Below are 49,854 nucleotides of genomic sequence, written 5' to 3'. Positions count from 1 at the left end.
CGGGTTATGAGCCCGACGAGCTACCAAGCTGCTCCACCCCGCGACTGAAACTCACATTTGCCAACTGCTCAAGTGAGGCCGCGAATTATAGGGAGACATCTATATGCGGTCAAGGAAAATCAACACTTGAACACAACAAAAGCCAATCTGGATGCTTTATTGAGCGATGCGTTTAATTAGACGGCAGACCGCGCACTCATAACGAAAATTAGCAACAAAAAATGACAGCTCCATTAACACTAAACGGTTTTATTCAAAAAACTGCCTATGCCGGGTTCCGAGTTGAACACACCAATTTCAATCAAGCGACGATTGAGATCTATATTGCGTTTGGCACCTTCGTTAAAAAATTCTGCGCGCGCCTGACGCTGATCCAACAGACGCTGCTCAGCTTCAAACCGTTCCTGATCGGCTTGCAACCGCGCCTCCTCATCCGCCAGCCGCTGCTTTTCATCCTCGGCTTTTGCCCGAGCGCGTTCAGCGTCTTGTGAATCACCAGCGCCAGCAGGCTGATTTTGCCCAGTAGCCTCGCCAATGTCTCCACGGCGCTGCTCCGCCTCAATCGTTTTCTGCTCGCGCAACTCAGCACGTGCCTGCTGCTCCATCTGCGCCGCTTGTGCGGCCACATTAGTGTCTTGCGATGATGGCTCCGCTGGAGCATTTGCCGCCCTGCGCAGCTGCTGCGCTTTGCGCAATGTCGCCTCGGGGTCACCGGGAATAGGGCTGGTGTCAATTTGCACCTCGCCGCCCACTGCGTAACTAACACCATCAGGGCCGCGCACAAAAGAATAGGTCGGACTGCTGGCATACTGGCCCGCCACCGCCGCATGCGCCTGCTCATGGGCACGCACTTCGCGGTCGCGCGCAGCCAATACCTGAATTTGCTCGCGCTCAGCCTGTTGACGCTCCTGCTCTGCACGGCGCTTCAATGCCGCATCTTGCACTGCCTGATCGCCACCTTGCGCACCGCGTCCAACACGGTCACGCTCGACGTCATCGTTGGGGCGCTCATCGGGCAGACGACGATTTTGCCCTCGTCCCGCTTCAGCCATTTGTTCAGTGGGACGAAAGGTGGACGATTTTAGATCAGTAGTTTCCTGACCAACAGGCGCTCGTCCCATAGGCACAAACGGCGCTACAGTATTGGCGAAGTTAGACGGGACATTATTGATCACTCAACTCACCTCACAGAATTCGAAACCGATTACCTTCAGGCTTTGATATCCAACAATGTACCTATAGTTTCGTCGGCAGCTCTCACCACCTTGGCAGAACTATCAAATACCTGGCTTTGGGCTTTGATGTTAATCAGTGGCTCAACAACATCATTTGCTTGTGGGTTATCGCGCTGGGTAGTGCCGGCCTGCGCAATTTGCTGTGCTGATTGCAGCATCGATGACTGGCTTTTTTGCATACCAATCAGACCCTGGTTGACTACAGAACCTACGTCCATCAGTTTGCCCTCTTAAAGTTGGCTATCAAGAATGAGACCAAAGGGAAATAGTAAAAAAACACTACCCCAACCTTATGTAATAGTTTACGCCGGGAAATGCTTAAAAAACAGGCGGGATTGCCGCTTAACTATCGCCTTTTTAAGACGAGTTTGGCTTAAAAAAACCAGCGATATAACTTGAAACTATTCGCTTTTTCCAACCAAACCAAGGGTTTGCTGATATTCAGAGATAGCGCGCGCCTGCTCAAAGATGCTCTGGGCAGTCAGCTGCAAGCCGCTGCGCACCGGCAACCCGGCAGCCTGCAAGACGCGCCCACTCCAGGTATTGCAGTTGCTGAACAGGCTGTAATGGCCGCTCGCCTGATAGAAGTTACCCGCATCGGTCACATAGGCCTGCAAAGGAATCACCTGGCCAGACTCATTCAGCGCAAAGGATTTATCCAGAGAGCGAATCAACTTGCGCACCCCCTTGTCAGTAATGGCGATGGGCACGCGGGTCTCCGGCGGGATGGATGCAAACGGCGGCTGCGCATAGGCAATCACCTGCAGCGCTGAATGGCTCGATGCGATCAGTGCCTTGGTTGCAGAACCGAAGGTTTTACTTTTGCCGGTAAAGTAATTGCCATCGCCCCAGCCGATGCGAATATAGCGTTGGTTAGCAGCCTCTTGTTGCAAATAACGGCTGTGGCGCGCGACGGTTGTTGCATCAATTAAAATACTGGTATGCCATTCGCGATAAATAAAATAGATAGTGTGCTCCGTACCGGCGACAGGAATTTTTTGTTTTGCAGGCATAGAGGTGCAACCCGCAAGCGCGCAAAGGATAAAAAACCAAATCGCAAAATTACGAACAAATATAGACATGACGATTAGCGATTCACATGGAAAAAAAGTGCGCCAATGATTCATGATCAAGCGCATTCGCAACTGTTTCGGGTACCGCACTTTCCAACCAGGGCACCACCCCCAAACAAGGCGCTGGTATGCGCGCTGCCAAGCTGTGAATATTTTCTTGCAGCACCGGCATATCCGCATCAATACAATTGGCTACCCAACCCGCCAATTGCAAACCATCGTTTCGAATCGCTTCTACCGTTAAGAGCGCATGATTGATACAACCCAAACGCACACCCACCACCAATATCACCGGCAAGCGCAAAATTTTTACCACATCGGCCAGCGTCTCTTGCGGATTTAACGGAACGCGCCAGCCGCCCGCACCTTCCACCAAGGTAAAATCGACTTGATTTAAGCTGCCGCGACAAAATCCTGCCAGACGATCCGCCGATAAAACCCGCTTCTCTTGTTGTGCGGCAATATGCGGAGCAATGGCAGATTCCAATGCAATAGGATTTATTTGCTCATACACCAGCGGTTGGGTAATGACTGATTGCAATAAAAGCGCATCAGCATTGCGCAGACCCGCTTCGGTTTTTTCGCAACCCGCAGCAAGTGGTTTTAACGCAGCCGTTTTCAAGCCATGATTTTTTGCCGCAACCAGCAAACCTGCTGCAACTAACGTTTTACCAACGTTAGTATCCGTACCTGCGATAAAAAATGCTTTTCTAGCCATGATGTTTGTGTGCCGCCTCTTTATTTGCAGTTAAATAAATGACATCGTAAGTTGCAGATAAACCTTGCTCCGTGCGAAATGCTTCATACGCTTTTTTAAACGCAAGCAAACGCGAGCGCCCAGTTAGGCCTTCCGGCTTACCAGAATTAATATTATGCGCACCCAACGATTTTAGCTCGCGGGTCAATTCGCTTAAACGATCGTAATAAAGAATACGATTTTCTTGTTGCGCATCAGCCACTGCCATATGCACCGACTTAACAGCAGAGATAATATGTTTCTGCGATTGAAAGCGATTCACATGCACATAATCATCCACCTGCTCCCATGCAGATTTTAATTCATGCAATGTGTGCGGCCCGAGCGTCGCAATGTGCAGCTGCCCGTCCGGTTTAAGCACACGCGCAAGCTCCGCCATTAATTGCGGCAAATTGTTACACCACTGGATCGCGAGACTGGAAAAAATGAGATCGACACTATTATCAGCTAAAGGCAACAACTCTGCGTCTGAGCACATCCATGCTATTTCTTTTTGCTGCTGCGCTGCGTAATGCAACATACCTTCCGCGATATCCAAACCCACAAGTTGAGATTCGGGGTATTTCACCGCTAACTGCCGCGTGAAAAATCCGGTACCTGAGCCCAGATCCACCACCACCGACTGCGCTGGTAATCCATCAGGAAGCTGTGTAAATAACTGCGCGCCTATATCGCGCTGCAATTGCGCAACTGAATCGTAGGTTGCTGCAGCGCGACTAAATGAACGGGCAACCTTTTTTTTATCCAGCGGTGTTTCATTCAAGGAGGTTGCATCCAATTCGGCAACCGACAGAATTTTCTCTTTCGCAAACCGGGCGATAGCGTCAATCACCACATGCGGTTTACTCCAGTGCAAAGCGTGAGCGGTATTTCCCAAAATCTGGATTTCTTGCTGCGGATTGATCTGCGCCATTAATTCTGCAGCAGCCACCGGCACCAGCGCATCTTTTTCAGCCAACAAATGCAAACCAGGCTGCGTGAGCTGTGCAAAGGTGACGCGATTATCAAGCTCCGTTAATAGCTGCAATGCTTGCAACCAGTTATCGGTCACTGAACCTGTGTCATTGCGGCGCAATTGTTTTAACAGGTTGCGCTCCTCTGCATCGCCCTGCGCCAACAAACCGCAAAATAATTTCAGGGTTGCCTGTGGGTCTTGTTCAAAGCTTTGGTTAAATTGGCGATTGATTTCCGCCGGCATAGCGGCGGGATAATCCGGAGCAGCCACAAATTTTAAGTTGGCCGCCAAGGTAATTACCGCTCGGACACGCTCTGGAAAGCGCGCCGCCAATTGCACCGCAAGCATACCGCCAAGTGACCAGCCCATCACAACCGCATCTTGTGGCAATTGCGCAGCAATCTTATCGAGCACTGCAGCGAGCGAAAATTCCGGCAATACAGGGCTTGCGCCGAAGCCGGGTAAATCAATCAAGGTAATAGTGGCGAATGATTGCAGGGATTCCAATATCGGTTGCCAGGTGAGGCTATCGCAGCCCCAGCCGTGAATTAACACCAGATTAATCATGCGCGACCTCGTGCATGATTTCAGCCAATGCAGCTAGTAAGAGATCTACCTGAGCAATGCTATGCTCTGCGGAAAAAGTGATGCGCAAGCGCGAGCTGCCTACAGGAACTGTGGGGGGGCGAATGGCAATAATTAAAATACCGCGCTCGGCCAATTTTTGCGATATTAATAAAGCTTTGGCTTCATCGCCGATAACAATCGGCTGGATGGGTGAAAACGAATCCATTAACTGTAAATTCAGCGCTTGTGCGCCTGCGCGAAAATGCGCAATTAAGTTGTTGAGATGGTCACGCCGCCAGTGTTCGGTTTGGATTAAACGCAGACTAGCCCGTGTAGCAGCGGCGACGGCGGGCGGCATAGCAGTGGTATAAATATAGGGGCGTGCAAATTGGATAAGCGTTTCGATTAAAGTTTCACTGCCCGCGATAAATGCGCCGAAACTGCCAGCGGCCTTACCGAGCGTACCCATTAAAATTGGCAACTGGCTTTGCGTTAACCCAAAATATTCCGCGCTGCCTGCACCAGTTTTTCCAAGGCATCCAAAACCGTGTGCATCATCCACCATCAGCCAGGCATTATTTTTTTGCGCAAGTGCGGCGAGTTCAGGCAGGGGCGCGCAATCACCATCCATACTGAATACACCATCAACGACAATTAATTTTCGCTGCGCATCGGTTTTATCCAAACGGTGTTGCAAATTTTCCAAATCATTATGCAAAAATCGCTGGAAGCGTGCACCACTTAATAAACCGGCATCCAACAAACTCGCATGATTTAAACGGTCTTCAAATACCGCATCACCTTGACCGACCAGTGCGGTAATTGCGCCCATATTGGCCATATAACCGGTGGAAAATAACAATGCTCGCTCACGGCCGGTAAAAGCGGCTAACTCTTCTTCCAATGCGTGGTGTTCGCTTGAGTGCCCGGCAACCAAATGCGATGCACCGCTGCCCACACCAAATTTTTCAGCTGCTTTTTGCAAGGCCGCAATAACATCAGGGTGATTAGCCAAACCTAAATAATCGTTGCTACAAAACGCGAGATAGTTTTTGCCATCAACAACTACTTGTGGTGTTTGCGGTGACTGCAACAATTTGCGCGTACGATAAAGATACGCTGCGCGGCGTTCGGCGAGGGCGGGAGCGAGCGTTTGATCGAGATGAGAAGACATGAGTAAGCACGCGTAGGGCGGGTTAGCGAAGCAACCCGCCGTAGGGATAATCACAAAGTGAAACTTATTTTGCAGCGTTGTAAAACATCGAATCCATTGCCGCTTCTTGCAACTGATGCACTATCGATGCCTCCTGCTCGCTTTCATCTTCATGCACTTCGTAAGCTTCGGGCTTGATGCCGAGCTTTTTGAACAACTGCATATCTTTGTTGGCTTCAGGGTTGGGCGTAGTCAGTAATTTCTCACCATAGAAAATCGAGTTAGCGCCAGCGAGGAAAGCCATCGCCTGGGTTTGTTCGTTCATTTGCTCACGACCAGCAGAGAGGCGCACGTGCGATTGCGGCATCAAAATACGGGCGACGGCGATGGTGCGGAGAAAATCAAACGGATCGAGATCCGCTTCATTTTCCAATGGCGTACCGCCGACTTTTACCAGCATGTTGATGGGCACAGATTCGGGATGTTCCGGCATATTGGCAAGCTGCTGCAGCAGACCGGCGCGATCATTTTCTTCTTCACCCATGCCGACAATACCGCCGCAGCAGACTTTCATACCGGCCTTGCGCACGTTGGCCAGGGTTTCCAATCGGTCTTGATAGGTGCGGGTAGTAATGATTTCACCGTAGTATTCGGGCGAGGTATCGAGGTTGTGGTTGTAGTAATCCAAACCCGCATCAGCCAATTCCTGCGCTTGTGATTCGTCGAGCATACCAAGCGTCATGCAGGTTTCCAGACCCAAGGCTTTAACACCCTGCACCATAGTCGTCACGTAGGGCATATCTTTGTTTTTCGGCGAGCGCCAGGCGGCGCCCATGCAGAAGCGGGTAGCACCGGACGCTTTGGCCGCTTTGGCTTCCTCAATCACTTTTTCCACTGCCATCAACTTTTCTCGCTCAAGACCGGTGTCGTAACGGGCTGACTGCGGGCAATAGGCGCAGTCTTCCGGGCAGGCGCCGGTTTTGATCGAGCAGAGCGTGCTGACCTGCACCTCATTGGGATTGAAATGGGCGCGGTGCACGCTTTGCGCCTGGAACATCAGGTCGCTAAAGGGAAGTGCAAACAGGGCGGTGATTTCGGCGCGGGTCCAATCGTGTCTGATGGTCGGAGCAAGGCTGGCATTCATAGGTGCGTTCCATTGTGTTCTGGGCAAAAGTGTTCGGACTATGACCGCATCTTAACTGAGCAAAAAAAGCTGTCAACCCAAAAGCTCAATTCGGGTTTACAACTCCATTTTGACAAAAGCGCAGGCAATATCGACAATGCCACCACCAAGGATGTATTTGATAGGGATTTTTATGCTGCGCTTGACCCTCACCAACCTGCTCAACCACCTGCTGCCAGCCCCTTGCTTGATGTGCGGCCTCGCCAGCGCCGACTTTCAGCTACTCTGCCCCGAATGCGATGCCGCCCTACCGCGCTTGAACCGCGAACCCTTTTTATGCCGCTGCTGCGCCCTGCCACTAACCAGCGATGCCGCCTTGTGCGGAAAATGCCTGCAAAAACCGCCAGCTTTTCGCCAATCCAGTATCGCCTTTCGTTACGAGCATCCACTTGACCACCTGATTCACCAGTTTAAATACCGGCGCCAGCTGAGCAGCGGCAAGCTACTCGCACGCTTGCTGGCCGAGACCTGCAGGCACAGTGAGCGCCCGGATTTTTTAGTGCCTGTGCCTATCCACTGGCGAAAACGCTGGCAGCGCGGGTTTAACCAGAGCGAGCTTATGGCCTATTGGGTAGGTAAACACCTGGAGATTCCAGTGCTGTCAGCCTGCCGACAAGAGCATTATCACCATTCGCAGAAAGGGTTAAGCCGCGCACAGCGGTTAAAGAATTTACGCCAGTCATTCAGCATAAAACCGGCAAATTCGTTAACAATCCAAGCTGCGAAGATTGCGCTGATTGACGATGTCGTCACCACCACCGCCACGGCACGCACCTTGAGTGAACTATTGCTTAAAGCCGGCGCCAAACAGGTGGACATTTGGGCCTTGGCGCGCACGCCGGATCACTAGGCAAGCTAGATTGAACCGCCGCTGATACACGGGCGTATTAGTCCGCTTGCAATGCAACATTTGCAGCGAGCGAGACAAATCTTGCTACCTGGGTAGAGAAATAGTCGCTACTATCCCGTCACAGCCACTATCCTTTACCGCGATGATTCTTTATATCGCCTATGGCCGTTTATGCTGACTCTTTTTTTATTACCCTAATTGCTGCAAGGATTTTCATGAGCTTTTCCTATCGCCTGCTGACCCACGCCATCGCATTGGCTATCAGCTTGAGTATGCCCGCCTTGGCTGAAACTGCCCCACCCCTTGCATCGTCTGCCGCCCAGCAACTCTATGCTTCTGCCCAGCAAGACTTACTGCAGTTGCGCGTATTGCTGAAAAACGGCAATAGCCAATCTTCGGTTGGTTCGGGCTTTTTAATTGGCAATTCGAATTTGGTCGTGACCAATTTCCATGTGGTATCGCAAATTGCGCTGGAGCCAGAAACCTATTTTGGTGAATACAAGGACACCAGCGGTAAGAGTGGTGCGCTTGAATTACTGGCAGTCGATGTATTGCACGATTTAGCTGTAGTGCGCATTGCGCGCAATGGCAGTGGTTTTTTCAAAGTGCCGCACGCTGTCAATGGCGGCGAGCAACCCGCACTGGTGAAATTAAATCAAGGGCAACATTTATATTCGCTCGGCAATCCTCTCGATTTGGGGTTTACCATTTCTGAAGGCACTTATAACGGTATCAGCGCACGCGGTTTTTCCGACCAACTGATGTTTACCGGCCCAGTCAACGCAGGCATGAGTGGCGGCCCCAATGTGACCGCAGACGGACAAGTCGCCGGTGTAAATGTTGCGCATCGGCGAGACGGCGAATTGGTAAGTTTTTTGGTTCCGGTGCGCTATGTACAAGCATTGCTCGCACGCGTGACGGGCGATATGACACCACCTACCGATTTCAAACCGGTGATTGGTGAACAGTTGCTGGAACACCAAGCGGTGATGGTGGATAAATTATTGGAGAAACCATTCAGCATTAAAGATTTAGGACCCTATCGTGTTCCGGTGCGCGAATCCGACCAAGTGCGCTGCTGGGGCAATACTGACAGTTCGGCGAAAAAGGCCTACACCATTGCGAGCATCAACTGCTCGATGGAATCGGCGATTTTTGTATCGGGTGACATGCAAACCGGTCATATCAGCATGCATCACAAATATGCACACAATAAAAACCTCAACGCCATGCAGTTTGCGCAGCTCGCCACCAATATGTTTAACGGCCAGGTGTATAGCACAGCAAAAAGCGAAACCATTACACCCGCAGCCTGCACAGAAGATTTTATTAAACACAATAATATTTCGCTGCGCGCGCTGGTATGCGCCGAGGCTTATCACAAATTTAAGGAGCTCTACGATTTCACGTTGATCACCGCGAGCACTGACGACAGCCAAAAAAGTTTGCAAAGTATGATCAATATCCAAGGCGTCTCCTACGGCAACGGCACGAAATTAATTAACCAATTTTTGCAGGGAATTGATCGCACCACAAAAACGGATGACGAAACAAAACCTGTACTCGATGACAGCATTAAAACTGATGCAAGCGACACTTCCAATACTGAATCAGCGCAAAATAAATCCGACACTATGGAGGCCGCACAATGAGCCACTCCATTTTTGTTGAGCAATTAACACCTGATGGCGAAGTATTACATCGCAGCAAAGTGACGCATCTGCCAATCACCATTGGCCGCGCTTACGACAACGATATTATTCTCGATGACCCACATACTGCCGCGCATCATGCGCAGATTGAATTGAATCAACTGGATGAACTGATCATCGCGGATTTAGGCAGTTACAACGGCATCACTTACGCCAATACCCGTGAGAATTTTTTTGTTGTGGGCGGCGATAATATTTATCGCCTCGGCCACACACGATTGCGGATTCGCACAGCCGACTACAAAGTGGCCGCAGAAGTAACCGATTTGACCAACCACCGCTGGGAAGGTTTGCTACCAGCACTTACTGGTTTGGCCTTGTTGTTAGTAACTGGACTGTTAAGCACCTGGCTCGCAGATCTCAATCAAGGCACGCTCAGCAAATACTTGCTGGAGCTGGTCAGTGTGTTTGGTTTTGCGATTGGCTGGAGTGGAATCTGGGCGCTGTTTGGCAAACTGTTTACCGGCCACGCACGTTTTGGTCGCCATTTATTTATTGCCAGTGCGGGTCTGGCATTTCTGGAGTTATGGGAACACCTCAGCGGCTTGGTTGCCTATGCATTCAGTTGGGAAGCGCTGCTCACATTTAGCGTACATCCGCTTATTTTTATTTGCGCGATTGTGCTCTATTTCCATTTTCTGACTGCGGGGAATAAACGTCCGAACCGCTTAAAAATCTACTTGGCGGCCATCGCGATCCTGGGTTCCGCTATCACCATGACCAAGGAATACCAAGCGAGCAATCACTTGTCGGATGAGCTTTATATGAGCCGCATTTATCCACCGGCAGTGCGTATTAGCCGTGATCACAGCCTGGAAGAGTTTATGGCGGATATGCAAAGCCTGAAAGAAAAAGTTGATGGGGAGCGCAAAGACAATCCTGAAAAAGACGGCGCTGAAAAAAAGAGCTCCGAAAAAGATAACCCGGATCAAGACGGTGGTGATGCAGTCGAATCGGATGCACCGGCGGATACGCCTACAAAACCTGAAAGCAATAACTGAACTAACAAACAAAAGGAGTAAACCATGTTGAAAAAACGCAATGTAAAAATCGCATTGGGATTATTCGGTGCGTTGGCTTTAAATAGCCTGGTTGCAGCGGCCGATTTCACCTTATCCAGCCCGACGATAAAACCAGAGTCCACCCTCGGAGCCGATCAGGTATTCAATGGCTTTGGCTGCACCGGCAACAATATTTCACCGGAATTGATATGGGCTAACGCACCCGAAGGCACCAAGAGTTTTGCACTCACGGTTTACGATCCGGATGCACCTACTGGCTCTGGCTGGTGGCACTGGGTAGTTTATAACCTACCCGCTACCACCACGAAATTAGCAGCAGGTGTTGGTACGGCGGATGGCAAAAAACTCCCTGTGGGCAGCCTGCAAGGCCGCACCGATTTTGGAGCACCCGGTTTTGGTGGCGCCTGCCCACCAGTGGGTGATAAACCGCACCGCTATATTTTTACCCTACATGCGCTAAAAACCGAGAAAATCGAAGTCCCTTCCGATGCAACCGCCGCACTGATCGGCTACATGATCAACGCCAATCGTATCGGCCAAGCCAGCTTTACCGCTTACTACGGGCGCTAAACACGCTATCGGCGCCGGCATTGTTATCGCCCGCGCCGATTCGTTGGACAGCATCCGCCCGCCCGCCTAGAATGGCGCCCTTTTTCCAACCCACCCTTCTGCGCAGGTATTCCAATGGGCAACAAAACCGCTCTCTATGCCACCCATCAAGCCATGGGCGGCAAACTCGTGGACTTTGGCGGCTGGGATATGCCACTTCATTACGGCTCGCAAATCGAGGAGCACCATAAGGTGCGCCAATCGGCGGGGATGTTTGACGTCTCCCATATGACTGTGGTGGATGTAACGGGCGGCGATGCCAAAGCCTATCTGCAATATCTGCTTGCTAACGACGTTGCCAAGCTGGATGCGCTTTTCGGCAAAGCACTCTATAGCGGCATGCTCAATCATGATGGTGGTGTGATCGATGATTTGATCGTCTATAACCTCGGCGATTGGTACCGCGTTGTCGTTAACTGCAGCACCCGCGAGAAAGACCTCGCCTGGATGAATCAAGTTGCAAAGACGTTCTCTGTCGCAATAACCGAGCGCGCTGAATTGGCGATGATCGCGGTGCAAGGGCCAGATGCAATTCGCATCGCCTCATCGCTGCTTAGCGCTGAACAGGCGGCGATTATCGCTAACCTGCAAGTATTCCAAGGCCTGCCTGCGGGCGATTGGTTTATTGGCCGCACAGGTTATACCGGCGAAGACGGTCTGGAAATCATGCTACCAAACGAAGCAGCAGCAAGCCTCTGGAAGGCTTTGGCCGATGCAGGTGTCGCACCCTGCGGTTTGGGCGCACGGGATACCTTGCGACTCGAAGCAGGTATGAATCTTTACGGCCATGAGATGGATGAATCCGTATCGCCACTCGCCGCCAATATGGGCTGGACTATTGCGTGGCAACCAGACTCACGCGACTTTATCGGCCGCGCGGTATTGGAAGCACAAAAGGCAGCTGGATCAACCCAAAAGCTGGTGGGATTGGTACTGCGCGAACGCGGTGTGTTGCGCGCTGAACAGATCGTCACAGTGGAAGGTAGCGATGAAAAAGGCGTAATCACCAGCGGGACATTTTCGCCCAGCTTGGGCTATTCTATTGCTTTAGCGCGAGTGCCCCGCAGCATAGGCGCCCACTGTCAGGTCGAGATGCGCGGCAAGCAAGTCACCGTCGAGGTAGTCGCACCCAATTTTGTACGCAATGGAAAAGCCCTTATCTGACCATAACGTTGATCGTTTAAAAATTCTTATCGGAACTACCACAGGAACAAGATCATGAGTGATATTCGCAAAGAACTGAAATATTTGAGCAGCCACGAGTGGGCGCGAGTTGAAGAAGATGGCACAGTCACCATCGGCATTACCGACCATGCACAAGATGCATTGGGTGATGTGGTGTATGTAGAAACCCCGGAAGTCGGCACCCGCATAGCACTGGGCGAAGAAGCAGGCGTAGTGGAGTCCGTTAAAGCAGCTTCCGATATTTACTCGCTGGTATCAGGTGAAGTCGTTGCCGTTAACGAAGCACTGCAAGATGCCCCAGAAACCGTTAACAGCTCACCATACGATGATGGCTGGTTCTTCCGCGTTAAGCCTGATGATTTGGCTGAACTTGATGAAGCACTCGATGCAAGTGAATATCGTGAACTGTTGGAAAGCGATGAATAATTTTTTATTTTTCACTCTCCATCAAAAAAACGCGGCATTTGCCGCGTTTTTTATTGCCTAATTTTTTTCCTCGCATTACAGCGCCGATTTAATTTCATTTTGGATTGTTTTCACATCGCGAGGCCAAGGGCCTGCATCACGCTGGGCCTCGGGCAATCTGGCAATTGCTTGGCGCGCCTGAGCAGAACTGATGTAACGGCCAGTAATCACCACAAACCAATCCTTGCCTTGACGCTTGCTCTTGAACACCAAAAGATCTTTTTTATTCGCTTGGGCGGCAACAAAATCTCGCGCCGCTTTTTCACTGCTGACGCCCAATAATTGGATCGTGTACTCACTGGGCCTCCAAGAAAGAATATTGCGCTCTTGCGCACCCGCACCAATCGCCGCAGTGGATACTGATTTTACGGTGGGCTTAACGATGTCCGGTTCGGGTTTAATAACTTTCACTTCTGGCGGCGCCGCTGGTTGAGGCGCGACCTCTACGGGTTTCGCTTGCGCAATAGGCATAGGTTCAGGCAATGCTTGTGTTGACTTAGGCTGCGAAGTGGGCAATTGAGCCAAAGGAACAACTTCCTCTTTTGGCATGTCTTCACTAATCACAGTCGTCGATGCAGCTGATTCTACGGTTTGTACGGGTTCTGTTATCGGCTGCACTTGTTGATTGGGCTGCAGGGGTTGCGGCAAGGTCTGTAACAATGGCTGCACAGGAGTATCTGTAGAGCTTAACTCCGCATTTTTAATATCCACACCCGCTGACGCCACAGATGCTGGCTGGGTAGTTTCTGGCTGAGGTGCTGCTGTGGGAAGCGCGGTTGAATTGGCTAGAGATGAATTCGTGGGTGTCTGTGTTTTGTCATCGCCCATATACAGAAATGCTACACCTACCACCGCAATCAACATGGATATTGCAATGATATGTACTACCGGCAAAGGGCGTTTGCTGGATGGAGACGGAGGCGTTACTGACTCGAGCAAGCGCTCCTGCGCCAATTCATGCAATACACTTAGCTGCCCATGGGTCTGCCGCCACCAAGGCTCGACCATCTGCTCGGTAAAGATCTCAGGACCAAGATAATCAGCCATCTCCATGCGGAAATTTAAATAATCAACTGTCTCCAACAAACCAAATGGTTGTAGATGGAAATCATTGATTAATAAATTTTCCGGACTCAAACGCTCCAGGCGATGCATTAATTGTGGCTCGCCAAACAGCGCAAGATGCAAACGATTTTGTTGCGGAAAATTACTGAGTAACGAGGTCAATACCGAGATGGACTGGTCATCCAACAATTGGGCATTGTCCAAAACTACAACTGCCAAACCATCATCATCTGAAACAGCTTCTTCGGCAATAAATGCTTCGAGAGCCGCCAACAGACTTTCAGTTGAAGGGACCTCACTGGTCTCAATACCAAAGGATTGAATGATCGACAACAAAATTTGTTCGAGACTCTGACCAGAGCGCAAGCTCAAAAAACAAATTTGATCCTGGTCTGAAAGCGAATCCATAAACGCGTGGGCAATGCGGGTTTTGCCCAGGCCATGCTCACCCAAAACAGCGAGCACACTATTACTGAATTGGCAGAGGTGTAATAACTGGTCGAGCAACTGACGACGACCCGCGCCGGTAAACAAGGGGAATGAATAATCATGGGCGAAAGGATCTTCTGACAAACCATAGCGCTGCCGATAATCTGCCAGGAGCTGATCCTCAGGATGTTCATCATCCGGCTCATCAAACAAATAACCCTGTTGTGAATCGCCGTGATCGAGTAGGCGACTGTCCGGCTGGGCACGCAGCGGTGACTCTCTCGTCATGATGTCTGTCTCTTGTAATCTGTTTCGTTAATTCGCTTTGCACGCTTCAAAAGTATCTTGCAGCATTCCGGGATCGATATCACTGGTAACAATTGCTTTACCCATAGACTCCAGCAACACCAAACGTAAACGCCCATCCAATACCTTTTTATCGACCCCCATTAATTCCATAAATTGTTCAGGAGTCATATCAGCTGGTGCATTTACCGGTAAATGTGCTCGCTGCAATAACTGAATAACCCGCGCCAACTCTTCTGAACTAATGGCGCCGCGACGCCAGGACAAATCCGCAGCCATTACCATGCCTGCTGCAACAGCTTCACCGTGTAGCCAGTTGCCATAACCCTGCGCAGTTTCAATTGCATGACCAAAGGTGTGGCCCAAATTTAAAATCGCCCGCAAGCCGCCTTCACGCTCATCTTGTGCGACCACATCGGCTTTATTTTCGCAGGAGCGTTTTACCGCATATCCAAGCGCTGCCATATCACCCGCGAGCAGCTGATCCATATTATTTTCCAGCCAGACGAAAAATTCGTAGTCAGAAATCAAGCCGTATTTAACTATTTCTGCAATGCCTGCGGATAATTCACGCGCAGGCAACGTCGTTAATAATGAGGTGTCAGCAAGTACACAGAGTGGCTGATAGAAAGCACCAATCATATTTTTACCGAGCGGATGATTTACGCCGGTTTTACCACCAACAGATGAATCAACCATCGACAATAATGTTGTTGGAATCTGGATAAAATCAACACCGCGCTGGTAACACGCCGCAGCAAAGCCAGTCATATCACCAACCACCCCGCCACCGAGTGCAATCAACGTCGTAGTACGGTTATGGCGCGCACTGAGCAACTTATCAAAAATACTGGCCCACACATCCAGAGTTTTGTGGCTTTCACCATCTGGCAAGGTCACACTATCAACTTGATAACCATCGAGCGCAGCGCACAGTTGATCAAGATACAGCGGCGCTACAGTTTCATTGGTTACCACACAAACCTGACGTCCGCGAATATGTTGGCGAATCAAGCCGGGCTGCGACAACAATTGCTCGCCGATATAAATTGGATAGCTGCGGTCATCCAGATTAACGGTTAAAACCTGCATAAAAAGAGCCTTTAACTGGGATATAGAAAATCAGCCGCACTTTATCACAAAGTGCAGCTGATATCAGGGATGGAAAATGCAGGGAAAAGCAGACAAACAAAGAACTTGAACGGATCAGGCGTCCTGCACAAGCGATGCGATTTCCTGTGCAACTGCCTTAGGAGAGCGGCGATCAGTATTCACAACGAAATCCGCCGCATCTTGATACAGCGGATCGCGCAAGGCGAGTAAATCAATGATTTTCTGGCGCGGATTTTCAACTTGTAACAAAGGGCGCTTTTTATCGCGCGCGGTGCGCTCAACCAGTTGGTCGATAGAAGCCGTGAGATAACAAACAAACCCCGATGATTTCATCATTTCACGGTTTTGCGCACGCAAAACTATTCCACCGCCGGTCGCAATAACAGCATCACGCTCATTGGCCAATTCCAATAACACCGCTGTTTCGCGCTCACGAAAGCCCTCTTCACCTTCCATATCAAAGATCCAGGGAATATCAGCCCCCGTTCGCTCTTCTATAACACGGTCACTATCTCGAAAACTCAGGTTTAATTCTGCAGCCAATAAACGGCCTATGGTAGATTTGCCGGCCCCCATGGGGCCGACCAGAAAGACATTGGGTTTACGCATTAGTTTGCAAGAGTATCCGACATCAACTTGGGAGTAACAAAAATCAACAACTCGGTTTTGAACTGATTATCCACAGTTTTCTTGAATAAACGACCAAGATAGGGGATGTCACCCAATACAGGGACCTTATTCTCCCCCTTGGTGCCCTCTAATGAAAAGACTCCACCCAAAACTACCGTCTGACCATTATTTACCAGAACCTTGGTCTGTAAGCGAGTGATGTCCAGTGTTGGACGACCAGATACCTCAATGGAAGCAACTGAATCTTTCCACACATTCAAGTCCATAATAATCCGATTATCCGGTGTAATTTGCGGGGTTACCTCTAGCTTTAACACTGCCTCACGGAAACCAGTCGTGGTACCACCACTAGGCGCGGTTTCCAAAAACCCGATTTCTTTACCTGACTTAATAATGGCCAATTGTTTATCACTAGTGATGACTTTGGGCTGAGAGACAATCTCGGCATAACCAGAGTTTTCCAATGCGCTTAGCTCCAAATCCAGATAGGTACTATCAGTAAGAATGCCGATCGCAGCGCTTGCATAAGGGTCATTCACAGCCAAATCAACCACGTTATTCTCTGTAAGATTCAAAGTATTATCGTCATCATCAGGTCCTGGATTAAACCAGCGCGATGGATGAGTACCGTCTTCATCATCCAATCCTTCTTGGGAACCCGCAAAATCGATTACACGATTTCTATTTGCATTATAACCAACCCCCCCCCAACGAATACCCAGCTCCCGTTCAAAGTCGGTGTTAGCAATTACAATTCTCGCCTCAATCATCACTTGACGAATAGGGATATCTATTTGATCAACTAAACGCTTAAATGCCTCAATACGTTCAGCTGTATCAGTAATAATAATCGAGTTAGTACGCTCATCAACTACACCTTGGCCACGTTCAGACAAAACACTGCCAGTTGCACGATTGCCGCCTTGACCACCGCCACCGCCACCGCCACTGCCACCGCCATCACTAAACAGCTCAAACATCTCTTTCGCATTAGCATAACGTACGCGGATATATTCAGTACGCAATGGAGCCAATTCTTCGAGTTGTTTCTTGGTGGTAATTTCCTGACGCTCACGCTCAGCAATTTCTGCTGCTGGTGCAACCATCAACACATTACCTACTTGACGTTTATCCAAACCTTTATTTTTGAGCACCATTTCTAAAGCTTGATCCCATGGAACATTCTGCAAGCGCAAAGTAATACGCCCTTGCACAGTATCGCTAGCTACCAAGTTCAATTCGGTAAAATCAGCAATAATCTGTAACACAGCACGAACTTCAATGTCCTGGAAATCCAGCGATAATTTTTCACCAGTATATTCAAAATCTTTTTTCTTCTCCTGCTTTTCCTGCTCTGTCAGCGGTTTGATGCTCAATACATATTCATTGTCTGTTTGATAGGCAAGATAGTCAAAATCGCCACCTGCACTGACATTAAGCACAGAGGTCTCACCTTCTTGCGTAGCACTAACCAGAGATACAGGAGTAGCAAAGTCAACTACATCCAAACGACGACGCAGCTCTGGAGGTAGCCACGCATCCTTGAACGATAACTTTACTCCTGCACCAGTGCCTACCATATCGGCACTAATTTTGGGATTGGACAGGGTAACAATGACACGGCCCTCACCCGCAGTGCCTCGACGAAAATCGATATTGGTAATCTTGGTTTGATTACCTAAAGTATCGTTTTCTTTAAAAGTAGATTTGGTAGCAACTTCGACAGCAGGACGACTTGCCTGCCCAGTATCAGAGCCTTTTGCTGCACCAACCTCGACGATAAAACTATTACCATCAGTGCGCGTTGTGTAGGAAGCCAAATCATTGAGATTTAATATCAGTCGGGTACGGCCTTCACTCGTCAGCACCATCGCACTTTGGCCATTATCGACAGCCAAAGGAAAGCGGCGCTCTTTCAGCCCGCTCACCACTTCAGGAAAGTCGAGCACGATACGAGCCGGCTTTTCGATGGTATAACCTTTAGGTTGCGGTGGTGGCGTATCGAACGACATACGCACCTCAAAACGCTCTCCAGGCAGCTGGAAAAAATTAATTTCATTCAGAGTGCTTGCCAGTGTTAACGGCGACACCAACAAACAAATAAATGCCACAACAAATTTACGCATATTCAACCCCGGAGTGAATAGAGCACACATGTCCGCTTATTCCTTCTCTTCTAATTTAATAATTCTGGGACGTTCAACCCAACCATTGGAACCATCACCCACAATTTCCATCACTTCAATTTGCGTTGAGCTGGTGGATATTATTTTGCCGTGGTTCATCCCCAAGTAATTTCCAACAGTTGCTGGCACCACACTATTTGCACCATCATCAATAAGCGCCCACAACTGGCCACCTTTGCTGATAGTGCCAACCATTTTGAGCGAAGTAATATTAAAACCTTCGAGAAACTCTTTTTCTCTTGTTAAGTCCGGTGCAACTGCACGACCACCTTTAGCAGCCGATTCATCTATGGGAATAGGCTTTTCAAAAGGGCTACGCAAAGTCATAGCGCTGTAAGTAAATGGTTGATAAGGACTAAACGTAGGTAAAGGTTCAATTTGTCCTTTGGGTCTGCGCTTTGTTTCTTCCATAAAATCAATCAAGTCCTGCTGAGAGGATTGACCGCAACCTGCCAATGCCAGCACGCAAACAAATTGTGTTATTAACAGTGACCGTTTCATTTCGCGGCCTCCTGAGATTTATAGCGATAGGTTTTCGCTAAAATTTTCATGCTCAACGTTTTATTTTCTTTAGATGCAGTAATCGAAAAATCATGTAAGGTTACGATGCGCGGCATACCAGCAACCCCGCTGACAAAGCCGCCCATATCGTGATATCCACCATCGGCAGATATGTTGATTGGAACCTCAATGTAATACTCTGCAACCACGTCAGGCTGAAAATTGATATTAATGTTGGTCAAGCCACTTTCACTACCACGCGTACCAATATCTTCTAGCAATCCCGGAACTTCTGTTTTTGCTGGCAAGCGCGACAACAAAGAATCAAAAGTGACCTTCATATCTTCCATCTGCGCTTTGTAAGCATCCAGATTCGCAGCTTCGAAACTTCGTTTCTCAAAAGTCCCTCTTAATGTCTGCTCTTGCGCAGCAACAGACTCAAGCTCTAAATTTAAATCGCTGATTTTCAGGTAGTAAGTTCCCGCAAAAACCACCGCAATCAGTAGCAAACAAACAAATACTTTAGCTGGCCATGGCCAGACACCTATTTTTTCAAAATCGATGTTATTTACATCAAACTCTTTAAGCTGGTCGAGGGTATCTTGAAATGACATTTACTTTACCCCCCCAGCGGTTTTTGCAGGATCAGCTGCAGGATCAACGGGCGCAGAGGTTTCAACAGTCATTTTGAATTTACTCGCATCCTCGCCCTCTTCAGGAGCAGCATCTACAGAAATCAAATTATGCGATGCATACCAATCGGAAGCCTCAAGGTTGCGCAAGAAGCTTGCTATGCGATTGTATGATTCAGCCACACCTTCAATGGTTACCACATTACCCTTGCGTTCCGCTGAACTGATCCAAACACCATCAGGAATAGATCTGGCCAGCTCATCAAAGTAGCGGACTATGACGGGGCGAGTGCCTTCAAGATCAGTAATCACTTTAATGCGCGCCAGTAAATCGTCGCGCACTTTTTTAATCTCGCTGATTTCTTTTACTTGCGCATCAAGCTTGGCAATTTCCTGATTAAGCATTTGATTGCGGGCATTCTGGTTCTCAATCGCTGATTGCACGCTCGACACCCAAAGATAAGCACAAAATGCTGCGGCCAAACCAATGCCACCAACAATCCCCAGAAATTCACGCTTTTTCTCTTGCCGATAGGCTTCGCGCCAAGGCAATAAGTTAATCTTGGCCATTAGTCAAAACTCCTCATTGCCAAACCGGTAACAATCATCAATGCAGGAGCGTCGTTCGCAAGCGAAACAGCGTTTACTCTGGATGAAACTGACATGCGCGCAAAAGGATTGGCTACCACGGTTTGCGTGCCTAATTTTTCTTCGATCAACCCAACCAAACCCTCTAACGATGCAACGCCTCCCGCAAGAATGATGTAATCCACGTCGTTGTACTGACTTGCGGAGAAGAAGAATTGCAATGAGCGGGTAACCTGCTGCACCACCGCATCTTTAAAGGGGGTAAGAACTTCCATTTCGTAGTCGTCGGGTAATCCACCTTGTTTCTTGGCCAGTCCGGCCTCTTCACGCGATAAGCCGTAACGACGCTGGATTTCTTCAGTCAACTGGCGACCGCCAAATAACTGCTCGCGGGTATAGACCGTTTTACCATCCACCAGCACGCTCAATGTGGTCATAGTGGCACCGATATCGATGATCGCGACAACCTGACCTTCCTGATCCTCCAATTGCTCGGCGATCAACTCAAAGGCGCGCTCCATACAGTAGGCTTCAATATCCACTTTTTCTGCGATCAAATCAGAGTCCGCAAGAACTTGTTGGCGAACCTCCACGTTTTCACGGCGACACGCAGCCAGTAACACCTCTACCTGATCGGGATTGCGAGGGGATATGCCCTGCACTTCAAAATCGAGTGCAACTTCCTCCAATGGGAAGGGGATGTATTGATCGGCTTCTGCCGCGATCTGGCTTTCCATGGCGTCGTCGTTCAAATCCATCGGCATATCGATCATTTTGGTGATCACCGCCGAGCCAGCAACAGCGACAGCCGCATGCTTGAGCTTGGTTTTGGATTGTTTGACCATGGATCTGACAATCTCCGCCACTGCGGCGGGGTCAGCAATGTTCTTCTCTACCACCGCATTGGGCGGTAGCGCTTTTACGGTATAGGACTCAACGCGGTAGCGATCGCCACTGCGACTAAGTTCAAGCAATTTGACCGAGGTGGAACTAATGTCCAACCCGACCACCGGCTTAGCCTTCTTATCGAGGAAACTTAAAATGCCCATTTTTCTATCTATATCCGTAACTTAGACGTTGTTTATGTTATAGCACTTTAACTTAAGCCTGCAACAAACCGATGAATATGTAAACAGGCAAAAAGCCCGTATAATGCCCGCCACCTGCGGCGACCGCGCTAACTCATTAATTCACATAGAAAAAATGTTCAGTAAAAAATCCTTCTTCGGCATTATTTTCTGGCTGTTACTGGCCGGTTTCGGCGTTACCTTGGTGACATTCGCCGGACTCTATCTCTATTTGAGCCCTAAATTGCCATCAGTTGATTCATTGAGGGAGGTTAAATTACAGACCCCTTTACGGGTTTATTCAAGCGACGGCAAGCTGATAGGTGAATTTGGCGAACAGCGTCGCACTCCCCTGACCTACAATCAGATACCACCCCTGTATATAAAAGCACTCCTCTCCGCCGAAGATGCAGAGTTCTTTGAGCATCATGGAGTTTCTCTAAAAGGCATGTTGCGCGCCGCATCACAAATTCTGAAGTCCGGCGCCATTCAATCGGGAGGAAGTACTATTACTCAACAGTTGGCGCGTGATTTCTTTCTCACTCGCAAACAAATCTTCTCACGCAAGTTTAACGAAATCCTCTTATCCCTTGAAATTGAACGGAAATTTACCAAGGAAGAAATCCTTGAATTGTTCAACAATAAAATGTTCTTTGGGAACCGTGCCTATGGCCTGCAGGCGGCTGCACAGATCTATTACGGCAAGGATATCCACCAACTCAGTGTCGCCCAATACGCCATGATCGTAGGGGTATTAAAAGCGCCGTCGGCGTACAACCCGCTCGCCAACCTCAAGCGTGCGATGATTCGGCGCGACTGGATTATCGGGCGTATGTATGAGCTGAAGCACATAGATCGAGCTACTTACGAGGCGGCGATCAACGAACCTAATACCGCCAGCTACCACGGCACCACACTAGATGTACAAGCTCCTTATATTTCGGAAATGGCACGTCAGGAAGTACTGGATCGCTTTGGTGAAAAGGCCTATACCGAGGGCTATAAGGTTTACACCAGTGTCGATAGCGCTATGCAAGCCACCGCACAAGCTGCGGTACTCAAGGGTTTGTTGGGATATGACCTGCGCCACGGCTATCGCGGCCCGGAGCTACGCCTCAAACCTTCGTTAGATGCCGACCTGATTGACTGGCAAGACCAGCTCCAAAGTATTCCCACCCTGGGCGGGCAGGAGCCAGCAGCAGTGGTGGATGTACAGGAAAAATCGCTGCGCGTGCTGATGAGCAATGGTGATTACGTTGATTTGGGCTGGGAGCAGGGGCTATCGAATGTGCGCCCTTACTTCACTGAAGATAGCCGCGGCGCCGCCTACAAAGCAGTGACCGAATTCCTTAAACCGGGCGATGTTGTGCGCATCACCAAAGATAACGACGACCAATGGCGCTTTAGCCAGGTACCCGCAATTCAGGCGGCATTGGTATCCCTCGACCCTATGGATGGTGCGATTCGCTCGCTGGTTGGCGGCCTCGACTTCAACCAAAGCCATTACAACCGTGCGATCCAGGGTGCGCGCCAACCCGGTTCCAGTTTTAAGCCGTTGATTTATACCGCGGCACTGGAAAATGGGTTTACCCCGGCGTCGATTATTAACGACGCACCTATAGTGATTGAAAACACCAGCACCGGCATCGCTTGGCGCCCGGAAAATGATGACGGCAAGTTTGTTGGCCCTATGCGCATGCGCCAAGCGCTCTACCGCTCACGGAATTTGGTATCGATTCGCTTGCTACGCAGTATCGGCATGCAGACCGCTCTCGACAGCCTCGCGCGCTTTGGTTTTAACCCCAAAGAATTCCCCCGCGACCTGACTCTGGCGCTGGGTACCCATGCACTTACCCCCATGCAGATGGCGACCGTCTACGCGACCTTTGCTAATGGCGGTTTTAAAGTTGACCCGTATTTGGTGACACGAATTGAGGATGATAAAGGCAAAGTAGTTTACGAGGCGCGCCCGAAGCGCGTATGTAAAGAGTGCGAGATCAACCAACTCAGCTATGCCGATGATGGCAGCTTGATACCGGCAACACCCAGCCTTGATAGCAATTTGCGGGCACCGCGTATTATTGATGCACGCGTTGCCTACCTGATCGACTCGATGCTGCGCGATGTAGTGGATAAGGGTACTGGCCGCCTCGCCAAACAACTCGGGCGCAATGATATCGCCGGCAAAACCGGTACTACCAATGGGCCACGCGACAGTTGGTTCTCTGGCTATAACCCCAATATCACCACCAGCGTCTGGGTCGGGTTTGATGCCAATACCCTTTTGGGACGCAAAGAGTTTGGCAGCTCGGCGGCACTGCCTATCTGGATCGATTTTATGCGCACCGCTCTGGAAGGTGTGCCCGACCAATTGCCGCGCCAACCGGAAGGGATAGTGACTGTGCGGATCAACCCGGATACCGGTAAACCCGCTATGCCGGGCGATCCCGATGCGATTTTTGAGGTGTTCTTAGGGGAAGATACCGGGCGTACATCAGCCGCAGGTACCGAGACTACTGAGCAGGCAACCTTACCCGAAGAGCTTTTCTAATCAGGTTAGTCTGCGATTACTTTTATGGATGAAGGTGATCGCAGCTGCATCACCAAAGGCTTGAACTGCTGCGAGCGCCTGGATTTTTGTGAGCCTATCCAACCGCGCACCTCCGCCGATTTACCCTTTAGCGCCAACCAATCCTGCTGTCGATAGCCAAATAATGGCCAGTCCTTTTTAGCAACTCTGGCGACCAACTTGCCTTCAAACTCTAACCACACTGCCGAGTTGATATCCACCCTGGCGATGCGCCCGCGCACCAACCTGAAGCCAGCCTCATCGCCGCGCAGAGATAATGTCGGCAGAGACTTCCAGTAATTATCCCTCCATACCCCTAAAGATTTTTGTCGCGCTTCCCGCTCTGGTGTCAACAGGCAATGCTCATGGGCAGTGTTGGGCGGAACGGCAATCTGCAATGCCATGCCGCTGCGCAATTGCGCTACGGCCAAGCTATTTCCGCGCCTATCGTACACATGCGCCAACAAACGACCGTAGTGATCATGGGTCTCGCGCTCAAATCCAAGACGAACCTTACCTTTGCTCGCATCGACAAACGCCTGCGCCGCTGCGCGCGACTCACGCCCGAGCGGCTGACCGGGTCTGTTGCCATGCACAATTTCCGGGGCGTTAATCCCCAGCACCCGCACCGAGCGGCCGTCTTGTAATTTCAGGGTGTCCCCATCCGATACCCGCACCACCTGCACCAACTCACCAGCAGGAAAACCGCATTCAGCAACCGCAAGAGCGGGCAAAAACAAAGAACACAGGCATAAAAAAACGCCGGAAATTTTCATTCCCGGCGTTTTTACTAGCGGTGCTAGCAGAGTGCGGATCAAGAAATTAGTCTTTCTTGGCACCAGCGATACGGCTGCCGAAACGCTTGGTGAAGCGATCGATACGGCCACCGGTATCAACAACTTTTTGCTTGCCGGTGTAGAATGGGTGGCAGGCGCCACATACGTCAACGTGAAGGGCTTTGCCCAAGGTTGAACGGGTGGTGAAGCTGTTGCCACAGCTGCAGGTTACAGCTACGTCAACGTAATTTGGATGAATGTCTGCTTTCATGATGAATGCCTTGTGTGATCTGCGCCGCCACCTGGTCAGTTGCCGGGCACCGCGCATAGGTTTAAAAAACGGCTGTTTTCGGGAGCGGCGATACTACCAGAAAACCCTAGGCGCGCAACTGAAAAACGCCATTTCGCACAAAAAACCATCAGCCAATCAGCAATAAACTGCGAACACAAGATCGATTACGTTATGCTGCCCGCCTCGTTTGATAATTGCTGACTCCATGACCCAAACCTCATCAACAGAATCCTTGCTGCTGGAAATCGCACTGCCCGTACCCCTGCGTCGCTGCTTTGACTATTTACCTCCCGCAGATATAACGCCATCCGCACTGCAACCAGGGGCATTGGTGCGCGTCCCTTTTGGCCATCAGGAACTGATCGGCGTACTGATAAAAGTCAAAACGGAAAGCGCGCAAGATCTGGGCAAACTGCGCCACGCGTTGGCGATTATCGACCCCCGCCCCGCACTGGATAGCGAGTTACTAGACCTCTGTCTCTGGGCCGCCGACTACTACCAATGCGCCCCCGGCGAAGCCTTGCAAACCGCCCTGCCAGTGCTCCTTCGCCAGGGCGAGCCCGCACAACTGCGCGGGGAACCGGTATTTCGCCTCACCACCGAAGGCAAAGGTTTGCCCGAAGGCGCACTTAAACGCTCACCAAAACAAGCCGCATTGCTAGCCGCCTTGCAAACCCACCATCAACTCAGCCGCAACGATCTCGATTTGCTGGACATTCCCCGCTCCATCGCCAAAAGCCTGATCGACAAGGGCCTCGCGCGGATCGACGAAATAGTGCCCAGCCAAGCGCCACACCCGGCAGAGCTGTTGCGCGAACAACCGCTGGTATTGAGCGATGAACAGCAAGCCGCGTTTGCACAGATCGACTACGGTAGCTTTAAAACTTACCTGCTCGATGGCGCTACCGGCAGCGGCAAAACTGAAATTTATTTACAGGCGATTGAACAGTCGCTCAAGCAAGGCAAACAAGCCTTGGTGCTGGTGCCAGAGATTGGGCTCACGCCGCAAACACTGCAGCGTTTCCAGCGTCGGTTTAATTTGCCCATTGTGGCCTTGCACTCCGGTTTAAACGACCGCGAGCGGCTGGATGCCTGGCTGCAAGCGCGCGACGGTATTGCGCGCATCATTATCGGCACCCGCTCGGCGCTGTTTACGCCGCTCAAAGAACCGGGCATTTTAATTATCGACGAAGAACATGACGGCTCTTTTAAACAGCAAGATGGCTTCCGCTATTCCGCGCGCGATCTCGCTGCCGTACGCGCCCATCGCCTTGGCATTCCGTTGATTCTCGGCTCGGCTACGCCCTCATTGGAAACCCTGCACAATGCAATACAAGGGCGCTATCAATACCTGCGCCTGAAAGCGCGCGCGGGCAATGCCAAACCTCCGGAGATTCAGCTGCTCGATATTCGCGGCGAAATCCTCCATGAGGGTTTTGCGCAGGCCAGTATCGATGCCATTGGCGATACGCTCGGCAAAGGCAACCAGGTGCTGGTATTTCTCAATCGCCGCGGCTACGCACCCACGTTGGAGTGTCACGATTGCGGCTGGTTAGCTAACTGCAATCACTGTGATGCACGCATGACCGTGCACCAGACACCGCGCCATCTGCACTGCCATCACTGCGATCACCAGCGCGGCATTCCCAAGCGCTGCCCAAGCTGCAACAGCAGCAAAATCCAACCTATCGGCCAGGGCACCGAGCGCAGTGAAGTGGTGCTGCAACAATTATTTCCAGCTTACAAAGTCATCCGCGTAGACCGCGATTCAACGCGCAATAAAAACAGCATGCAAAAACTGTTGGTCGATGTGCACAGCGGCGAACCCTGCATCCTTGTCGGTACCCAAATGCTCGCCAAAGGCCATCACTTTGCCGATGTGACGCTGGTGGTGATTATCGATGCGGACGCTGGTTTATTCAGCACCGATTTCCGCGGCGCCGAGCGCATGGGGCAGCTGTTATTGCAAGTCGCCGGGCGCGCCGGGCGCGAGGAAAAAAGTGGCAGGGTGATTTTGCAGAGCCATCACACCGATCACCCACTGGTGCAAACACTGGTGCAGCAGGGTTATCACGCGTTAGCCGATTTGATTTTGCATGAGCGCCAGATCACCCAGTTGCCCCCCTATCGCCACCTTGCATTGATTCGAGCTGAGAGCAAACAGGCGATTGCAGCGGTGGACTTCCTGCAGACCGCACGCAAAATCGCCGAGCAACTGCAAGCGCCGCACCCGCTCTTGAATTATCTCGGCCCGCTGCCGGCAATGATGGAAAAGCGCGGCGACCGCTTCCGCTACCAATTGCAAATCAACAGTGCGCAGCGCAAACCCTTGCAACAGTTACTCAGCGAATTAGCGCTGCAACTGGAAGTATCGCCGCTCGCCAAACGGGTGCGCTGGTCGATTGATGTTGATCCACAGGAAATGGGCTAAACCCTAAGTGGCACAAGCAACAGACAGATGGGGAAATTGCAGGCTTAGTGACTCACCCGCGCAATCCCTTTACAATCGCGCCTCGATTTAGCACAGACACACAAATTCCATGAGTAGAGATTTCGCCAAAAAAGGCCGCGCTCCAGCGCGCCGCACATCATCCAGCAGCACCAGCGCGACACCTCCCTGGTTGTGGTTCGTGGCAGGTCTGGTATTGGGTGCGTTTACGGCCAGCCTCTACTTCATTAAAAATCCGGTTGCGGCGCCGGCGCCCAAAGAAGAGCCCAAGCCCAAGGTGACCGAAAATAAAACGCCCAAACCGCGTTTTGATTTCTACAAATTGCTACAAGAAAGCGAAACCATTGTGCCAGCGAGCGAAACGATCAACGAGGAAAAACCGGCACAGGAGCAGACCACCGAGTACATTCTGCAGGTCGGGTCATTCCCTCGCGCTGAAGATGCAGACAAATTGCGCGCGCAATTAATTTTGCTCAACCTCGACGCTAATATTGAAAAGGTAGAGATTCGCAAAGGTGAAGTCTGGCACCGCGTAGTAGTCGGTCCTTTTAATAACCAAAACGAACTCACTAGCGCCCGCTCGCAACTGGTCAAAAACGAATACAACGCGCTGGTACTTAAACGCGCTAAAACCAAATAATCCCTACATCCAGGTGCACGCCTTGAAAAAGGCGGGCACGCCCCCATTTTTCTGGCTTCTCTGATGTAAATTAAGAAGGAAGTCCAGTGACAACAATTCTCTCTGTGCGCCGCGATGGGCAAGTCGTTATCGGCGGCGACGGCCAGGTTTCCCTTGGCAATACCGTAATGAAAGGCAATGCGCGCAAAGTGCGCCGTCTCTACAAAAATCAGGTGATCGCCGGATTTGCTGGCGGCACCGCCGATGCATTCACCCTCTTCGAACGCTTTGAAGCCAAACTCGAAGCACACAATGGTCAACTCACCCGCGCCGCTGTCGAGCTCGCCAAAGAATGGCGAACCGATCGCAGCCTGCGCCGCTTGGAAGCTTTACTTGCGGTTGCCGATAAAGAAGCCTCGCTGATCATCACCGGCAACGGCGATGTGATCCAACCGGAAGACGATTTAATCGCGATAGGTTCGGGCGGCAATTACGCGCAAGCCGCCGCGCGTGCATTAATGGAAAACACCCAGTTGGATGCGCGCAGCATTGTCGAAAAAGGCCTGAAAATTGCGGGCGATATTTGTGTCTTTACCAACCAGACACACACCATTGAAACACTCGAATATTAATTCCATCTCTTAAGAGTTTTTTATGTCCTCCATGACTCCGCGCGAAATCGTGCACGAATTAGATAAACATATCGTCGGCCAAGCCAACGCCAAACGCGCGGTTGCAATTGCACTGCGCAATCGCTGGCGTCGCATGCAAGTTCCCCTCGATATGCGCAATGAAATTACACCAAAAAATATTTTGATGATCGGCCCAACCGGCGTGGGCAAAACGGAAATCGCACGCCGCTTGGCAAAACTCGCCAACGCGCCTTTTATCAAAGTGGAAGCGACCAAATTTACCGAAGTCGGCTATGTCGGCCGCGATGTAGAATCCATTATCCGCGATCTCGTTGATGTAGCCATTAAAATGCGCCGCGAACAGGCGACAAAAGCGGTACAACATCGCGCCGCCGAAGCTGCCGAAGAGCGCATCCTCGATGCACTTTTACCGCCTGCACGCAATCTCTCGGCTGAAGAAACCAAACACGAATCCGGCACGCGTCAGATATTCCGCAAAAAATTGCGCGAAGGTGAACTGGACGATAAAGAAATTGAAATTGATATTGCCGCGGCCAGTGTGGGTGTAGAAATAATGGCGCCACCGGGCATGGAAGACATGACCAATCAATTGCAAAGCATGTTTTCATCGCTCGGGCGCGACAAAACCAAAAAAGCGAAACTCACCGTCAAAAAAGCCTTTAAACAATTGCAAGACGAAGAAGCCGCAAAACTGGTGAGCGATGACGATATCAAAGCACAGGCGATTGAAGCCGCCGAGCAAAACGGAATTGTGTTTATCGATGAAATCGACAAGGTCGCACGCCGTGGCAATGTGAGTGGCGCCGATGTATCGCGCGAAGGTGTACAGCGCGATTTGCTGCCATTAATCGAAGGCTGCACCGTAACCACCAAACATGGCACCATCAAAACTGACCATATTTTATTTATCACCTCAGGTGCATTTCACCTGAGCAAACCCTCGGATTTAATTCCGGAATTGCAGGGGCGTCTGCCAATCCGTGTTGAGCTGAGTGCGTTAACACCGGATGATTTTGAACGCATCCTCACCGAACCCACAGCATCGCTTACCGAACAGCAAGAAGCGTTACTGAAAACCGAGGGTATCAACATCACCTTTACCAAAGATGGTATTCGCCGCATTGCCGAAACAGCATATGAAGTGAATGAACGCACCGAAAATATCGGCGCACGCCGTTTACACACCATTCTGGAGCGGTTATTGGAAGATGTTTCATTTGAAGCGGGTAATGGCAAAACCCAGGTGGAGATCAATTCCGCTTATGTTGAAGCCCATGTGGGTGAGCTGGCCAAGAATGAAGATTTAAGCCGTTTTATTTTGTAATTAAGTGCACTCGCAATGAACAAAATACCCACCAAGATTCAGCTACACAAACAATCGCAACAGCTTGAGCTGCATTTTGACGGCGAGCAATTTTTATTGCCCGCCGAATTTTTGCGCGTGCATTCACCCAGTGCTGAAGTGAAAGGCCACGGCCCGGGGCAAGCAGTACTGCAATTTGGCAAAAAGGATGTCGCCATCAATAAAATTGAGCGCGCAGGCAACTACGCACTCAAGCTGGTGTTTGATGACGGTCATGACAGCGGAATTTATACTTGGGATTATTTTTACGAGTTGGGCAAAAATCAGGAGAAAATGTGGCGGGAATATTTGGAAGATTTACACACCGCGGGTAAAAGTCGTGAAAAAGATACCAGCGTAGTGAAATTTATCCATTGATATTGCCGCACGCCAAATCAAAGCGGCGGCAAAGGAAACCTTATATCGTCCAACTCACCCAACCGGTGTAAGCGCTGATCAAAATAAACAACCCGAATGCAATTCGGTACCAGGCAAAAATTTCATAGCTGTGATTGGCTACGTAGCGCACCAGGGTGCGCACTGCAATCCAGGCGCTGACAAAAGCGGTGATAAATCCGGCCGCAAACATCGGGAAGTCGCCCATTTCAAGCATATCGCGATGTTTGTAGATATCGTAAAAGGTCGCCGCAACCATGGTTGGTACCGCGAGAAAAAATGAAAACTCTGCTGCGACTTTGCGATCCAACCCAATAAATAAACCACCGATAATGGTCGCGCCCGAGCGCGAGGTGCCAGGAATCATCGACAGCACCTGGAACAAGCCCACTTTTAACGCATCCTTCCAGCTCATTTGATCCACATCCGTGACGCGGACCTCGTGCTTGCGCCGCTCCGCCCACAAGATCACCAAGCCGCCGAGGATCAACATAGTCGCCACACTCAGGGCATTGAACAAATAGGTTTTGATCAACGAGATAAACATCACGCCCACTACCGCAGCGGGCAGAAATGCAATTAACAGATTGAGGATAAAACGCTGCGCCTGTGGATCGCTAAACATACCGCAGGCCACCTGCGTAAATTTGCGCCGATACTCGACCACCACTGCCAAAATAGCCCCCAACTGGATGGCAATTTCAAACACGCGGCCGTCGTTATGAAAATTAATTAAATCGCCAACGACAATTAAATGCCCGGTGCTGGAAATCGGTAAAAATTCTGTGACGCCTTCAACAATCCCCATGATGATGGCTTTAAAAATCAGCAGTAAATCCACAATAACTCCCTGATCGTAAACAATTGGCTGGCATGATTGAGCGGGCGCAAGTCTGCGTTAATTACACAGTGTTTGCAAACTCTGTGCCCATGCGTAGGCAGAGGCTAGGCTATACTCGCACACCACCTATTTTTCTTCTCATGAGGACAAGGCTATGCGCCACTTAGTTTCCATCGGTTTGATGTCAGGCTTGCTACTACTGCTCAGCGCCTGTGCCAACATCAAATATGCCGACGACTATAAAACCGGCACTGACTTCAGCGGCCTAAAAACCTACAACTGGCGCGCTATCACAGTTGATGTAGGCGGAATCGATAAAACCTTCCTGCAAAACCTTGTCGATGAACAGTTGCGCGCACAAGGATTTGTACTCGCAGACACTAGCGCCGACTTATTAATTGATATGCAGGTATTTTCGCGCGTGAGCACGGGCGGCAACACCAGTATCGGGATAGGTATTGGCCTGCCCGTTGGCAACCATGGCAGTATCGGTTTGGGAACCGGCCAAACGCTGGGCAAAGGCAAGCAGGAAGGCGTAATCGTGATCGATATCACCCAAACCAGCAGCAACACGCTTATCTGGCGCGGCAATGCTGAGGGCATTCCACTGATTAATTTCTCGCTCAAAGCCGAACAAAAATTGCGCGAAACTGTCAGCAAACTCTTAACGCCATTTCCACCGCAAACCACTGCACAATAACGCATGCTTCGTGAGGCTGGATTGCGCGCAATCCAGCTCATTATTCATTTTCTTTCTGTTGATTTTCTTTTATGCCGAATTCACAACGCCTTTCTGTCGAAGGTATTTTGCTATTAATTGGACTCGCCATTGGCTGGGGTTTTAACTGGCCGATTATGAAATTTATTATCGGCGAAATTCCACCGTTGACCTTTCGCGGATTTTGTTTGTTTTTTGGTGGACTGGGGATTCTGGGGTTGGCGCGCGCGTCGGGATTAACACTCAGTATTCCCAACGGTTACTGGAAAAAAGTGTTGTGGATTTGTCTGCTCAACATAGTCGCCTGGAATGTGATGGCCACTTACGGTTTGAGTATGTTACCCGCCGGGCGCTCTGCACTCTTGGGCTACACCATGCCGATCTGGACAGTACTTTTATCCGTGTGGGTGCTGCACGACAAATTTACCCTGCGTATCGGCATCGCATTGTTATTGGGAATTGCCGGCGTATTTGCATTGATGAGCGAAGCATTAATGAATTGGTTCAGCGCGCCTATGAGCACGCAATTAATCGTGGGGGCGGTGCTGATGGTCGCTGCCGCTTGGTGTTGGGCCGCAGGCACTGTGTTGATGAAACGATGGGAGGTGCCGCTCAATACGGTGGCTCTCACCGGCTGGTTATTATTGCTCGCCAGTGTGCCGATTATTATCGCGGCATTTTTTGTTGATGGCGCACTGCAGAAAATGCCCTCCACACTCGCGCTCTGGGGTGTGGTCTATAACGTGTTTTTTGCATTTATGTTTTGCTACTGGGCCTGGGTACGGTTGGTGACGCTGGTGCCGGTGAGTGTGTCATCGCTCTCGTCGCTGATTACACCGCTGATTGGCGTTATTTCCGGCATTTTATTATTAGGCGAACAACCCGGCTGGCCGGAATACAGCGCGACGGTTTTAATTTTAGGTGCGGTGGCTGTGGTGAATTTCAGCAGCGCAAAAAAAATTAATTCAGCACCGGCAAACAGCGATCCAATTTAATAATATTTTGCTCAGGTTGGATGCGTGCGGCATAGGCGATAACTTGTACACCGGCCGAGCACGCCGCATGCAATGTTGCCGCATAAACAGGATCTATATGCGCGGCGGCGCGCACCAATTGAATCCCGGTATGTTGCACACAAAATAATAAAACTGCCCTGTGCCCCTGCTCCACCATCGCCATCAATTCACGCAGATGTTTACTGCCGCGATCACTCACGGCGTCAGGAAAATAACCTTCGCCTTCGGCTTCCATCAGCGTCACATTTTTTACTTCCAGGTAACACAAACGCGCATCATCACTGTGCTCGCTTAACAACTCTTTATCATTTAATAAAAAGTCGATGCGCGATTTTTCACTGCCATAAACGACTTCGCGGCGCAGGGTTTGATAGCCACGCAATTCCACAATCACATGCTCGCGCAATGCCTGCTCAACTAGTTCATTGGTGCGCGCGGTATTAATCCCCGCAAGATGACCGCCCGGCGTACTTACCACCTCCAAGGTCTGCGGATATTTGCGGGTTTTGTTATCGCTCACGGAGTACCAGCAGGGACTTTCCGGCAGCACACAATTTTTCATCGAGCCAGTATTAGGGCAATGGATGGTCAATTCGGTACCATCAGGCAGGCGGATATCCGCCAAAAAGCGCTTGTAGCGTTTGAGCAAAAGGGCAGGATAAAACTGGGGCATAGTTGGCAAGCGCACATTTATAGAAGACGAATGGATGGTAAATTGAAGCACAAACGCGCCAAATTGGGGCTATAGTTTTTGTTTGGAATGGGTTTGGATAGCTGTTTAACCGGATCGAGCCCATCAGCTGACAGGCGCGCGAAAAAACGCTAGCACTCGCATTTGTTATCTGATAGCTTGCTCCCCCTTCTAATTCTGCCCACCTGCTGGTGCAGATTATTGCCGATCCAGGAAGTCTTGCGAGGCGCTACTATGGCGAAAAAATCACCCTCTACTGAAACCTTTGCACTGCGCCCTTTCACTCCTTATGTGGAGAAAAAAGGCGAAGAGTACATGAGCGAAGGCCAGAAGCTGCACTTTAGACAATTGCTGCTTAACTGGCGCTCAGAGTTAATGGAAGAAGTAGACCGCACCGTAACCCATATGAAAGACGAAGCGGCTAACTTTCCCGACCCCGCCGACCGCGCCAGCCAGGAAGAGGAATTCAGCCTCGAACTGCGCACCCGTGACCGCGAGCGTAAACTGATCAAGAAAATCGACAGCACCTTGGAGCTGATCGAAAACAATGATTACGGCTACTGCGATGCCTGCGGTGTAGAAATCGGTATCCGTCGCCTTGAAGCGCGCCCGACTGCCACTCTCTGCGTGGATTGCAAAACCCTCGCAGAAATCAAAGAAAAACAAATCGGCGGCTAATGCCGGTTTGATCGAGGCGGGCAGTGCTCGCCTCTTTCATCATGTCAGCAACACCTCCCACACTTACCCCCTATCGGCTACCCGATTCCCCATCGCCCGGCACTGAAGGCTCAGGCTATATCGGCCGCTTCGCACCCTCACCCTCAGGACCCTTGCATTTTGGTTCATTGGTCAGTGCACTCGCCAGTTATCTGGATGCCAAAGCCAATCGCGGTCGCTGGTTGGTGCGCATTGAAGACCTCGACCCGCCGCGCGAACAACCCGGTGCCGCCAGCACAATACTGAAGACGCTGGATGACCACGGGCTGCATTGGGACGGAGAGATCGTCTACCAAAGCCAACGCAGCCAAGCATATGAAGCCTGCCTTGATGCCCTCTTACAAGCCAAGTTCGCCTATTACTGCACCTGTTCGCGGCAGGACTTAACGGCAATGGGCGGCATTTATGATGGGCGCTGCCGCAACCGCCTAGTCGATTCACACCACCAGATTTGCTCGCTGCGCCTGAAGCTCTACGATCTGCCAGATCGCCCTACCGCTGAAATTATCCAATTCGATGATTTGATCCAAGGTACTCAAGTACAAAACCTGCGTACCCAGGCAGGTGATCAGATACTGAAACGGCGCGATGGCTTCTACGCTTACCAACTAGCGGTGGTGGTAGACGATATCGCCCAAGGGATCACCCATATTATTCGCGGCAGCGATTTACTTGAAGTAACGGGCCGGCAGCTATTCTTCTTTGATTTGCTGGGAGCGCCGCTGCCGCAGTTCGGCCACGTACCGCTGGCAATTCAGCCCAACGGCCAGAAACTCAGTAAACAAAACCATGCCAAAGCAATTGATGGCAAACTCGCCAGCAAGAATCTGTGGCGTGGGCTAGAGTTTTTAGGGCAAAATCCCCCCGCCGATTTGGCGGATGCTTCCACCTCCGAATGTTTGGACTGGGCTTTGCATAATTGGCAGCGTCAGGCTGTACAAGGCTTGAGTCATCTGTACCAAGAAGAATAAGAACCCTCAACCCGCCGCGCCTCGCGCAAGGGAACACGAATTATGAACAATCAACGCCTGGTTATTTTGCTGCTGCTGGTGGCTTATATCTTTTCGCCCAGCCTGTTTAACTGGATTATCAATCCTGAAGGCGCTTGGTACCGCCCTTATTTGGTGTGGGTGGCCGTGATTGTGATTGCCTTTGTGATGCAGATACGCCGTAAGAATTACCACGAGTTTGATTGACACATTTAATAAAGAAAGCCGGCCTCTCCCACAAGACTGATAAGAAATAAAACAACATGACTTTTGATCTCAGCCAGGTAGCACTCATCGGCATCAGCTATTTACTGCTGCTGTTCGGCATCGCCTGGATCACCGAGCGCGGCTGGATTCCCGAGGCAGTGACCTCGCACCCGATTACCTATATTTTGTCGCTAGGCATTTTTGCCAGCGCTTGGGCGTTTTACGGCGTGATCGACCTCGCCTTCCAGTACGGCTATGGCGCGCTCGCCTACTATTTGGGGACAGGTGCCCTCTTTCTGTTTGCACCGGTAGCGCTGGCGCCGCTGGCGGAATTGGCGCGCCGCCATCAAGTGCATTCGCTCGCCGATTTGCTGGTATTCCGCTACCACAGCCACAGCGTGGGCGCGCTCACCACTCTCTGTATGCTGTGCGGGATTCTGCCGTTGATGGCGCTGCAGATTCAGGCGATCGCCGACACCATGCATATCCTCACAGTAAGTGGCAATCCATCGCTACCGCTCGCCGGTACCGGCCTCACCTTCAAAGACATAATGGCGCTCTGCTACTGCGCAATTCTAGCCTTCTTCACCATTTCATTCGGCGCCAATCGCGAACAGCATCGCGGCCTGATTACCGCCATGGCATTTGAATCGCTACTCAAAGTTTGCGCCCTCTGCGCAGTAGGTTTAGTGGCAGTATTCGGGGTGTTTGATGGATTGGAAGGGCTCGACCAATGGCTGCTCGACCACCCTGAAAACCTCGCCTTGCTGCACACCCCCATCCACACGGATTCGGCACATACGCTGTTGCTGGTGTTTGTCGCTACGGCGGTGACCATGCCGCACATTTTCCACTTGGGCTTGGCGGAAAACCCGCTGATGCGCAACTCGCATACAGTGACCTGGGCCTTCCCGCTGTTTTTATTGCTGATGGCGCTGCCGATTTTCCCGATCCTTTGGGCGGGCACTGAACTCTCGGTACCACTACCGCCACAGTATTACACCCTGGGCATACCGATTCTGTTTGACTCGCCCGGCCTGACCCTACTGGCTTTTATCGGCGGCCTCTCCGCGGCGACCGGCGCCATGGTGGTTATTTCACTCGCGCTCTCCACCATGGTGATGAACCACTGGCTATTACCCAGCCTGAAGCTGCGCACCCGCTCCGATCTGTATAGCCAACTGATCTGGCTGCGCCGGATTTTGATCGCAGCGATCTTCTTTGGTGGCTACATCCTTTACTGGATATTGGACAACCGCCTCAGCCTTGCCGATTTGGCGATGACCGCCTTTATCGAAACCCTGCAATTCCTGCCAGGCACCTTCGCGATCGTGTTCTGGAGCAAGGGCAACAAACGCGGGATTATTGCTGGCTTGATCGTCGGCACCAGCATCTGGGCACTGGGGTTATTGTTGCCGATACTGACGGGGTTGGAATTTATCCAATTGCCGCTGCTCAGTTGGTCAGTTCCCATTGGCATCGAATACTGGAGCGAAGTAACACTTATCTCGCTCGGGCTGAACACCTTCTGTTTCGTGATCATCTCCATGCTCACCCGCCAGACGGAAGACGAGCAATACAGCGCCGATCTCTGCGCCGCCGATGAAATCAGCCACCCGGTGCGTCAAGCGTTGGATGTGCATTCAGCCTCGGAATTCAAACATCGCCTCGCCAAGCCACTCGGTAAAGTAACCGCCAGCCGCGAGGTGGATATTGCCCTGAAAGAGTTGAACCTGAGCATCGATGAGCGCCGCCCCTACGCCCTGCGCCGGTTGCGCGACCAGATCGAAGGCAATTTATCGAGCCTGATGGGTATCCATGTCGCCAGCGAGATTATGGATAAATGCATTCCCCACTCGACTGTAGAAACCCAGACCACCGTCGACATCAACCTGATCGAAAACCGCCTCGCTGAATATCGCAACCATTTGACCGGTATGGCGGCGGAGCTGAATACCCTGCGCCTCTATCATCGTAAAACACTGGAAGAACTGCCCATGGCGGTCTGTTCCCTGGGGCGCGATATGGAGGTGCTCATGTGGAACCGCGCCATGTCAGAACTCACCCAAACGCCGGGCGAGGATGTGACGGGATCCTATCTTGAAGATATTCCCGAGCCCTGGTGCAGCCTGTTGATCGATTTCAGCCAGAGCAAAGAACCGCATTTTTATCGCCGCGAAATCGAGCTGAACAAGCGCCCGCACTGGATCAGCCTGCATAAAGCTAATATCGAAGGCCCGATTACCGCCGGCGTTTACGATCAGGTCATGCTGCTGGAAGATGTGACCGAAACCCAGCTGCTGGAGCAGGAGCTGGTGCACTCCGAGCGCTTGGCATCGGTTGGCCGCTTGGCAGCCGGTGTCGCACACGAGATAGGTAACCCGATTACCGGCATTGCCTGTTTGGCGCAAAACCTGAAATACGACTCCACCGACCCCGCTGAAGTATTGGAAACCGCAGAACAGATCCTCAGCCAGACCGACCGCGTCGGCCGTATCGTGCAATCGCTGGTGAGCTTCTCCCACGCCGGCCACGCCAGTAAAACCGAGTTTGAGGCAGTGTCGATTCGTGACTGCGCGAACGAAGCCATCCATCTTTTGTCATTGCAGAAAGAGAAAACCCAAGTGCTCTTCTGCAACGACATCCCCAAAACGGCGATTGTCGCTGGCGATGCGCAACGCATAATTCAGGTTTTTATAAATCTTTTATCTAACGCGCGGGATGCCAGCCCAGAGCAAGGGCGTGTTATGCTTGAAAGTAACGAAGATGAGGATTCGGTAACAGTTTCTGTTACCGATGAGGGGCATGGTATCCCTCCCGAACTGATTGAACGGATTCTCGAACCTTTCTTTACCACAAAAGAACCCGGTGAAGGCACAGGTTTGGGCTTGGCCATGGTGTACAGCATTATCGAAGACCATAGCGGCCATATGGATATCATTAGCCCTGCCGATACAGTTCACAATCGCGGCGCACGATTTGTCATCACCCTGCCGCGCCACCTCGATTCATTCATGGATGCCTGAGCAACAAAGTGAATAAAACCAGCGACTTGCAGGTGCGCCCCGCAAGTTATTGACCAGTAACACTTAACGCAAGACCCGGATAGCTATGAGTAAGATTCTAATTGTTGAAGACGAAACCATCATCCGTAACGCCCTGCGCAAGCTGCTTGAGCGCAACCAGTACGAGGTCAGTGAGGCCCCGTCGGTAAAAGAGGCGACGTCCAAATTCCAACTAAAAGAGTTTGACTTGATCGTCAGCGACCTGCGCCTGCCCGGTGCTCCCGGTACTGACTTGATCAAACTGGCGGGTGATACGCCAGTACTCATCATGACTAGCTACGCCAGCTTGCGCTCGGCAGTAGACTCCATGCGCATGGGCGCGGTGGACTATATCGCCAAACCCTTCGACCACGATGAAATGGTCAATGCGGTCAAGCGGGTGATCGGCAAAGCCAAGGCCGCTAATAAAGCTGCTGTCGGCACCATTGCCGCCAGCACCGCCATCGCCGGCATGATTGGCGCCAGCGATGTCATGCAAGATCTCTATAACCGCATCCACAAAGTTGCCCCCACTAACGCAACCGTTTTGATCCACGGCGAAACCGGCACAGGCAAAGAACTGGTTGCCCGCGCATTGCACGAAGAGAGCAACCGCAACAATCACCTGATGATCTCGGTCAACTGCGCCGCAATTCCCGACACCTTAATTGAATCCGAACTCTTCGGTTACGAAAAAGGCGCCTTTACCGGCGCCGCAACCAATCGTGAAGGATTGGTAGCCGCAGCCGATGGCGGCACATTATTCCTCGATGAAATCGGCGAGTTGCCACTGGAAGCCCAGGCGCGCCTGCTGCGCGTACTGCAAGAGGGCGAAGTGCGCCCGCTCGGCTCAGTTGAATCGCGCAAAGTGGATGTACGCCTGGTCGCCGCAACCCACCGCGACCTGCGCAAGCTCTCCAAAGAGGGCAAATTCCGCGAAGACTTGTATTTCCGCATCAACGTAGTCCAACTGGAACTACCGCCGCTGCGCGAGCGCGAGCGCGATATCATCAATATCGCCGAATCCTTGCTGCAACGCTACTGCGCCCAATTTGGCAAAGCCCAACTGAAACTCTCGTCCGGCGCCATGGATGCCATCATGAGCTACAACTGGCCAGGCAATGTGCGCGAACTGGAAAACGCCATGCAGCGCGCCGTGATTTTGTGTGAAGACAGTAACGAAATTGGCGAGCACCTTCTGTCTATCGATACGGACTACCAGGATCTGGACGACAATACCGGCAGTTCCGTCTTTGAACCTGCCCGCCTCGCCAACCGCAGCCCCGGCGGCGCACCGGCGGCATCGGAAGACCTGTCACTGGAAGACTACTTCCAGCGTTTTGTGCTGGAACACCAGGACAGCATGAGTGAGACAGAGTTGGCGCGTAAGCTGGGTGTAAGCCGCAAGTGCCTCTGGGAGCGACGCCAGCGCCTCGGCATCCCTCGCACCAAATCTACTGCAGCACTTAGCAGCGTCAAATAGCTATCTCCAACCAAAAGACCTCTAAAAAATCCCCAGCCGCCTCATCGCACTGGGGATTTTTGTTTTTAGTGACAGTTTTATTGATTAACGCGCCACACTTGTTGCTATTGATGCCAAATCGTTACCCCTAAACACGGGAGTGTTACCGCGCAAATACTGTTACCGCACTGGGTAGACGTAACAAACTTGTGACAAATATGTAACCTATCGAAATAACAAAAAGAAATAAGGCGCCACCAAAAAAACCTAACTCATTGTTTTAATTAGCCATTATAAAACTGGCACAAGTACTGCTTTTAGAGCGCCATAACAAAAACAAATAATAAGAATTAAATGTAAAAATCTAATAACAACAATAAATAATAAAAAGCGTAATGAACTTAAAAATAACAACAATAGATAATAAGAAACTGAAACAAACGAATAACAACAAGAAATAATAAGAAACTGAAAATAAAAGAGCATAACAACAAGAAATAATAACAATAGAAATTGAATAATAATAACTAAAACAATAACTTAGATAGACAACGCTAGAAGACAAGAGCAATAAGACAGTAAAATAAAGCGGACTACTGACTAGGCACGGGATGGGATAGCACGCGAGATTGGATATGGGCACGGAAGCACCCCATTGAATGCCGATTAAAGCACTCCGGTGCGCCCTCCTGCGGGAAAGCGAAAGCTTTCCCGTTTTGCTTTCTGGAATCCAAACCAACCCAAGTGGCGTGATTGTCGTAAAAAACACCGTGCTTCTGCTAAACTCGCCGCTCTTGTGCAACTGACTGCCTAAACACCAGCGAGAAAACATGCTCAAACGCTTGCTAAACCTGTTCACCTCCGGCGCCAAGGATTCCAGCAAGGAATCCAGTATTCGCAATAGCGACGGTGCCACCCTGATTCCACGCGACCAGCACAGCATCTCCCGCAAGAACATCAGCCCTGCGGCGATCAAGATTATCAAACAATTGGAAGAGGCCGGATTTGCCGCCTATTTAGTTGGTGGCGGTGTACGCGACCTGCTGCTCGGCAATCACCCAAAGGATTTTGATGTCGCCACCAACGCCAAACCGGAAGAGGTCAAACGCATATTCCGCAGCGCGCGTATCGTTGGTCGCCGCTTCCAGATAGTCCATGTACGCATGGGGCGCGAGGTTATCGAGGTCACCACCTTCCGCGGTCACCATGAAGAATCATCCAGCGTACGCAGTGAAGATGGCATGCTGCTGCGCGACAACGTCTACGGCACCCTCGAAACTGATGCCATGCGCCGCGACTTTACCGTCAACGCCCTCTATTACACGCTCAAGGACTTTTCCGTCATCGACTACTGCAATGGTATGGAAGACCTCAAGCAGCGCACCCTGCGCATTATTGGCGACCCGGCAACGCGCTACAAAGAAGATCCAGTACGTATCCTCCGCGCACTGCGCTTTGCCGCCAAACTCGGCTTTAACCTGGAGTCCAAAACCGCCAAGCCGATCCGCGAACTGAGCGGTTTACTGCTCAATGTTTCCGACGCGCGCCTGTTTGAAGAAGTCCTGAAACTGTTTCTGGGCGGCTCAGCCACTGCAACATTTAACTTGATGCGTGAATACGATTTGCTGGCGCACCTTTTCCCCGGCACCGACATAGCACTCAAAGCGGGCGATGAGATTGGTGCCAACCTGATCGAACAATGCATGATCAATACCGATAAACGCATCCGGGGCGACAAAACCGTCACTCCTGCATTTATCTATGCAGCCCTCCTCTGGCCGGCCCTGCAGCAGCAATTCACGTTGCTTAGCAGCCAGATGACGCCAACCCAAGCCTGGGGACAAGCAGCACAGAATGTTATCAACCAACAGTTAACGCGCACCGCAGTACCCAAGCGTTTCCTGATACCGATGCGCGAAATTTGGGACCTGCAGCAGCGCCTGCCCAGCCGTTTGGGCATGCGCGCCCTGCGTACGCTTGATCACCCCCGCTTCCGCGCCGCCTACGACTTTTTGTTGATGCGAGAAGCGGCAGGCGAAGCGCTCGATGGTTTAGGCGTTTGGTGGACCAATTACCAAACCGCGAACGATGAAGAGCGCGAGCAGATGGTCAAAGATATCGGCAAACAAGGTGGCGCCAAGGCAGCGGGCAAACCACGCCGTCGCCGCGGCCCGCGCAAACCCAAAACCGATGCCGCCCCCGGCGGGAATGAATAATCCATGGCGCTGGCCTATGTAGGTCTGGGCAGCAATCTGGAAGATCCGCTCGCGCAGGTAACAGGCGCCTTTGTTGAATTGGCAGAGCTGCCGCTGACGTCGCTGCTGGCGCGCTCGTCGCTCTACTCCAGCCGTGCCGTTGGACCCGAGCAGCCGGATTACATCAACGCCGTTGCCCTGCTCGATACCCAGCTCGCTCCGCTCGCGCTGCTGGATGCACTACAAGCCATCGAACAAGCCCACCAACGGGTGCGCATCCAACATTGGGGGCCACGTACCCTGGATCTGGATCTGCTGCTCTACAGCGACCAGATCATTGAGGAGGAGCGCCTTACCGTGCCTCACCCCTATCTCACCCAGCGCAGTTTTGTGCTTTATCCGCTTGCGGATATCACCCCCAATTTGCAGTTGCCTGATGGCACCCCGCTCGCGGACTTGCTCAGCCGCTGCCCGGCAGACGGACTGCTGCGCCTGTCATCGCCCGCTTAACGAATCTGTTTCAAGGAGTTGCCGTGAACCCTGTGTTTGAAGAGCTCGGACTGGATTTAACTAACGTCAAATTGCCGCGCTATATCACCGTGGAAGGCTGTATCGGCGTTGGCAAAACTACCCTCGCACGCAATATCGCGCAATTGTTTAATTACGATATGTTGCTGGAGCAGCCGGAAGAGAATCCTTTTTTGGAGCGTTTTTATCGCGATCCAAAATCCACTGCACTGCCCACCCAATTATTCTTTTTATTCCAGCGCGCCAACCAATTACAAAGTTTGCGGCAAGACGATATTTTTGAGCCGGTGCGGGTGGCAGATTTTTTAATCGAAAAGGATCAGCTCTTTGCGCGCACCACACTTGATGACGATGAACTTAACATCTATCGCCAGGTGTACGACAAGTTGGTTATCAATGCGCCGCGCCCGGATTTAGTGATTTATTTGCAAGCGCCACTCGATGTGTTGCTCGACCGCATCCGCCAACGCGGCATCAGTGCCGAGCAACATATCACTGTCGATTATTTAAAAGCGCTCAACGATGCCTATACTGAATTTTTCCACTTCTATGACGGCGCACCACTGCTGATTGTGAATGCCAAAGATTTAAATCTGGCCAAAAACCGCGAGCACTTTAAACAGCTGGTGGAATATATCCTCACCATCAAAAGTGGCCGCCACTATTACAACCCTGTGCCTGCGCTTTAATGCAACATCACCACTGATTTTTATTTTTGTAGCGAGAATTGCCATGCCCTATTCAACAATCAATAGCACCTCTACGGCGAATACCGCGCTCACTAAAAATGTCACTATCAACACGCTTCACAAATTAAAAACCACAGGCGAAAAATTTGTGGTGATCTCCCTCTATGATGCGCATATGGCCGCCATGGCACAGCGCTGCGGCGTAGAAGTCGTATTGGTTGGCGATTCGCTCGGTATGACGGTACTGGGTTACGACAGTACCATCCCCGTCACCATGGAACAGATGATTTATCACGTCGAAGCCGTGGCGCGCGGCAATAAAAAATCGCTGATTATCGGCGACCTACCCTTTATGACTTACGCCACGCCCGACGAAGCCATGCGCAATTGCACGCGCATCATGCAAGCCGGTGCACAGATGGTAAAACTCGAAGGCGGCGCTTGGTTGGCAGAGACAGTGCGCATGCTCGCCGAACGCGGCGTACCTGTGTGCGCTCATTTGGGTTTGACGCCGCAATCGGTGAATAAATTCGGCGGCTTCCGGGTGCAGGGGCGCGATGATGCCAGCGCAGAAAAAATTCTCGCCGATGCCAAATTACTCGCTGAAGCTGGTGCCGATTTATTGGTGCTTGAATGTGTTCCCGCTGCATTGGGCGCGCGCATTACGCGTGAAATTGCGATCCCGACTATCGGCATAGGCGCAGGCCGCGACACCGATGCGCAAGTATTGGTGATCAACGATATTCTCGGCCTCACCGAACAGCCGCCGAAATTTTCCAAAAACTTTTTATTGGAAGCTAACGACATTCCCGGTGCCATGCAAAAATATGTTGCCGATGTGAAAGCCGGAACCTTCCCCAGCGATGACAACATTTTTATCTAAAGATTAATTAACCTCTATTAAACTTGTTCCATCCTAAAAAATAGAAACGCAGGGCAATTATTTGCCCTGTTGCTAGACTCTTATCTAATCGGCAAAAAAAATCGGATATTCGTCGCACAACAATGACACGGCGACTCAATCATCAACCGATAACCCTCATGAACCGACAATTTTTATGAACCGATATAAACAGGTACGAGTTATGCTCACCAAACCATCACTATTTATTGTATTACTGGGCAGTTTTTTTGCTGGCCCACTGCATGCAGACACGCCAGTCACTAATGCAGCTGCGCAAACACAGCAAACCGCTGGCGACGAAGCCGCTTGGCAAACGTATCTCGCCACTTCCGAAAAATTGCGTCAAATCGATCAGGATTTTCTCAAAGCCGAATTAAAAAAACTCGGCCAAAAAAAGCCAAGCCTGCCGGAGTACACCAAAGAATTCGGGTTTGATGTAAAACAGGCGCCCGACTGGTTTAAGAGCAATGAAGGCAAGCGCGTAATGGACGTAATTCTCTCCTTCCAAACCCCTTCAGGTGGGTGGTCGAAACGCACCGATATGAGCAAGGCGCCGCGCCAACCAGGTCAGGCATTTGGTGTTGAGAAAGGTTACATCCCCACATTCGATAACGGTGCCACCAGCACCCAAATCCGGTTACTGGCGCAAGCATACCAAGCAACCGGTGATGCGCGTTATGTAAATACATTCAACAAAGGCCTGGATTTTATTCTCACTGCGCAGTATCCCAATGGCGGCTGGCCGCAAAATTATCCACTGGTGGGTGAGTATCACGATCACATCACTTACAACGATGCGTTGATGCGCGATTTAATGGCGCTGTTGCATGACGTCGCCCAGGCCAAAAACGCTTTTGCGTTTGTCAGCCAGGAACAACAGCAGGCAGCGCAAGCGAGCCTCAAGCGTGCGCTCGATTGCGTATTAAAAACCCAAGTGATTGCCAATGGCACACTGACCATCTGGGGCGCGCAGCATGATGCCAAAACCCTAAAACCTGCAAAAGCACGCGCCTATGAAATGATTTCACTCACCAGTTCGGAAAGTGTGTGGATGCTCGATTTTTTGATGGAGCTGAAAAACCCCAGCGCCGAGATAATTAAATCCGTACACGCAGCGGCGGCTTGGTATGAGCAGAATAAAATCCTTGGTAAAACCTGGACACGCGGTGATGCGCAATTAAAGGATGATAAAAATGCACTGCCACTCTGGGCGCGTTTTTATGAAATAGGAACCAACAAACCGCTCTTTGGCGATCGCGATGATTCCGTGCATTACACCTTGGAAAAGGTGTCGGAAGAGCGCCGCCTCGGCTATGCCTGGTACACAACTTCACCCAATCAGATATTAAAAAAATATACGGACTGGGCCAAAAAACATCCGCAATAAATTTTATTTTCATGTTTGCCCTCCCTGCTGCATTGCGCAGCAGGGAGTAGTACCCACAATCATTAATCCGCTTCACTCGACCAGACTTTCATGGTCTGCACCGCCAGCAATTTGCACTCACCTTTATGCTCCACATAAGTACGCATAAACTGGTAGCGCGATGTACGGAAAGTTTTACCATCTGGATTCCATTTCTCCACGCTGCTCAACCCCTGCAAAACGGCCGTTTTATCCAATCGCTGCAAGCTAAGATCATGCGCGCGGCGCGCTTTGGGTTGCTCTTCCGGTTGTTGCACCCTTAGCAACAATTGCGCTTTGGTCTCTTTTAAGCTGGCGAGGTTGTGCACCCATTGAAACTCCGGCGCGAGCAATTTATCCAAAAATTGCACATCACCTTTGCGCAGTGCATTTTCATATTCGGCATCCAGTTTCACCAACTTTTCAGTATCCAAACAAGATTGCGCCTGTACCACAGCCCCCATCAAACTCATCACACAGGCCGTCATAAGCAAATGTTTTTTCATCGCCAATATTCACCACAAAAAATTAAAACATAAACAATAAACAATAAAAAAAGCCGACACCAAAACGATGCCGGCCAAGACCATACTAGATTACAAATAAAGGGGAGTTCCAAACTGGGCTAAGAGAAAACCCATCGGTAACCGCACAACCTTCCTAAATCAATGAGCCAACCAAAACACAAATGCCGTCGTACCCACAGGAAGAAACCGTTACCGGTAGTTTCAGTATTGTTCAGTTTTCAGCCATTGCCAGTTTTTTTATGCTCACGTTTAAATTATTTGGTGATAAACCCGCAGAACTGATTAGGAAAGGCTATAAACAATCGCTAGCTCACCCCATTACGCCCCATCAGCACCATAGCTTCGTTAATAAGGTGCTCAAGCCGCACTGCCGTAGTCGAGCGCAAGGCAAAATCATCGACCAATTTGCGCAAGCGGCTCAGCTTGGGTCGCACAGCGCGAAACTCTTCAGTCACCGGCTCATAATCCAGATCGTGATCTTGCACACTCAATTTACCCAGCTCGGATAATTCCGCATGCAGCGCGCTGATCAAGTCATAAAAGAAATCTTTCCGATCAAGGCTATTAGCCTCCCAATAGGCCTGATTCAATCCACCCAATAAGTCTTCAAGCACCTTGATGGCATTGGAAATACTGCTGCTAGACATAACACACCTTTTGCTCAACGTATGATGAATGGCTTGAGTATAGAAGAGTTTAACGACGCTGCCGGAGGCTCTGCTAAACTCCAACATCCTCGCCTCTGGACGCTGTTATGCCGCTCGAACAACTCTGGCTGTTTACCACCATTACCCTTGTGCTCTCTGCTAGCCCTGGCCCAGTGATGCTCGCCTGCATGATCGATGCAGGGCGCTACGGTTTTGCCAAATCGCTCTACACCATGCTCGGCGCCAGCGCGGGCAATTTGGTGCTGATGTTGTTATCGGCACTGGGATTGGGATTATTAGTCGAACAAGCGGAATGGATATTTCACACCATCAAATGGATAGGCGCTGCGTATTTGGTTTACCTGGGCATTCAACTTGCGCTTGCACCACCGCTCAATGTGGATGTGGAGGCGCGTCAGATCCGCAGCAGTCATCTGTTTGGCAAAGCCTTTATTGTCGCTGTCACCAACCCGAAGGGGCTGATTTATTTCGGCGCGCTCTTTCCGCAATTTATCGATATCCACCGCAGCATGCCGCCGCAATTTACGCTGCTTACGGTGATTTTTTTAGCGATGGATTTTGTCTGGATGAGTATTTACGCCCTCGGCGGACGCGGCATTATGCGCTGGCTAAAATTACCGGAGCATCAACGCTGGTTTAACTGGATTTCCGGCGGGGCATTAATTCTAGCCGGCGGCGCGCTAGCGTTTACCAAACTCTAAGCCTGCAATTTGGGTAACCTTGCGATTTGGATATAAGCAAAGAAATAACGATTCTTTTTCAACCGATATAAAAACCCCTAAGCTGCACTCCATCAACATTTTGGAGGCAGCCATGTCACTTACCCATAGCCAATATTTCCCCGCGTCACTCAACGACCAGCCGATCCTGATCGTACCTGGCCTGCGCAATAGTGATGAACAACATTGGCAAAGCCTGTGGGAAGCGCAACTGCCCAATAGCAAACGCATCCAGGTCGATGATTGGAGCACAGCGGATTTGGATAAATGGAAAGCAGGTATTCGCGCAGAATTGGAGAAGTTGGATAAACCCGCCGTGATTATCGCCCACAGCTTTGGCACGCTCGCGAGTGCAAGTATTACCGCAGAATTTCCCAATAAAATCGCCGCCTTGTTTTTAGTCGCCCCCGCTGATCCAGATAAATTTCGCATCGCCCAGCGCTTGCCACAAAGCCTCTTGCAGGTACCGGCAACTATTATCGCCAGCAGCAATGACCCCTGGTTGACCGAGAGCAAAGCGGCTTACTGGGCGTTGCAGTGGGGCACAGATTTTTTGCGTTTAAACAATGTTGGCCACATCAACAGCGAATCCAATTTGGGATTTTGGCCCGAAGGTATTCAGCTATTACAGAAGCTGTTGCGCAGCGCAAAAAAAACAATTACCACAACCAACCGGCTCCCGCGCGCGGCATAAATCCGCACACTAACACTCCAAACGGTATAATCTGGACAGATTCTTTTTATGGCCCAGTGTAATGCCGTTGATGATTATAAAATCCTCTGGTGCAGGAAGGCTACCACTGACACGATTATGGATATTGCTAGCCTATTTACTGGCTGCCCCGGCACTGGGCACTGAACCGGTAATTTATGCATGGGCCGAACAGATGGCCGATGACAAGCGCGGCCACTACCCTATCGAACTACTCAAACTCGCGCTCGCCAAATCCGGACAGGACTACCGCGCCACGCCCAGCAAATACAATTTGCCGCAATTCCGCACCTTGCGGCATTTGCAAATGAACAAAGGCATTGATGTCGTCTGGACGCTCAGTTCACCCGAGCGCGAGGAGGAATTGCTTCCCATCCGCATCCCTATTGACCGCGGCCTGATCGGTTGGCGCCTGCTATTAATCTCTACAAAAGATGAACAAACCTTTGCGCAAGTGGAGAGTGTCGAACAACTCAAAAACTTGCGCGCCGGGCAAGGGCATGATTGGCCCGACTACCCCATACTGCGCGACAATGGTTTTAAGGTCAGCGGCAGTGCCAATTACGACGGACTGTTTCATATGCTCGAGCGGGGTCACATCCGCTATTTTCCGCGTTCACTAACTGAAATCCAGCACGAGCTGGATACACACCCTGATATGAATTTTATGATTGCCCCCAAATGGGTGCTCTATTACCCGGCGCCACTGTATTTTTTTGTGCGCAAAGATAATATCCAGCTCGCCGCTGCAATCGAAAGGGGACTTGAGATAGCGATTAGTGATGGCAGTATGCGCACTTTATTTATCCAACATTTCGCAGCTGCCATTGCCAGCGCCCAATTACATGAACGCACAATTGTGCCAGTGGACAACCCATTGCTCACTGTGGAGACGCCCTTGGAGCGCAGCGATCTGTGGTTCTCGCCGGAACTGGGGTTTTAAATACAAGCTTTTACGTACAAGGTTTTTAAATGACAGCCATACCTGCATCCACTGGCGATCAAACACCGCGACCGACGCGACGCCTTGGGCTGCGCATTGTCGGCGCTGTTGTTGCCTTTACATTTTGTGTTGCCGCACTCGTCTCTTGTTTGCAAATTTACAGCGCATACCGCACAGCGCTGATCGATGCACAAAAACATTTCACCGATATTGAAAACAGCTATTTACCCAGTCTGGCCGCGGGCATGTGGTCAGTCGATCAAGGGCGTATTGACACATTGCTGGACGGCATGGCGCAGCTACCGGACGTGGGTTTTATCGAACTAAAAGACGAACTGGGACAGCGCTGGACGCGCAGGCATTCGGACTACCGCAAAGACTTGTTGAGCCGCAGTTTTCCCATTATTCATCGCGAAGGTGATGAACTGTTTCCGCTGGGCGAACTCACGGTTGCCTTGATGTCGGCAGGAATAGAAACACGGTTATTCCAAACAGCAAAA

Annotated in this window: 49 protein-coding genes and 1 tRNA gene (2 of these 50 only partly in view); 28 read left to right on the top strand and 22 right to left on the bottom strand. The window is 50.9% G+C overall.

The window, feature by feature from the left end:
- From B4E62_RS17770 to bioB, 8 genes are all read right to left on the bottom strand, one after another.
- Positions 1–43 (bottom strand) — tRNA-Met (locus B4E62_RS17770); it reaches 29 nt to the left of the window's first position.
- Between the two features lie 196 nt (positions 44–239).
- On the bottom strand, positions 240–1,175 hold the full coding sequence (locus B4E62_RS17765; protein ID WP_331352995.1) for a putative metalloprotease CJM1_0395 family protein: 936 nt from the start codon (positions 1,173–1,175) through the stop codon (positions 240–242).
- 35 nt (positions 1,176–1,210) lie between these two features.
- The gene (locus B4E62_RS17760; protein ID WP_310067452.1) at positions 1,211–1,453 is read right to left on the bottom strand and encodes a hypothetical protein; all 243 of its coding nucleotides are present in this window, start codon (positions 1,451–1,453) and stop codon (positions 1,211–1,213) included.
- Positions 1,454–1,636: 183 nt separating this feature from the next.
- A complete protein-coding gene (locus tag B4E62_RS17755) occupies positions 1,637–2,248 on the bottom strand; it encodes a DUF2459 domain-containing protein (protein ID WP_331352994.1) in 612 nt (203 codons plus the stop codon).
- A gap of 82 nt (positions 2,249–2,330) precedes the next feature.
- Complete coding sequence (bioD, locus tag B4E62_RS17750; protein WP_331352993.1) at positions 2,331–3,026, bottom strand: dethiobiotin synthase; 696 nt, start codon at positions 3,024–3,026, stop codon at positions 2,331–2,333.
- Positions 3,019–4,587 (bottom strand): malonyl-ACP O-methyltransferase BioC, encoded by a 1,569-nt coding sequence (bioC, locus tag B4E62_RS17745; RefSeq protein ID WP_331352992.1) that lies wholly within the window; start codon positions 4,585–4,587, stop codon positions 3,019–3,021. Before bioC ends, bioD begins: the two co-directional genes overlap by 8 nt.
- A complete protein-coding gene (gene bioF, locus B4E62_RS17740; RefSeq protein ID WP_310067460.1) occupies positions 4,580–5,761 on the bottom strand; it encodes an 8-amino-7-oxononanoate synthase in 1,182 nt (393 codons plus the stop codon). The genes bioC and bioF overlap by 8 nt, the downstream gene beginning before the upstream one ends.
- 64 nt (positions 5,762–5,825) lie before the next feature.
- A complete protein-coding gene (gene bioB, locus B4E62_RS17735) occupies positions 5,826–6,884 on the bottom strand; it encodes a biotin synthase BioB (RefSeq protein ID WP_310067463.1) in 1,059 nt (352 codons plus the stop codon).
- 172 nt (positions 6,885–7,056) lie between these two features.
- Here bioB and B4E62_RS17730 point away from each other — a divergent pair, with 172 nt between their 5' ends.
- The 6 genes from B4E62_RS17730 (at position 7,057) to gcvH (ending at position 12,727) form a co-directional block, all read left to right on the top strand.
- Complete coding sequence (locus B4E62_RS17730; RefSeq protein ID WP_310067465.1) at positions 7,057–7,773, top strand: ComF family protein; 717 nt, start codon at positions 7,057–7,059, stop codon at positions 7,771–7,773.
- A gap of 215 nt (positions 7,774–7,988) precedes the next feature.
- Positions 7,989–9,425, top strand: a complete 1,437-nt coding sequence (locus B4E62_RS17725; protein WP_331352991.1) for a serine protease — start codon at positions 7,989–7,991, stop codon at positions 9,423–9,425.
- Positions 9,422–10,486: an FHA domain-containing protein gene (locus tag B4E62_RS17720; RefSeq protein WP_331352990.1), complete on the top strand. Its 1,065-nt coding sequence runs from the start codon at positions 9,422–9,424 to the stop codon at positions 10,484–10,486. Before B4E62_RS17725 ends, B4E62_RS17720 begins: the two co-directional genes overlap by 4 nt.
- A 24-nt stretch (positions 10,487–10,510) precedes the next feature.
- Complete coding sequence (locus B4E62_RS17715; protein ID WP_331352989.1) at positions 10,511–11,077, top strand: YbhB/YbcL family Raf kinase inhibitor-like protein; 567 nt, start codon at positions 10,511–10,513, stop codon at positions 11,075–11,077.
- A 114-nt stretch (positions 11,078–11,191) separates the two neighbouring features.
- Positions 11,192–12,280 (top strand): glycine cleavage system aminomethyltransferase GcvT, encoded by a 1,089-nt coding sequence (gcvT, locus tag B4E62_RS17710; RefSeq protein WP_331352988.1) that lies wholly within the window; start codon positions 11,192–11,194, stop codon positions 12,278–12,280.
- Between the two features lie 54 nt (positions 12,281–12,334).
- A complete protein-coding gene (gcvH, locus tag B4E62_RS17705) occupies positions 12,335–12,727 on the top strand; it encodes a glycine cleavage system protein GcvH (RefSeq protein ID WP_310067475.1) in 393 nt (130 codons plus the stop codon).
- A 75-nt stretch (positions 12,728–12,802) separates the two neighbouring features.
- Here gcvH and B4E62_RS17700 read toward each other — a convergent pair whose 3' ends face one another.
- The 8 genes from B4E62_RS17700 to B4E62_RS17665 all read right to left on the bottom strand — a co-directional run bounded on the left by B4E62_RS17700 (position 12,803) and on the right by B4E62_RS17665 (position 21,265).
- Complete coding sequence (locus B4E62_RS17700) at positions 12,803–14,548, bottom strand: AAA family ATPase (protein WP_331352987.1); 1,746 nt, start codon at positions 14,546–14,548, stop codon at positions 12,803–12,805.
- Positions 14,549–14,575: 27 nt separating this feature from the next.
- Positions 14,576–15,658 carry a 3-dehydroquinate synthase gene (gene aroB, locus B4E62_RS17695; RefSeq protein ID WP_331352986.1) on the bottom strand — a complete coding sequence of 361 codons (1,083 nt, stop codon included), beginning with the start codon at positions 15,656–15,658 and terminating at the stop codon, positions 14,576–14,578.
- A 114-nt stretch (positions 15,659–15,772) separates the two neighbouring features.
- Positions 15,773–16,288 (bottom strand): shikimate kinase AroK, encoded by a 516-nt coding sequence (gene aroK / locus B4E62_RS17690; protein WP_310067485.1) that lies wholly within the window; start codon positions 16,286–16,288, stop codon positions 15,773–15,775.
- Positions 16,288–18,435, bottom strand: a complete 2,148-nt coding sequence (locus B4E62_RS17685; protein WP_331352985.1) for a type IV pilus secretin PilQ family protein — start codon at positions 18,433–18,435, stop codon at positions 16,288–16,290. Before B4E62_RS17685 ends, aroK begins: the two co-directional genes overlap by 1 nt.
- Positions 18,436–18,471: 36 nt before the next feature.
- Positions 18,472–18,996 (bottom strand): pilus assembly protein PilP, encoded by a 525-nt coding sequence (locus B4E62_RS17680; RefSeq protein ID WP_310067491.1) that lies wholly within the window; start codon positions 18,994–18,996, stop codon positions 18,472–18,474.
- Positions 18,993–19,610, bottom strand: a complete 618-nt coding sequence (locus B4E62_RS17675) for a type 4a pilus biogenesis protein PilO (RefSeq protein ID WP_331352984.1) — start codon at positions 19,608–19,610, stop codon at positions 18,993–18,995. Before B4E62_RS17675 ends, B4E62_RS17680 begins: the two co-directional genes overlap by 4 nt.
- Positions 19,611–20,198, bottom strand: coding sequence for a PilN domain-containing protein (locus B4E62_RS17670; protein ID WP_310067495.1), 588 nt, complete (start codon positions 20,196–20,198; stop codon positions 19,611–19,613).
- A complete protein-coding gene (locus B4E62_RS17665) occupies positions 20,198–21,265 on the bottom strand; it encodes a pilus assembly protein PilM (protein ID WP_310067496.1) in 1,068 nt (355 codons plus the stop codon). Before B4E62_RS17665 ends, B4E62_RS17670 begins: the two co-directional genes overlap by 1 nt.
- Positions 21,266–21,368: 103 nt before the next feature.
- Between B4E62_RS17665 and B4E62_RS17660 the strand changes: the two genes are divergently transcribed.
- Positions 21,369–23,834: a penicillin-binding protein 1A gene (locus B4E62_RS17660; protein ID WP_310067499.1), complete on the top strand. Its 2,466-nt coding sequence runs from the start codon at positions 21,369–21,371 to the stop codon at positions 23,832–23,834.
- 5 nt (positions 23,835–23,839) lie between these two features.
- Here B4E62_RS17660 and B4E62_RS17655 read toward each other — a convergent pair whose 3' ends face one another.
- Together B4E62_RS17655 and rpmE are read right to left on the bottom strand one after the other, a co-directional pair.
- Entirely contained in the window at positions 23,840–24,670 is an 831-nt protein-coding gene (locus B4E62_RS17655; RefSeq protein ID WP_310067501.1) for a thermonuclease family protein, read from the bottom strand.
- A gap of 4 nt (positions 24,671–24,674) precedes the next feature.
- A complete protein-coding gene (rpmE, locus tag B4E62_RS17650) occupies positions 24,675–24,899 on the bottom strand; it encodes a 50S ribosomal protein L31 (protein WP_310067502.1) in 225 nt (74 codons plus the stop codon).
- A 226-nt stretch (positions 24,900–25,125) separates the two neighbouring features.
- Between rpmE and B4E62_RS17645 the strand changes: the two genes are divergently transcribed.
- The 5 genes from B4E62_RS17645 (at position 25,126) to B4E62_RS17625 (ending at position 30,361) form a co-directional block, all read left to right on the top strand.
- Positions 25,126–27,351, top strand: coding sequence for a primosomal protein N' (locus B4E62_RS17645; protein ID WP_331352983.1), 2,226 nt, complete (start codon positions 25,126–25,128; stop codon positions 27,349–27,351).
- A gap of 109 nt (positions 27,352–27,460) precedes the next feature.
- Complete coding sequence (locus B4E62_RS17640) at positions 27,461–28,009, top strand: SPOR domain-containing protein (RefSeq protein ID WP_310067509.1); 549 nt, start codon at positions 27,461–27,463, stop codon at positions 28,007–28,009.
- Positions 28,010–28,095: 86 nt separating this feature from the next.
- Entirely contained in the window at positions 28,096–28,620 is a 525-nt protein-coding gene (gene hslV, locus B4E62_RS17635; protein WP_310067510.1) for an ATP-dependent protease subunit HslV, read from the top strand.
- 22 nt (positions 28,621–28,642) lie between these two features.
- On the top strand, positions 28,643–29,965 hold the full coding sequence (gene hslU / locus B4E62_RS17630) for an ATP-dependent protease ATPase subunit HslU (protein WP_331352982.1): 1,323 nt from the start codon (positions 28,643–28,645) through the stop codon (positions 29,963–29,965).
- Positions 29,966–29,980: 15 nt separating this feature from the next.
- Positions 29,981–30,361, top strand: coding sequence for a DUF971 domain-containing protein (locus tag B4E62_RS17625; protein ID WP_331352981.1), 381 nt, complete (start codon positions 29,981–29,983; stop codon positions 30,359–30,361).
- 40 nt (positions 30,362–30,401) lie between these two features.
- Here the strand turns inward: B4E62_RS17625 and B4E62_RS17620 are convergent, their stop codons facing one another.
- Positions 30,402–31,220 (bottom strand): undecaprenyl-diphosphate phosphatase, encoded by an 819-nt coding sequence (locus tag B4E62_RS17620; protein WP_331352980.1) that lies wholly within the window; start codon positions 31,218–31,220, stop codon positions 30,402–30,404.
- 154 nt (positions 31,221–31,374) lie between these two features.
- On the opposite strand from B4E62_RS17620, the gene B4E62_RS17615 reads away from it, so the two are divergent.
- Together B4E62_RS17615 and B4E62_RS17610 are read left to right on the top strand one after the other, a co-directional pair.
- Entirely contained in the window at positions 31,375–31,920 is a 546-nt protein-coding gene (locus B4E62_RS17615) for a DUF4136 domain-containing protein (RefSeq protein WP_331352979.1), read from the top strand.
- Positions 31,921–31,991: 71 nt separating this feature from the next.
- Complete coding sequence (locus tag B4E62_RS17610; protein WP_331352978.1) at positions 31,992–32,933, top strand: DMT family transporter; 942 nt, start codon at positions 31,992–31,994, stop codon at positions 32,931–32,933.
- Here the strand turns inward: B4E62_RS17610 and sfsA are convergent.
- A complete protein-coding gene (gene sfsA, locus B4E62_RS17605) occupies positions 32,899–33,627 on the bottom strand; it encodes a DNA/RNA nuclease SfsA (RefSeq protein ID WP_331353091.1) in 729 nt (242 codons plus the stop codon). The genes B4E62_RS17610 and sfsA overlap by 35 nt on opposite strands.
- Positions 33,628–33,879: 252 nt before the next feature.
- Between sfsA and dksA the strand changes: the two genes are divergently transcribed.
- The 10 genes from dksA (at position 33,880) to pelA (ending at position 45,767) form a co-directional block, all read left to right on the top strand.
- Positions 33,880–34,323 (top strand): RNA polymerase-binding protein DksA, encoded by a 444-nt coding sequence (dksA, locus tag B4E62_RS17600; protein WP_310067523.1) that lies wholly within the window; start codon positions 33,880–33,882, stop codon positions 34,321–34,323.
- A gap of 23 nt (positions 34,324–34,346) precedes the next feature.
- Positions 34,347–35,333, top strand: coding sequence for a tRNA glutamyl-Q(34) synthetase GluQRS (gene gluQRS, locus B4E62_RS17595; RefSeq protein WP_331352977.1), 987 nt, complete (start codon positions 34,347–34,349; stop codon positions 35,331–35,333).
- Between the two features lie 42 nt (positions 35,334–35,375).
- Complete coding sequence (locus B4E62_RS17590; RefSeq protein ID WP_062061659.1) at positions 35,376–35,558, top strand: hypothetical protein; 183 nt, start codon at positions 35,376–35,378, stop codon at positions 35,556–35,558.
- Between the two features lie 56 nt (positions 35,559–35,614).
- A complete protein-coding gene (locus B4E62_RS17585) occupies positions 35,615–38,584 on the top strand; it encodes an ATP-binding protein (protein ID WP_310067530.1) in 2,970 nt (989 codons plus the stop codon).
- A gap of 85 nt (positions 38,585–38,669) precedes the next feature.
- Positions 38,670–40,085 (top strand): sigma-54 dependent transcriptional regulator, encoded by a 1,416-nt coding sequence (locus B4E62_RS17580; protein WP_331352976.1) that lies wholly within the window; start codon positions 38,670–38,672, stop codon positions 40,083–40,085.
- 809 nt (positions 40,086–40,894) lie between these two features.
- Entirely contained in the window at positions 40,895–42,280 is a 1,386-nt protein-coding gene (gene pcnB / locus B4E62_RS17575; protein WP_331352975.1) for a polynucleotide adenylyltransferase PcnB, read from the top strand.
- 3 nt (positions 42,281–42,283) lie between these two features.
- On the top strand, positions 42,284–42,769 hold the full coding sequence (gene folK / locus B4E62_RS17570; RefSeq protein ID WP_331352974.1) for a 2-amino-4-hydroxy-6-hydroxymethyldihydropteridine diphosphokinase: 486 nt from the start codon (positions 42,284–42,286) through the stop codon (positions 42,767–42,769).
- A 23-nt stretch (positions 42,770–42,792) separates the two neighbouring features.
- Complete coding sequence (locus B4E62_RS17565) at positions 42,793–43,476, top strand: deoxynucleoside kinase (RefSeq protein WP_310067538.1); 684 nt, start codon at positions 42,793–42,795, stop codon at positions 43,474–43,476.
- A 43-nt stretch (positions 43,477–43,519) separates the two neighbouring features.
- Positions 43,520–44,359, top strand: a complete 840-nt coding sequence (panB, locus tag B4E62_RS17560; protein WP_310067539.1) for a 3-methyl-2-oxobutanoate hydroxymethyltransferase — start codon at positions 43,520–43,522, stop codon at positions 44,357–44,359.
- Positions 44,360–44,561: 202 nt separating this feature from the next.
- Positions 44,562–45,767, top strand: a complete 1,206-nt coding sequence (pelA, locus tag B4E62_RS17555; protein WP_310067541.1) for a pectate lyase — start codon at positions 44,562–44,564, stop codon at positions 45,765–45,767.
- Positions 45,768–45,829: 62 nt separating this feature from the next.
- Here the strand turns inward: pelA and B4E62_RS17550 are convergent, their stop codons facing one another.
- Both B4E62_RS17550 and B4E62_RS17545 read right to left on the bottom strand, forming a co-directional pair.
- Positions 45,830–46,291 carry a nuclear transport factor 2 family protein gene (locus tag B4E62_RS17550; protein ID WP_331352973.1) on the bottom strand — a complete coding sequence of 154 codons (462 nt, stop codon included), beginning with the start codon at positions 46,289–46,291 and terminating at the stop codon, positions 45,830–45,832.
- A gap of 326 nt (positions 46,292–46,617) precedes the next feature.
- Entirely contained in the window at positions 46,618–46,959 is a 342-nt protein-coding gene (locus tag B4E62_RS17545) for a hypothetical protein (protein WP_310067545.1), read from the bottom strand.
- A 107-nt stretch (positions 46,960–47,066) separates the two neighbouring features.
- Between B4E62_RS17545 and B4E62_RS17540 the strand changes: the two genes are divergently transcribed.
- The 4 genes from B4E62_RS17540 to B4E62_RS17525 form a co-directional block, all read left to right on the top strand.
- The gene (locus B4E62_RS17540) at positions 47,067–47,681 is read left to right on the top strand and encodes a LysE family translocator (protein WP_331352972.1); all 615 of its coding nucleotides are present in this window, start codon (positions 47,067–47,069) and stop codon (positions 47,679–47,681) included.
- Between the two features lie 112 nt (positions 47,682–47,793).
- On the top strand, positions 47,794–48,393 hold the full coding sequence (locus tag B4E62_RS17535) for an alpha/beta hydrolase (RefSeq protein WP_331352971.1): 600 nt from the start codon (positions 47,794–47,796) through the stop codon (positions 48,391–48,393).
- A 61-nt stretch (positions 48,394–48,454) separates the two neighbouring features.
- Positions 48,455–49,354 (top strand): diguanylate cyclase, encoded by a 900-nt coding sequence (locus B4E62_RS17530; RefSeq protein ID WP_331352970.1) that lies wholly within the window; start codon positions 48,455–48,457, stop codon positions 49,352–49,354.
- A 29-nt stretch (positions 49,355–49,383) separates the two neighbouring features.
- Positions 49,384–49,854, top strand: the 5' portion of a protein-coding gene (locus B4E62_RS17525; protein WP_331352969.1) for a sensor histidine kinase. The gene runs 1,056 nt beyond the window's last position; only the first 471 of its 1,527 coding nucleotides appear in the window; its start codon is at positions 49,384–49,386; its stop codon lies off the right edge, out of view.

Origin of the sequence: Cellvibrio sp. UBA7671 (assembly GCA_002483145.1) — a bacterium.
GTDB lineage: Bacteria > Pseudomonadota > Gammaproteobacteria > Pseudomonadales > Cellvibrionaceae > Cellvibrio > Cellvibrio fibrivorans.
This window is presented reverse-complemented; position numbering and strand designations above follow the sequence as displayed.

What these genes read in the sequence shown, in the direction of transcription:
- B4E62_RS17760 (WP_310067452.1), bottom strand. Translation starts at nt 1,453, where the DNA reads ATGGACGTAGGTTCTGTAGTCAACCAGGGTCTGATTGGTATGCAAAAA.
- B4E62_RS17755 (WP_331352994.1), bottom strand. Translation starts at nt 2,248, where the DNA reads ATGCCTGCAAAACAAAAAATTCCTGTCGCCGGTACGGAGCACACTATC.
- bioD (WP_331352993.1), bottom strand. Translation starts at nt 3,026, where the DNA reads ATGGCTAGAAAAGCATTTTTTATCGCAGGTACGGATACTAACGTTGGT.
- bioC (WP_331352992.1), bottom strand. Translation starts at nt 4,587, where the DNA reads ATGATTAATCTGGTGTTAATTCACGGCTGGGGCTGCGATAGCCTCACC.
- bioF (WP_310067460.1), bottom strand. Translation starts at nt 5,761, where the DNA reads ATGTCTTCTCATCTCGATCAAACGCTCGCTCCCGCCCTCGCCGAACGC.
- bioB (WP_310067463.1), bottom strand. Translation starts at nt 6,884, where the DNA reads ATGAATGCCAGCCTTGCTCCGACCATCAGACACGATTGGACCCGCGCC.
- B4E62_RS17730 (WP_310067465.1), top strand. Translation starts at nt 7,057, where the DNA reads ATGCTGCGCTTGACCCTCACCAACCTGCTCAACCACCTGCTGCCAGCC.
- B4E62_RS17725 (WP_331352991.1), top strand. Translation starts at nt 7,989, where the DNA reads ATGAGCTTTTCCTATCGCCTGCTGACCCACGCCATCGCATTGGCTATC.
- B4E62_RS17720 (WP_331352990.1), top strand. Translation starts at nt 9,422, where the DNA reads ATGAGCCACTCCATTTTTGTTGAGCAATTAACACCTGATGGCGAAGTA.
- B4E62_RS17715 (WP_331352989.1), top strand. Translation starts at nt 10,511, where the DNA reads ATGTTGAAAAAACGCAATGTAAAAATCGCATTGGGATTATTCGGTGCG.
- gcvT (WP_331352988.1), top strand. Translation starts at nt 11,192, where the DNA reads ATGGGCAACAAAACCGCTCTCTATGCCACCCATCAAGCCATGGGCGGC.
- gcvH (WP_310067475.1), top strand. Translation starts at nt 12,335, where the DNA reads ATGAGTGATATTCGCAAAGAACTGAAATATTTGAGCAGCCACGAGTGG.
- B4E62_RS17700 (WP_331352987.1), bottom strand. Translation starts at nt 14,548, where the DNA reads ATGACGAGAGAGTCACCGCTGCGTGCCCAGCCGGACAGTCGCCTACTC.
- aroB (WP_331352986.1), bottom strand. Translation starts at nt 15,658, where the DNA reads ATGCAGGTTTTAACCGTTAATCTGGATGACCGCAGCTATCCAATTTAT.
- aroK (WP_310067485.1), bottom strand. Translation starts at nt 16,288, where the DNA reads ATGCGTAAACCCAATGTCTTTCTGGTCGGCCCCATGGGGGCCGGCAAA.
- B4E62_RS17685 (WP_331352985.1), bottom strand. Translation starts at nt 18,435, where the DNA reads ATGCGTAAATTTGTTGTGGCATTTATTTGTTTGTTGGTGTCGCCGTTA.
- B4E62_RS17680 (WP_310067491.1), bottom strand. Translation starts at nt 18,996, where the DNA reads ATGAAACGGTCACTGTTAATAACACAATTTGTTTGCGTGCTGGCATTG.
- B4E62_RS17675 (WP_331352984.1), bottom strand. Translation starts at nt 19,610, where the DNA reads ATGTCATTTCAAGATACCCTCGACCAGCTTAAAGAGTTTGATGTAAAT.
- B4E62_RS17670 (WP_310067495.1), bottom strand. Translation starts at nt 20,198, where the DNA reads ATGGCCAAGATTAACTTATTGCCTTGGCGCGAAGCCTATCGGCAAGAG.
- B4E62_RS17665 (WP_310067496.1), bottom strand. Translation starts at nt 21,265, where the DNA reads ATGGGCATTTTAAGTTTCCTCGATAAGAAGGCTAAGCCGGTGGTCGGG.
- B4E62_RS17660 (WP_310067499.1), top strand. Translation starts at nt 21,369, where the DNA reads ATGCCCGCCACCTGCGGCGACCGCGCTAACTCATTAATTCACATAGAA.
- rpmE (WP_310067502.1), bottom strand. Translation starts at nt 24,899, where the DNA reads ATGAAAGCAGACATTCATCCAAATTACGTTGACGTAGCTGTAACCTGC.
- B4E62_RS17645 (WP_331352983.1), top strand. Translation starts at nt 25,126, where the DNA reads ATGACCCAAACCTCATCAACAGAATCCTTGCTGCTGGAAATCGCACTG.
- B4E62_RS17640 (WP_310067509.1), top strand. Translation starts at nt 27,461, where the DNA reads ATGAGTAGAGATTTCGCCAAAAAAGGCCGCGCTCCAGCGCGCCGCACA.
- hslU (WP_331352982.1), top strand. Translation starts at nt 28,643, where the DNA reads ATGTCCTCCATGACTCCGCGCGAAATCGTGCACGAATTAGATAAACAT.
- B4E62_RS17625 (WP_331352981.1), top strand. Translation starts at nt 29,981, where the DNA reads ATGAACAAAATACCCACCAAGATTCAGCTACACAAACAATCGCAACAG.
- B4E62_RS17615 (WP_331352979.1), top strand. Translation starts at nt 31,375, where the DNA reads ATGCGCCACTTAGTTTCCATCGGTTTGATGTCAGGCTTGCTACTACTG.
- B4E62_RS17610 (WP_331352978.1), top strand. Translation starts at nt 31,992, where the DNA reads ATGCCGAATTCACAACGCCTTTCTGTCGAAGGTATTTTGCTATTAATT.
- sfsA (WP_331353091.1), bottom strand. Translation starts at nt 33,627, where the DNA reads ATGCCCCAGTTTTATCCTGCCCTTTTGCTCAAACGCTACAAGCGCTTT.
- dksA (WP_310067523.1), top strand. Translation starts at nt 33,880, where the DNA reads ATGGCGAAAAAATCACCCTCTACTGAAACCTTTGCACTGCGCCCTTTC.
- B4E62_RS17590 (WP_062061659.1), top strand. Translation starts at nt 35,376, where the DNA reads ATGAACAATCAACGCCTGGTTATTTTGCTGCTGCTGGTGGCTTATATC.
- B4E62_RS17585 (WP_310067530.1), top strand. Translation starts at nt 35,615, where the DNA reads ATGACTTTTGATCTCAGCCAGGTAGCACTCATCGGCATCAGCTATTTA.
- B4E62_RS17580 (WP_331352976.1), top strand. Translation starts at nt 38,670, where the DNA reads ATGAGTAAGATTCTAATTGTTGAAGACGAAACCATCATCCGTAACGCC.
- pcnB (WP_331352975.1), top strand. Translation starts at nt 40,895, where the DNA reads ATGCTCAAACGCTTGCTAAACCTGTTCACCTCCGGCGCCAAGGATTCC.
- folK (WP_331352974.1), top strand. Translation starts at nt 42,284, where the DNA reads ATGGCGCTGGCCTATGTAGGTCTGGGCAGCAATCTGGAAGATCCGCTC.
- panB (WP_310067539.1), top strand. Translation starts at nt 43,520, where the DNA reads ATGCCCTATTCAACAATCAATAGCACCTCTACGGCGAATACCGCGCTC.
- pelA (WP_310067541.1), top strand. Translation starts at nt 44,562, where the DNA reads ATGCTCACCAAACCATCACTATTTATTGTATTACTGGGCAGTTTTTTT.
- B4E62_RS17550 (WP_331352973.1), bottom strand. Translation starts at nt 46,291, where the DNA reads ATGAAAAAACATTTGCTTATGACGGCCTGTGTGATGAGTTTGATGGGG.
- B4E62_RS17545 (WP_310067545.1), bottom strand. Translation starts at nt 46,959, where the DNA reads ATGTCTAGCAGCAGTATTTCCAATGCCATCAAGGTGCTTGAAGACTTA.
- B4E62_RS17540 (WP_331352972.1), top strand. Translation starts at nt 47,067, where the DNA reads ATGCCGCTCGAACAACTCTGGCTGTTTACCACCATTACCCTTGTGCTC.
- B4E62_RS17535 (WP_331352971.1), top strand. Translation starts at nt 47,794, where the DNA reads ATGTCACTTACCCATAGCCAATATTTCCCCGCGTCACTCAACGACCAG.
- B4E62_RS17530 (WP_331352970.1), top strand. Translation starts at nt 48,455, where the DNA reads ATGCCGTTGATGATTATAAAATCCTCTGGTGCAGGAAGGCTACCACTG.